Source organism: Dactylosporangium sp. NPDC050688 (genome assembly GCF_040654515.1).
In the GTDB taxonomy this organism is placed as follows: domain Bacteria; phylum Actinomycetota; class Actinomycetes; order Mycobacteriales; family Micromonosporaceae; genus Dactylosporangium.
Genome location: NZ_JBFAIC010000034.1, coordinates 56,727 through 111,803, shown reverse-complemented (window position 1 = coordinate 111,803; position 55,077 = coordinate 56,727). Strand labels below are relative to the sequence as shown.

Annotated in this window: 55 protein-coding genes and 2 pseudogenes (1 of these 57 cut by a window edge); 21 read left to right on the top strand and 36 right to left on the bottom strand. The window is 73.0% G+C overall.

Features of this window, described 5'->3' with window-relative positions:
• The 10 genes and pseudogenes from AB0H83_RS28995 to AB0H83_RS28950 form a co-directional block, all read right to left on the bottom strand.
• Positions 1–354 (bottom strand): annotated as a pseudogene (locus AB0H83_RS28995) (glycoside hydrolase family 2 protein); the annotation flags it as partial.
• A gap of 35 nt (positions 355–389) precedes the next feature.
• Complete coding sequence (locus AB0H83_RS28990; protein WP_360099903.1) at positions 390–1,289, bottom strand: ROK family protein; 900 nt, start codon at positions 1,287–1,289, stop codon at positions 390–392.
• A gap of 172 nt (positions 1,290–1,461) precedes the next feature.
• The gene (locus AB0H83_RS28985; protein ID WP_360099901.1) at positions 1,462–2,277 is read right to left on the bottom strand and encodes a carbohydrate ABC transporter permease; all 816 of its coding nucleotides are present in this window, start codon (positions 2,275–2,277) and stop codon (positions 1,462–1,464) included.
• Positions 2,274–3,224 (bottom strand): sugar ABC transporter permease, encoded by a 951-nt coding sequence (locus AB0H83_RS28980; RefSeq protein WP_360099899.1) that lies wholly within the window; start codon positions 3,222–3,224, stop codon positions 2,274–2,276. Before AB0H83_RS28980 ends, AB0H83_RS28985 begins: the two co-directional genes overlap by 4 nt.
• A gap of 118 nt (positions 3,225–3,342) precedes the next feature.
• Entirely contained in the window at positions 3,343–4,626 is a 1,284-nt protein-coding gene (locus AB0H83_RS28975) for an ABC transporter substrate-binding protein (protein ID WP_360099897.1), read from the bottom strand.
• Positions 4,627–4,689: 63 nt separating this feature from the next.
• Entirely contained in the window at positions 4,690–5,667 is a 978-nt protein-coding gene (locus AB0H83_RS28970) for a cellulase family glycosylhydrolase (protein ID WP_360099895.1), read from the bottom strand.
• A 309-nt stretch (positions 5,668–5,976) separates the two neighbouring features.
• A complete protein-coding gene (locus AB0H83_RS28965; RefSeq protein WP_360099893.1) occupies positions 5,977–7,554 on the bottom strand; it encodes a CHASE3 domain-containing protein in 1,578 nt (525 codons plus the stop codon).
• 176 nt (positions 7,555–7,730) lie between these two features.
• Entirely contained in the window at positions 7,731–8,306 is a 576-nt protein-coding gene (locus AB0H83_RS28960) for a TerD family protein (RefSeq protein ID WP_360099891.1), read from the bottom strand.
• 107 nt (positions 8,307–8,413) lie between these two features.
• On the bottom strand, positions 8,414–9,820 hold the full coding sequence (locus AB0H83_RS28955; protein ID WP_360099889.1) for a TerD family protein: 1,407 nt from the start codon (positions 9,818–9,820) through the stop codon (positions 8,414–8,416).
• Between the two features lie 72 nt (positions 9,821–9,892).
• Entirely contained in the window at positions 9,893–11,743 is a 1,851-nt protein-coding gene (locus tag AB0H83_RS28950; protein WP_360099915.1) for an ABC transporter ATP-binding protein, read from the bottom strand.
• 58 nt (positions 11,744–11,801) lie between these two features.
• Here AB0H83_RS28950 and AB0H83_RS28945 point away from each other — a divergent pair, with 58 nt between their 5' ends.
• The gene (locus tag AB0H83_RS28945; protein WP_360099887.1) at positions 11,802–12,005 is read left to right on the top strand and encodes a histidine kinase dimerization/phospho-acceptor domain-containing protein; all 204 of its coding nucleotides are present in this window, start codon (positions 11,802–11,804) and stop codon (positions 12,003–12,005) included.
• 24 nt (positions 12,006–12,029) lie between these two features.
• On the opposite strand, the gene AB0H83_RS28940 is transcribed toward AB0H83_RS28945, so the two are convergent.
• Complete coding sequence (locus AB0H83_RS28940) at positions 12,030–13,496, bottom strand: peptide MFS transporter (protein ID WP_360099885.1); 1,467 nt, start codon at positions 13,494–13,496, stop codon at positions 12,030–12,032.
• 53 nt (positions 13,497–13,549) lie between these two features.
• Here AB0H83_RS28940 and AB0H83_RS28935 point away from each other — a divergent pair.
• Together AB0H83_RS28935 and AB0H83_RS28930 are read left to right on the top strand one after the other, a co-directional pair.
• A pseudogene (locus AB0H83_RS28935) lies at positions 13,550–13,801 on the top strand (VOC family protein); the annotation flags it as partial.
• 23 nt (positions 13,802–13,824) lie between these two features.
• Positions 13,825–14,667, top strand: a complete 843-nt coding sequence (locus AB0H83_RS28930) for an isocitrate lyase/phosphoenolpyruvate mutase family protein (RefSeq protein WP_360099883.1) — start codon at positions 13,825–13,827, stop codon at positions 14,665–14,667.
• A gap of 24 nt (positions 14,668–14,691) precedes the next feature.
• Here the strand turns inward: AB0H83_RS28930 and AB0H83_RS28925 are convergent, their stop codons facing one another.
• Positions 14,692–15,867 (bottom strand): MFS transporter, encoded by a 1,176-nt coding sequence (locus AB0H83_RS28925; protein ID WP_360099881.1) that lies wholly within the window; start codon positions 15,865–15,867, stop codon positions 14,692–14,694.
• A gap of 30 nt (positions 15,868–15,897) precedes the next feature.
• Between AB0H83_RS28925 and AB0H83_RS28920 the strand changes: the two genes are divergently transcribed.
• Positions 15,898–16,953, top strand: a complete 1,056-nt coding sequence (locus AB0H83_RS28920; RefSeq protein WP_360099879.1) for a LacI family DNA-binding transcriptional regulator — start codon at positions 15,898–15,900, stop codon at positions 16,951–16,953.
• A 28-nt stretch (positions 16,954–16,981) separates the two neighbouring features.
• On the opposite strand, the gene AB0H83_RS28915 is transcribed toward AB0H83_RS28920, so the two are convergent.
• The gene (locus AB0H83_RS28915) at positions 16,982–17,878 is read right to left on the bottom strand and encodes an alpha/beta hydrolase (protein WP_360099877.1); all 897 of its coding nucleotides are present in this window, start codon (positions 17,876–17,878) and stop codon (positions 16,982–16,984) included.
• Between the two features lie 10 nt (positions 17,879–17,888).
• Entirely contained in the window at positions 17,889–19,439 is a 1,551-nt protein-coding gene (locus AB0H83_RS28910) for an alpha-N-arabinofuranosidase (RefSeq protein ID WP_360099875.1), read from the bottom strand.
• Positions 19,440–19,717: 278 nt separating this feature from the next.
• Between AB0H83_RS28910 and AB0H83_RS28905 the strand changes: the two genes are divergently transcribed.
• Together AB0H83_RS28905 and infA are read left to right on the top strand one after the other, a co-directional pair.
• Complete coding sequence (locus tag AB0H83_RS28905) at positions 19,718–20,452, top strand: GNAT family N-acetyltransferase (protein WP_360099873.1); 735 nt, start codon at positions 19,718–19,720, stop codon at positions 20,450–20,452.
• A complete protein-coding gene (gene infA / locus AB0H83_RS28900) occupies positions 20,452–20,676 on the top strand; it encodes a translation initiation factor IF-1 (RefSeq protein ID WP_354786342.1) in 225 nt (74 codons plus the stop codon). The genes AB0H83_RS28905 and infA overlap by 1 nt, the downstream gene beginning before the upstream one ends.
• Before the next feature lie 9 nt (positions 20,677–20,685).
• On the opposite strand, the gene AB0H83_RS28895 is transcribed toward infA, so the two are convergent.
• Genes AB0H83_RS28895 through chrA form a run of 3 tightly spaced genes read right to left on the bottom strand, consistent with a single transcriptional unit; the run spans position 20,686 to position 23,050 of the window.
• Positions 20,686–21,072, bottom strand: coding sequence for a VOC family protein (locus AB0H83_RS28895; protein ID WP_360099871.1), 387 nt, complete (start codon positions 21,070–21,072; stop codon positions 20,686–20,688).
• Positions 21,069–21,824 (bottom strand): ArsR family transcriptional regulator, encoded by a 756-nt coding sequence (locus AB0H83_RS28890; protein ID WP_360099869.1) that lies wholly within the window; start codon positions 21,822–21,824, stop codon positions 21,069–21,071. Before AB0H83_RS28890 ends, AB0H83_RS28895 begins: the two co-directional genes overlap by 4 nt.
• Before the next feature lie 32 nt (positions 21,825–21,856).
• Positions 21,857–23,050: a chromate efflux transporter gene (chrA, locus tag AB0H83_RS28885; protein WP_360099867.1), complete on the bottom strand. Its 1,194-nt coding sequence runs from the start codon at positions 23,048–23,050 to the stop codon at positions 21,857–21,859.
• A gap of 114 nt (positions 23,051–23,164) precedes the next feature.
• Between chrA and AB0H83_RS28880 the strand changes: the two genes are divergently transcribed.
• The gene (locus tag AB0H83_RS28880; RefSeq protein ID WP_360099865.1) at positions 23,165–24,106 is read left to right on the top strand and encodes a hypothetical protein; all 942 of its coding nucleotides are present in this window, start codon (positions 23,165–23,167) and stop codon (positions 24,104–24,106) included.
• 7 nt (positions 24,107–24,113) lie between these two features.
• On the opposite strand, the gene AB0H83_RS28875 is transcribed toward AB0H83_RS28880, so the two are convergent.
• Positions 24,114–25,049, bottom strand: coding sequence for a helix-turn-helix domain-containing protein (locus AB0H83_RS28875; RefSeq protein WP_360099863.1), 936 nt, complete (start codon positions 25,047–25,049; stop codon positions 24,114–24,116).
• Positions 25,050–25,120: 71 nt separating this feature from the next.
• Between AB0H83_RS28875 and AB0H83_RS28870 the strand changes: the two genes are divergently transcribed.
• Entirely contained in the window at positions 25,121–26,056 is a 936-nt protein-coding gene (locus AB0H83_RS28870) for a saccharopine dehydrogenase (protein WP_360099861.1), read from the top strand.
• A gap of 4 nt (positions 26,057–26,060) precedes the next feature.
• On the opposite strand, the gene AB0H83_RS28865 is transcribed toward AB0H83_RS28870, so the two are convergent.
• The 6 genes from AB0H83_RS28865 to AB0H83_RS28840 form a co-directional block, all read right to left on the bottom strand.
• A complete protein-coding gene (locus AB0H83_RS28865; RefSeq protein ID WP_360099859.1) occupies positions 26,061–26,525 on the bottom strand; it encodes a peroxiredoxin in 465 nt (154 codons plus the stop codon).
• Between the two features lie 180 nt (positions 26,526–26,705).
• Entirely contained in the window at positions 26,706–27,563 is an 858-nt protein-coding gene (locus AB0H83_RS28860) for a sugar phosphate isomerase/epimerase family protein (RefSeq protein ID WP_360099857.1), read from the bottom strand.
• Positions 27,564–27,574: 11 nt separating this feature from the next.
• Positions 27,575–28,768 (bottom strand): ABC transporter substrate-binding protein, encoded by a 1,194-nt coding sequence (locus AB0H83_RS28855; RefSeq protein ID WP_360099855.1) that lies wholly within the window; start codon positions 28,766–28,768, stop codon positions 27,575–27,577.
• A 26-nt stretch (positions 28,769–28,794) separates the two neighbouring features.
• Positions 28,795–29,772 carry an ABC transporter permease gene (locus AB0H83_RS28850; protein ID WP_360099853.1) on the bottom strand — a complete coding sequence of 326 codons (978 nt, stop codon included), beginning with the start codon at positions 29,770–29,772 and terminating at the stop codon, positions 28,795–28,797.
• Positions 29,769–30,785 carry an ABC transporter permease gene (locus AB0H83_RS28845; RefSeq protein WP_360099913.1) on the bottom strand — a complete coding sequence of 339 codons (1,017 nt, stop codon included), beginning with the start codon at positions 30,783–30,785 and terminating at the stop codon, positions 29,769–29,771. The genes AB0H83_RS28850 and AB0H83_RS28845 overlap by 4 nt, the downstream gene beginning before the upstream one ends.
• A 2-nt stretch (positions 30,786–30,787) precedes the next feature.
• Positions 30,788–32,326, bottom strand: coding sequence for a sugar ABC transporter ATP-binding protein (locus tag AB0H83_RS28840; RefSeq protein ID WP_360099851.1), 1,539 nt, complete (start codon positions 32,324–32,326; stop codon positions 30,788–30,790).
• A 526-nt stretch (positions 32,327–32,852) separates the two neighbouring features.
• Here AB0H83_RS28840 and AB0H83_RS28835 point away from each other — a divergent pair.
• Both AB0H83_RS28835 and AB0H83_RS28830 read left to right on the top strand, forming a co-directional pair.
• A complete protein-coding gene (locus AB0H83_RS28835; protein ID WP_360099849.1) occupies positions 32,853–36,380 on the top strand; it encodes a ThuA domain-containing protein in 3,528 nt (1,175 codons plus the stop codon).
• Between the two features lie 167 nt (positions 36,381–36,547).
• Positions 36,548–36,979, top strand: coding sequence for a Rieske (2Fe-2S) protein (locus tag AB0H83_RS28830; protein WP_360099911.1), 432 nt, complete (start codon positions 36,548–36,550; stop codon positions 36,977–36,979).
• Here AB0H83_RS28830 and AB0H83_RS28825 read toward each other — a convergent pair.
• Complete coding sequence (locus AB0H83_RS28825; RefSeq protein WP_360099847.1) at positions 36,966–37,439, bottom strand: GNAT family N-acetyltransferase; 474 nt, start codon at positions 37,437–37,439, stop codon at positions 36,966–36,968. The genes AB0H83_RS28830 and AB0H83_RS28825 overlap by 14 nt on opposite strands.
• Positions 37,440–37,480: 41 nt before the next feature.
• On the opposite strand from AB0H83_RS28825, the gene AB0H83_RS28820 reads away from it, so the two are divergent.
• The 3 genes from AB0H83_RS28820 (at position 37,481) to AB0H83_RS28810 (ending at position 40,195) form a co-directional block, all read left to right on the top strand.
• The gene (locus AB0H83_RS28820; RefSeq protein ID WP_360099845.1) at positions 37,481–38,659 is read left to right on the top strand and encodes an MFS transporter; all 1,179 of its coding nucleotides are present in this window, start codon (positions 37,481–37,483) and stop codon (positions 38,657–38,659) included.
• Between the two features lie 646 nt (positions 38,660–39,305).
• Complete coding sequence (locus tag AB0H83_RS28815; protein ID WP_360099843.1) at positions 39,306–39,836, top strand: MarR family transcriptional regulator; 531 nt, start codon at positions 39,306–39,308, stop codon at positions 39,834–39,836.
• Positions 39,833–40,195: a hypothetical protein gene (locus AB0H83_RS28810; protein WP_360099841.1), complete on the top strand. Its 363-nt coding sequence runs from the start codon at positions 39,833–39,835 to the stop codon at positions 40,193–40,195. Before AB0H83_RS28815 ends, AB0H83_RS28810 begins: the two co-directional genes overlap by 4 nt.
• A 79-nt stretch (positions 40,196–40,274) precedes the next feature.
• On the opposite strand, the gene AB0H83_RS28805 is transcribed toward AB0H83_RS28810, so the two are convergent.
• The 5 genes from AB0H83_RS28805 to AB0H83_RS28785 are packed head-to-tail and all read right to left on the bottom strand — an operon-like array spanning position 40,275 to position 43,925.
• Positions 40,275–40,466, bottom strand: a complete 192-nt coding sequence (locus AB0H83_RS28805) for a hypothetical protein (RefSeq protein ID WP_360099839.1) — start codon at positions 40,464–40,466, stop codon at positions 40,275–40,277.
• Between the two features lie 10 nt (positions 40,467–40,476).
• Positions 40,477–41,715, bottom strand: coding sequence for a condensation domain-containing protein (locus AB0H83_RS28800; protein WP_360099837.1), 1,239 nt, complete (start codon positions 41,713–41,715; stop codon positions 40,477–40,479).
• Between the two features lie 58 nt (positions 41,716–41,773).
• Positions 41,774–42,406, bottom strand: coding sequence for an acVLRF1 family peptidyl-tRNA hydrolase (locus tag AB0H83_RS28795; protein WP_360099835.1), 633 nt, complete (start codon positions 42,404–42,406; stop codon positions 41,774–41,776).
• A 42-nt stretch (positions 42,407–42,448) separates the two neighbouring features.
• Positions 42,449–42,772, bottom strand: coding sequence for a hypothetical protein (locus tag AB0H83_RS28790; protein WP_360099833.1), 324 nt, complete (start codon positions 42,770–42,772; stop codon positions 42,449–42,451).
• 58 nt (positions 42,773–42,830) lie between these two features.
• Complete coding sequence (locus tag AB0H83_RS28785; protein WP_360099831.1) at positions 42,831–43,925, bottom strand: histidine kinase; 1,095 nt, start codon at positions 43,923–43,925, stop codon at positions 42,831–42,833.
• Positions 43,926–43,951: 26 nt separating this feature from the next.
• Here AB0H83_RS28785 and AB0H83_RS28780 point away from each other — a divergent pair, with 26 nt between their 5' ends.
• From AB0H83_RS28780 to AB0H83_RS28760, 5 genes are all read left to right on the top strand, one after another.
• Positions 43,952–44,581 (top strand): response regulator transcription factor, encoded by a 630-nt coding sequence (locus AB0H83_RS28780; RefSeq protein ID WP_360099829.1) that lies wholly within the window; start codon positions 43,952–43,954, stop codon positions 44,579–44,581.
• A 96-nt stretch (positions 44,582–44,677) separates the two neighbouring features.
• Positions 44,678–45,682 (top strand): glycerophosphodiester phosphodiesterase family protein, encoded by a 1,005-nt coding sequence (locus AB0H83_RS28775; protein WP_360099827.1) that lies wholly within the window; start codon positions 44,678–44,680, stop codon positions 45,680–45,682.
• Positions 45,683–45,711: 29 nt separating this feature from the next.
• On the top strand, positions 45,712–46,125 hold the full coding sequence (locus tag AB0H83_RS28770) for a hypothetical protein (protein ID WP_360099825.1): 414 nt from the start codon (positions 45,712–45,714) through the stop codon (positions 46,123–46,125).
• Positions 46,126–46,188: 63 nt separating this feature from the next.
• The gene (locus tag AB0H83_RS28765; RefSeq protein WP_360099823.1) at positions 46,189–46,575 is read left to right on the top strand and encodes a hypothetical protein; all 387 of its coding nucleotides are present in this window, start codon (positions 46,189–46,191) and stop codon (positions 46,573–46,575) included.
• Positions 46,572–48,950 (top strand): DUF4132 domain-containing protein, encoded by a 2,379-nt coding sequence (locus AB0H83_RS28760; protein ID WP_360099821.1) that lies wholly within the window; start codon positions 46,572–46,574, stop codon positions 48,948–48,950. Before AB0H83_RS28765 ends, AB0H83_RS28760 begins: the two co-directional genes overlap by 4 nt.
• A gap of 4 nt (positions 48,951–48,954) precedes the next feature.
• Here the strand turns inward: AB0H83_RS28760 and rnhA are convergent, their stop codons facing one another.
• On the bottom strand, positions 48,955–49,401 hold the full coding sequence (rnhA, locus tag AB0H83_RS28755) for a ribonuclease HI (protein ID WP_360099819.1): 447 nt from the start codon (positions 49,399–49,401) through the stop codon (positions 48,955–48,957).
• Positions 49,402–49,455: 54 nt separating this feature from the next.
• Between rnhA and AB0H83_RS28750 the strand changes: the two genes are divergently transcribed.
• Complete coding sequence (locus tag AB0H83_RS28750) at positions 49,456–49,929, top strand: macro domain-containing protein (RefSeq protein WP_360099817.1); 474 nt, start codon at positions 49,456–49,458, stop codon at positions 49,927–49,929.
• 424 nt (positions 49,930–50,353) lie between these two features.
• Here the strand turns inward: AB0H83_RS28750 and AB0H83_RS28745 are convergent, their stop codons facing one another.
• On the bottom strand, positions 50,354–51,595 hold the full coding sequence (locus tag AB0H83_RS28745; protein WP_360099815.1) for a hypothetical protein: 1,242 nt from the start codon (positions 51,593–51,595) through the stop codon (positions 50,354–50,356).
• Positions 51,596–51,608: 13 nt separating this feature from the next.
• Between AB0H83_RS28745 and AB0H83_RS28740 the strand changes: the two genes are divergently transcribed.
• Both AB0H83_RS28740 and AB0H83_RS28735 read left to right on the top strand, forming a co-directional pair.
• Positions 51,609–52,112 carry a MarR family winged helix-turn-helix transcriptional regulator gene (locus AB0H83_RS28740; protein ID WP_360099813.1) on the top strand — a complete coding sequence of 168 codons (504 nt, stop codon included), beginning with the start codon at positions 51,609–51,611 and terminating at the stop codon, positions 52,110–52,112.
• Positions 52,113–52,211: 99 nt separating this feature from the next.
• On the top strand, positions 52,212–52,574 hold the full coding sequence (locus AB0H83_RS28735; RefSeq protein WP_360099811.1) for a VOC family protein: 363 nt from the start codon (positions 52,212–52,214) through the stop codon (positions 52,572–52,574).
• 15 nt (positions 52,575–52,589) lie between these two features.
• Here AB0H83_RS28735 and AB0H83_RS28730 read toward each other — a convergent pair whose 3' ends face one another.
• The 4 genes from AB0H83_RS28730 to AB0H83_RS28715 all read right to left on the bottom strand — a co-directional run.
• Positions 52,590–53,159 (bottom strand): dihydrofolate reductase family protein, encoded by a 570-nt coding sequence (locus tag AB0H83_RS28730; protein WP_360099809.1) that lies wholly within the window; start codon positions 53,157–53,159, stop codon positions 52,590–52,592.
• A 69-nt stretch (positions 53,160–53,228) separates the two neighbouring features.
• Positions 53,229–53,969, bottom strand: coding sequence for an ABC transporter ATP-binding protein (locus AB0H83_RS28725; RefSeq protein ID WP_360099807.1), 741 nt, complete (start codon positions 53,967–53,969; stop codon positions 53,229–53,231).
• The gene (locus AB0H83_RS28720) at positions 53,942–54,760 is read right to left on the bottom strand and encodes an ABC transporter permease (RefSeq protein ID WP_360099805.1); all 819 of its coding nucleotides are present in this window, start codon (positions 54,758–54,760) and stop codon (positions 53,942–53,944) included. Before AB0H83_RS28720 ends, AB0H83_RS28725 begins: the two co-directional genes overlap by 28 nt.
• A protein-coding gene (locus AB0H83_RS28715; protein ID WP_360099803.1) for an aliphatic sulfonate ABC transporter substrate-binding protein crosses the window boundary here: on the bottom strand, positions 54,757–55,077 show its 3' portion. Its footprint extends 645 nt past the window's final position; only the last 321 of its 966 coding nucleotides appear in the window; its start codon lies beyond the right edge, outside the window — the gene reads right to left on this strand; the stop codon is at positions 54,757–54,759. Before AB0H83_RS28715 ends, AB0H83_RS28720 begins: the two co-directional genes overlap by 4 nt.

Genomic DNA, 55,077 nt, shown 5'->3' with positions numbered 1-55,077 from the left:
CAGCACCCCGCGCACGTCGAACCGGTACCCCCGGTGCATGTTCGCCGTGCGGCCCACCTCGACACCGTTGAGCGTCACCGTCGCCACCGTGTCCAAACCCTCCGCGACCAGGTCAACCCGGTCACCGGCCACGTCCGCGTCGAACGTCGTCTCGTACACCCACGCCGTCCGGCCGATCCACGACAACGCCACCTCGTTGTCATCCAGGTACGGGTCAGGGATGACCCCCGCCGCGAGCAGATCGGTGTGCACGCAGCCCGGCACCTGCGCGGGATACACCCCGTCGGCGGCGCCGGGCGGCGCGTCCAGCGCGCGCACGGTCCACTCGGCATGCAGGGGACGCAGGACAGGCATGAGCACTCCCGTGAGGATCGTTGCGGAAAAGGTGGTCAGCGGTTCGTCAGCGACCGCTGGTACTCGTGCTCGGCGAGCCCGAGGGCGCCGAGCACGCCGGAGAACGTGCCGAGGTCGGGCGGCACGATGTACTCGTCCATGCGGGCCGTGGCGGGCACCGCGTCGAGGGCCTTGCCCAGGCGGGCCGCGGTCGCCTCGCGGACGGCGTCGAGCAGGCCGGGGATGTTGAGCACGCCGCCGCCGACGACGATGCGGTGCGGCATCAGCAGGTAGATGATCGACGTCATGAGCTGGGCGAGGTAGTGCGCCTCGATCGCCACCGTCTGCGCGAGCAGGGGGCCGAGATCGCGGGCGGGGCGCCCGGCGCGGCGCTCGATCGCGGGGCCGCTGGCGAGGCCCTCGACGCAGTCGCCGTGAAACGGGCAGGTGCCGGCGAAGTCGTCGGCCGGGTGCCGGCGCACGTGCAGGTGCCCCATCTCCGGGTGCAGCAGGCCGTGCAGAGGCCGGCCGTCGACGATGGCGCCGCCGCCGATCCCGGTGCCGACGGTGACGTAGACGACGGTGCCCCGGCCGCGGCCGGCGCCCCACCGGTGCTCGCCGTACGCGGCGCCGTTGACGTCGGTGTCCAGCGCGATCGGCACCCCGAGCCCGCGCCGCAGCGCGCCCACCAGGTCGGTGCCGCCCCAGCCGGGTTTCGGCGTGGTGGTGATGCGGCCCTCCCGCAGGTCCAGCGGGCCGAACGAGGCGACGCCGAGCGCGGCGATGTCGTGGCCGGCGGCCCGTTGCGCGAGGAAGTAGCCGATGATCCGTTCGAGGGTCTCCCCCGGCTCGGTCGTCGGGATGGTGGTGCGGTCCAGGACCCCGTCGGGGCCGACGCCGACCGCGCACACGACCTTCGTGCCGCCGGCCTCGACACCGCCGAACACGACGCTCACGCCGTCACCTCCGCTGCGCTCCGGCGCCGCCGTGAGCCAAGACTGAGCCTATGGTTCGCGGCTCCTCCGCTGCGCTCCGGACCGCTCACGCCGTCACCTCCGCTGCGCTCCGGCGCCGCCGTGAGCCAAGACTGAGCCCATGGTTCGCGGCCCGAGCCGCTGCGCTGGCCGCTCACTTGCCGGCCCCCGCGGTGAACCCGTTGTAGATGAAGCGTTGCAGCGCGAGGAACGCGATCAGCGTCGGGATGATGACGAGGATGACCCCGGCGGAGATGACCTCCCACTGCGCGCCGAACGGCCCCTTGAACCGGTACAGCGAGGTGGAGATGACACCGAGCTCCTGCGACGGCATGTACAGGAACGGGATGTAGAACTCGTTGTACATCGCGATGCCCTTGATGATGACGACGGTCGCGATCGCCGGCTTCAGCAGCGGCAGGATGATCTTCCAGTAGATGCCGAACGGGCTGGCGCCCTCCATCGCGGCGGCCTCGTCGAGCTCGCGCGGTACGCCGCGCAGGAACTGCTGGAAGATGTAGATGGAGATGATGTCGGTGCCAAGGAACAGCACGATCGCGGACCACCGGCTGTCGTACAGGTCGAGCGCGTCGACGACCTTGAACGTGGCGACCTGGGTGGTGACCCCGGGCACGAGCGTGGCGAGCAGGAACAGCGCCACGACCGGCCCGCGGAGGCGGAACCGGAACCGGTCGATCGCGTAGGCGGCCATCGACCCGATGAGCACGGTGCCGGCGAGCGACGCGGCCATGATGATCGACGTGTTGACGAAGCCGCGGAGCATGTGCCCCTTGGTGAACGCCGTGACGTAGTTGTCGAAGTTGAGCCAGTCGCCGGGCGGGTCGAACGGCCCGGTGGTGAGGTATTCGTTGTTGGTCTTCAGCGAGGCCATCACCAGCACGACGGGCGGCAGCAGCACCACCAGCGACGCGCCGGCGAGTGAGGCGTACTTGAGGATGCGTGCGATCACGACAGATCCACCTTCTCGTCCGGGGCGATGCGCCGCTGCAGCCACGTGACCAGCAGGATGATCAGCAGCAGGACGACCGCCATCGCCGAGGCGAGGCCGAGCTTGTAGTACTTGAAGGCCATGTTGACGGTCTGGATGACGAACGTCTCGCTGTCGTTGGCGCCGCCGGTCATGATGAACGGGATCTCGAAGACCGACAGCGAGCCGGAGATCGCGAGGATGAACGACAGCCCGACGATCGGCCGGATGCCCGGCAGGATGATGTGCAGGAACTGGTCCCACCGGTTCGCACCGTCGAGCTCGGCGGCCTCGTACAGGTGCGCGGGGATCGACTGGATCGCGCCGAGGAACAGCACGAAGTTGAGCCCCAGGTAGCGCCAGACCGAGGTGCCGGCGAGGGAGTAGTTGACGACCTCGGGGTCGCCGAGCCACTGCTGGGACGCGCCGCCGAGTCCGACCGCGGACATCGCCGAGTCCAGGGTGCCGCCGGGCTGGAAGAAGAACAGGAAGATCATGCCGATGGCGACGCCGTTGATGAGGTACGGGAAGAACAGCACGCCCTTGAACAGGTTCCGGAAGCGGGTGTTGAAGCTCAGGATCGTGGCGAAGTACAGGGCGAGCACGATCTGCACGACCGACGCGCCGATGTAGTACAGGCTGACCTTCAGCACCCCGAACAGCTCCGGCCGGGTGGCGATCTCGACGTAGTTGTCGAACCCGACGAACTCCCGGCTGGGGCTGAGCCCGTCCCAGGACGTGACGCTGTAGCCGAACATGTTCACCACCGGGATGTAGGTGAACACGATCAGGAACGTCAGCGGCGCGACGAGGAACAGGTACGGCGTCAGCGTGCGGGCCATGCCACCCGCGCGGCCGCGGGACGGGCGTGCCGACCGGCCCGGCGGGGCCTGCCGGGGGTCGGACGCGAGTTTCATGCCAAGGGCCATCGGGCTCACCTTCGGGCTGGGACGGTCCGGGACTGCGGCGGCCCGGGGGCGTGCGGACGGCGGGGTGGCCCATCCGCACGCCGGTGCTACGGGATCGGCACTGCGGGATCGGTGCGGCCTACTTGAGCTTGGCGCGGGTGTCGGCCCACTTCTTGTTCAGGTCGGCGAAGATCTGTTCCTTCGTCTCCTTCTTCGCGCCGCGGGCCGCGTCGACGATCCGCTGGCGGTACTTGCCGTCGAACAGCGCGATCTCGGCCGTGTTGCCGATCTTGTCGGCGAGCCCCTCCTCGCCCTTCGGTGCCGGGTTCAGCTCGATGAACTCCGTCTTCACCGCCTGCAGGTCGGCGAGGGACGCCGGCAGCTGCGCGCTGATGACCGGCGACAGGCCACCCTGGTCGATGGCGTAGTTCGACTCGTTGGCGAACCAGTCGATCCAGGCCCGCGCGGTCGCCTTGTTCTTGGAATTGACGTTGATGCCGTTCTTGTAGTCGCCGCCGACGACCGTGTGGAACTTGCCGTTGGCCTGGTTCGGGAACGGCCAGTAGCCGATGTCGTCCTTGCTGGCCGCGGCGGCCTGCATCTGCACCACCGACCACGAGCCGAGCATCATCGTGGCGATCTTGCCGGTGCCGAGCAGGCCCTTGGACTGCTCCCAGTTCGTCGTGGTCGGGTCCGGCTCGGTGTAGCCGTTCTTGACCACGTCGTAGAGCAGCGAGTCGATGATGTACTGCTCCTTGCCCGGGCTCCACGGCGCGTCGTCCTTGGCGAGCTTCGTCGCCGCCTCCGGGTCGCCGCTGACGGCGCCGCGCACGCCTTCCCACTGCCCGAGCGGCCAGCCGTCCTTGTAGTTCGTGTACAGCGGGATGACGCCGGTCTTGTCCTTGATGTCCTTCAGCGCCGACAGGAACTCCTCCGGCGTCTTCGGCGGCGTGGTGATGCCGGCCGCGGCCCAGACCTTCTTGTTGAACACGTAACCCTGGGCGTTGCCGGTGATGGCGAGGCCGTACACCTTGCCGCCGAACGTCTGCTCGGAGCGCACGAACCGGTACTTGTCCTTGAGCTCGTCCACGGTGCCGAGCGGCTCGAAGAACGACGGGAGCTGGTCGGCGGTGACGGAGTTGGGGATCGGCAGCACGTCGCCGTAGTTCTTCGTGTTCATCCGGACGCGCACCTCCCCCTCGTAGTCGGTGATCGCCTCGAACTTGACGTTCGTGCCGGGGTACTTGGCCTCGAACTTCTTCTTGTAGTCGGGCAGCACGGTGTCGACCAGGTCGGTGCGCTGGGTCAGGACCGTGATGTCACCGGCGATCTTGCCGTCGTTGCTGCCGCCGCCGTCGCCGCAGGCGGCCAGGGCGAGGGACGTGGCGGCGAGCAAGGCGATCAGGTGCCGTTGCTTATGCACGGGTACCACCTTTCCGATGTGGGGTGAGGTATCGGTATCGGTTGCGCTGCGTGGGTGCCGGGGTCAGAACGAACGCATGAGGTCGAGCAGGTGCACGTCGACGTCGAAGCCGTCGCGCCGCTCGAAGACCGCGCCCGGCCGGCGGTGGCCGACGACGCCGAACGGGCCTTCGAACTCCCACAGGGCGAAGCCCCAGCCGAACTGGCCGAACACGTCGAACAGGTCGGCGAACCAGGCGCGGGCAACCTCGTCGGGGGTGTGCTCGTAGCAGCCGAACTCGCCGACGTGCACGGGCACGCCGGACGCCTCCAGGTCGCGCCACGGCGCGTAGAACTCGCGCAGCCCGGCCGCGTCCCACCAGCGCCCGTCGTAGTCGACCGGGTACTTCGGCGGTGGCAGCCCGCGGTGCCCGGGCCACCAGGGCGCCCCGTAGTGCGACACGCTCATCGGCTGGTAGCCGCGCACGCTCTGGGTGAGGCCGAGGTCGGCGAGCTCCGGCACGGCGAGGTTGCCGCCGTCGAGGCCGTCGATGACCAGCGGCCGGTCCGGCGAGATCGCCCGCACGGCGCCGACCGCGTGGCGGATGACGGCCTCGTGCGCCTCGCGGGTGAAGCCGCGCAGGCCCAGCGCCGGCGGCTCGTTGACGAGGTCGAAGCTCAGGTCCCGCGGCGGCACGTCCGCGTACCGCTCGGCGAAGCGCTCCCAGGTCGCGACGAACGCGTCGCGGGCCGGCCGGTCCGTCCACAGGTTGTACGGCTCGGTCTCCCAGCCGGTGATGATGTACCCGGGCGCGCGGTGCAGGTTCAGTGAAAGATGCAGGCCGCGCTGCCGGCAGGCGTCGACGGTCTGGTCGATCAGCGCCAGCACCGACTCGTCCGCGCGGTACGGGTCGCCGCCGACGCTCCAGAGCCGGTAGTCGGTGGGCAGCCGGATGAAGTTGAACCCCCACGCCGCGACCGCGTCCAGGACGCGCTCGTCAGGCCCTGCCGCGCCGGCGTGGGCGTTGAACATCCACTGGACGTTGAACCCGTGGTGGGACATCGCGGAACCCTTCAGGCGGTGCGCCGTCGCCGGCAGCCCGGGCGCCGCACGGACGGGGGTGTGTCGTCGCGGCGGAGTGACTGAACCGGATAAGTTCCATCAACCTAGGCCCGCACCCCAAAGCTGTCAATCCCACGTTTCACAACGGTTTCCTCACGAGCAGCGCATGTGCCCACGGACGTGCGGTGGGCCCTCCCCGGCGCATCCCACGGTGCACTGAAGCGCATAAGGATCGGCACCACCGACCGGAGACGGTCGCGCGTCCGGCGCCATGGGGCGGCACCGGACGCGCGGCAGGGCTGCTGCGGATCAGTACTTGAACTGGCCGACGAGGCCGTGCAGGGTCGCGCTCATCGCGGCCAGCTCGGTGACGGACCGCTGCGTGTCGCCGATCGCGGCGGTGGTGTCGGACGCGGCGGCCGCGACCCCGGCGAGACTGTTGGCGATCTCCCGGGTGTTGCTGGAGGCGTCGGTGACGTTGCGGGCCATCTCCGACGTCGTGGCCGTCTGCTCCTCCACCGCGGAGGCGATGGTGGTCTGGTAGTCGTTGACCTGCTCGACGATCGCCGCCATCCGGCTGATCGCGTGGCTGGTCGCGTCGGCGTTGCGCTGGATGCGCTCGACCTGGCGACCGATGTCTTCGGTGGCCCGCGCCGTCTCCTGGGCGAGGTCCTTGACCTCGCTGGCGACCACGGCGAAGCCCTTGCCGGACTCGCCCGCCCTGGCCGCTTCGATGGTGGCGTTCAGGGCGAGCAGGTTGGTCTGTTCCGCGATCGCGGTGATGAGCTTGATGACGTCGCTGATCTGGGCGGAGGACTCACCGAGCTCGGTCACGGTGGCGGTGGCGGAGGTGGCGACCTGGACCGCCTCCGCGACGACCCGGCTCGCCTCGGAGGCGTTCGCGGCGATCTCGCGGATCGAGGCGCCCATCTCCTCGGCACCGGCGGCGACGGTGCTCAGCGCGCCGCTCATGGTCTCGGTGGCGGCGGAGACCCGGTCGGCCTGCCCCGAGGTCTGCTCGGCGGACCCGGAGATCTGCCGGGTGGCGGTCGACAGCTCCTCCGTGGCGGCCGCGAGGGTGTTGGCCTGTTCCCCGATCCGGCTGACGGTGCCGGACAGCTTGCCGACGAACCGGTTGAACGCCGCGCCGAGCGAGCCGAACTCGTCCCGGCGGGCCTCGTCGACCCGGCGGGTCAGGTCGCCCTCGCCGTCGGCGATCTCGCTGAGCCGGGTGGTGAGCGCGCCCAGCGGGCGCACGATGCTGCGGCTGATCACGAAGGCGAGGATCAGCACCAGAACCAACGCGACACCGGTGCCGGTGACGACGGCGGCCCGCGAGAAGTCCGCGGTGTCCTCCGTCGACGCGGCACGCGCGGCGAGCAGGCTCGACTCCGCTTCGCTCAGCGCGTCGAGGACCGACCGGATCTGGTCCATGACCGTCTTGCCCTGGTCGGTGAGCACCACCGCGCGCGCGGCGTCGAACCCCTGCTGCCGCCGCAGGTCGATGGTCTGCTGCAGCTCGGCGAACTTGGCCGTGACCAGCGGGCGCAGCTCGGCGATCCGCTGCTGCTGCGCGGCGTTGTCCCTGGTCAACGTCGCCACCTCCCGCAGCTTGGCCTCGATGGCCTGCGTCGCGTTCCGGTACGGCTCCAGGTACTGGTCCTCGCCGGTGATCAGGTAGCCGCGCTGGCCGGTCTCGGCGTCCTTCAGCGTGTCGCCGATCTCGTCGACGGCGGCCAGCACCTCATACGTGTGCTCGACCGCGCCGGCGTTGCGCTCCAGCGTCCCCGTGTTGCGGTACGCGAGCGTCCCCACGACGACGAGCACGACCAGCGGCACTGCGAATGCCGCCAGCAGCCTGGTGTTGACCCGATAAAGCCAGTCCACGGTGTTCTCCTGCCCGAACCGAACCACTCCCCGCAGGTGACGATTCGGGTGACGCGCGGACCACCTGAGGAAATCGCCGCGAATTGGCCTGAAGTGGCCGATCGCCGGGCGGAGCGACGACGACCGGCGGGCCCGGCCGCGGTTCGCGGGGGCCGCCGGTCGTCATCCACCGCTGGTCAGACGTTGACGCCGTAGTCCTTCGCGATGCCGGCCAGGCCCGAGGCGTAGCCCTGCCCGACGGCGCGGAACTTCCACTCCGCACCGTTGCGGTACAGCTCGCCGAAGACCAGCGCGGTCTCGGTCGAGTAGTCCTCGCTCAGGTCGTAGCGGGTCAGCTCGTTGTTGTCGGCGGCGTTGACCACCCGGATGAACGCGTTGGTGATCTGGCCGAAGGACTGCCCACGGGCGTCGGCGTCGTGGATGGACACCGGGAAGACGATCTTGTCGACCTCGGCGGCCATGCCGGCGAGGTTGACCTTGATCATCTCGTCGTCGCCCTCGCCCTCACCGGTCAGGTTGTCGCCGGTGTGCTCGACGGTGCCGTCGGGCGACTTGAGGTTGTTGAAGAACACGAAGTGCTGGTCGGTGATGACCTTGCCGTCGGCGCCGAGGAGCAGCGCGCTGGCGTCCAGGTCGAAGTCCGCGCCGGTGGTGGTGCGGACGTCCCAGCCGAGGCCGACGTTGACCGCGGTCAGGCCGGGCGCGGCCTTGGTCAGGCTGACATTACCGCCCTTGGTGAGGCTGACTCCCATTTATCCTCCAGGTGATGCGGGGCACGGGCACAGCCCGCTCTCAGTACGCATCATGCTCCGCTACCCTGGACGTCTGCTGGGAAGCCGCCGGGACTCGCCGTAACGGATCAGACCTCGTACGGCTGGACCACCACAAAATGCCCCTGCAACCCCATGAACTGCAGGGCCAGCCCCTCGGCGCTGCCGCCGCCGGTGTAGACCTGCCGGGAGAGCCTGACCTGCGTCGACACCGACACCCGCATCCCGGCTGTCCAGGCGACCACCGCGTTCATGTCGGCGAACGTCGGCCCCTGGCACGGCAGCGTCACCGGTGTGCCGCGCGTCATCACCACCACGGACCCCTGGCCGGACACCACGAGATGGAACAGCCCGCCGCCGGGGATGCCCGCGCTTTCGATGCGCTGGATCTCCGTCTGCAGCGTCGCGTCGAAGGCGAGCACGTTGTTGGCGTTGATGCACAGGGAACTGCCTTGCAGCTCGACGATGTGCAGGTCGGTGGCGTTCTCGGCGAGGAACACCTCACCCTGGCCCTTGCACGTCATGAGCTTCAGGCCCTGCCCGGTGACCGCGTTCTCGAACATGGCCCGCAGCCCGCCGGAGCCCTTGTAGATGAAGTCGACGTCACCCTGGTAGGCCACCATCGAGCCGCGCCGGGCGTGCACCTCGGGGCCCAGCGTCACCCGCACCATCTTGCCGCTCTGCATGCTCCAGCGCCCGGCGGGCGGCGCCTCCCGGTAACGCTGCAGGCTGCTCATGACGCCGGGCTGCACCCGCTCCGCCTGCGCGGGCAGCGTGTGCGGCTGTTGCTGTCCCGCCTGCCGCGCCGGTACGCCCAACGGCGGCCCGACCTGCTGTGCCGGCGGCGTGAAGCCCGGCTGCGGCGGCCCGACCGGCGGTCTTGACGGCGGCCCCGGTGGCGGTGCGAAGCTGGGTTGCGGCGGCTGCTCCGGCGGTGGTGCGAACGCCGGTGGTGCGGCCGCCGGCTCGTCGTCGACCGTGCCGCCGTAGGAGCGCACCAGCTCGGCCAGGCCACCGGCGAACCCCTGCCCGACCGCCCCCACCCGCCAGACACCCTTGCGGTACACGTCGCAGATGATCACGGCCCGCTCGGTGCCGAAGTCCGCGCCCGTGAAGCTGTACCGCATGACCTCCCGGCCACCGGCGACCAGCCGCACGTGCCCCGACCGCACCTTGCTCGCCGTGCCCGCCTCCTCGACCGCCGCGCAGAACGACAGCTTCGCGATCTTCTCCGGCACGGTGCCCAGCTTCACCCGGAACGCGTCCGTGTCCCCTGCCTGCGGCCCCGCCTTCCGGATCGCCCCCTCGGGAGACGCCGGCTGGTTGTAGAACACGAAGTACGCGTCGTCGGACAGCTTGTTCCCCGCGTCCAGCCCGAAGCACGAGATGTCCCAGGTCACCCCCGGTGAGTCCAGGAAGATCCCGACATACAGCTCGTCCGCCGCGGTGAGCGCCGAGAGCGGGCTCTTCTGCCCCCGGGCGAACGCCTGAGACACGGGCTCTCCTCACCTCGTCCGGCACTGCTCCATGACCAACATAGCCACGGCCCCGGCGGGGAGCACGCCCGCTCAGGCGCGGACCTTCTCCTCGGCCTGGGCGAACTGGGTCTGGTACAGCTCGGCGTACCGGCCGCCGAGGGCGAGCAGCTCGGTGTGGGTGCCGCGTTCGACGATGCGGCCCGACTCGACGACGAGGATGAGGTCGGCGGCGCGCACGGTGGACAGGCGGTGGGCGATGACGACGGCGGTACGGCCGGCGAGGGCCTCGGCGAGGGCCGCCTGGACGGCCGCCTCGGAGGTCGAGTCGAGGTGGGCGGTGGCCTCGTCGAGCACGACGACCTGCTGGCCGGCGAGCAGCAGCCGGGCGATGGTGAGGCGCTGGCGTTCGCCGCCGGAGAGGCGGTAGCCGCGTTCGCCGACGACGGTGTCGAGGCCGTCGGGCAGGGCGGCGACCAGGTCGTCGAGGCGGGCCCGGCGCAGGACCGCCCACAGCTCGTCCTCGGTGGCGCCGGGGCGGGCCAGCAGCAGGTTGGCGCGGACGGACTCGTGGAAGAGGTGACCGTCCTGGGTGACCATGCCGAGGGTGGCGCGGATCGCGTCGAAGGACAGGTCCCGCACGTCGACGCCGGCGAGGCGGACCGCGCCGCTGTCGACGTCGTACAGGCGGGGCAGCAGCTGCGCGATCGTCGACTTGCCCGCACCGGAGGAGCCGACGAGGGCGATCATCTGGCCCGGCTCGGCCTTGAAGGAGACGTCGTGCAGGACCTCGACGCCGCCGCGGGTGTCGAGGGTGGCGACCTCCTCGAGGGAGGCGAGGGAGACCTTGTCGGCGGATGGGTAGGCGAAGCGGACGTGGTCGAACTCGACGGACACCGGGCCGGCCGGCACCGCGCGGGCGCCGGGCTTCTCCGCGACGAGCGGGCGCAGGTCGAGGATCTCGAAGACGCGCTCGAAGCTGACCAGGGCGCTCATCACCTCGACGCGGGCGCTGGACAGGGCGGTCAGCGGCGCGTACAACCGGGTCAGCAGCAGCGCGAGGGCGACGACCGCGCCCGCGTCGAGCTGCCCGCGCAGGGCCGCCGCGCCGCCGAAGCCGTAGACGAGGGCCAGGGCGAGCGCGGAGACGAGCATCAGCGCGGTGATGAAGACGGTCTGGTTCATGGCGGTACGGATGCCGATGTCGCGGACGCGCCGGGCCCGGCGGGCGAACTCGGCCGACTCGTCGGCGGGGCGGCCGAACAGCTTGACGAGCGTCGCGCCGGGGGCGGAGAACCGCTCGGTCATCTGGGTGCTCATCGCCGAGTTGTGCGCGGCGGCCTCGCGCTCGAGGCGGGCAAGGCGGTTGCCCATCCGCCGGGCCGGCAGCACGAACACCGGTAGCAGCAGCAGCGCCAGCAGCGTGATCTGCCACGACAGGCTCACCATCACCACGAACGTCAGCGACAGCGTGACGAGGTTGCCCACCACGCCGGACAGGGTGTCGCTGAACGCGCGCTGCGCGCCGATGACGTCGTTGTTGAGGCGGCTGACCAGCGCGCCTGTGCGGGTCCGGGTGAAGAACGCCACCGGCATGCGCTGCACGTGGTCGAACACGGTGGTGCGCAGGTCCAGGATCAGCCCCTCGCCGATCTGCGCCGACAGCAGCCGGGCCAGCAGCCCGACCCCGGCCTCGACGAGCGCGATGACCGCGATGAGCACGGCGAGGGTCACGACGGTGTCCCGCGAGCCGCCGCCGACGATCGCGTCGACGACCCGGCCGGCGAGCACCGGGGTGGCGACCGCCAGCAGGGCCGTCACGATGCTCAGGGACAGGAACCCGGCGAGCCGGGCCTTGTGCGGGCGGGCGAACGCCGCGATGCGCCGCAGCGTGGCCACCGAGAACGGCCGCTGGTCCTGCTGCGCGTGGACGGCGTGGTACATCTGGTTCCAGGCGGTGACTTCCATGCTCACGCCGGCCACCGTACGACCTCGAGCGCGGTTGAGGTCCAGCGAATTCTTCGGCCACCGGATCGGCACCCCGGTCAGCACCATCCGCGACCACGCCGACATCCTCCACGGCCACTGGCCCGACCTCGACGACGACCGCCGCCGGCTGGCCGTCGACACGATCGCCCGGCAGGCCCGCCAGCTCGACGACACCGTCCACGAGGTCCTGACCATGGTCGCCGTCGACGCCGGCTGACGACCCCCGGCGGCCGTGGAGAAGTCAGTGCACCCCGCCCATGAGCCGGCGGATCAGCGGGGTGAGGGCGGCCAGGACGGCGCCGACGAGGACCGCGGCCGCGCCGAGCGCACCGAAGTACACCGCCTCGTGCTCGGCGCTGTAGTAGCGGGCCAGGACACCCGACATGGCGGTGCCGAGAGCGACCGACAGGAAGAACAGCGCGACGGTCTGCGTGCGGAACGTGGCCGGGGCGACCTTGGTGGCCAGCGACAGCCCGACCGGCGACAGCAGCAGCTCGGCGACGGTGAACACGAGCAGGATGCCGGTGAGGGCGAGCAGCGGCGCGCTGTTCGGCCCGCCGCCGGCCAGCGGCAGGAACAGCAGGAACGCCACCCCCATGACGATGGTGCCGGCGGTGAACTTCGCCGGGGTCGACGGCTGCCGGCTGCCCAGCCGCGTCCACAGCGCCGCGAACGCCCCGGACAGCAGGATCACGAACACCGGGTTGATCGACTGCACCCACGACACTGGCATCTCCCACCCGAGCACCGTGCGGTCCAGGCGCTGGTCGGAGTAGATCGTCACCACGGTGAACTGCTGCTGGTACAGCGACCAGAACACGGCGCTGGCCAGGAACATCGGGATGAACCCGAGCATCCGCCGCCGCTCGACCCCGGTGACCGTACCGGCGGACAGGATCACCACGAAGTAGGCGACCGCGGCGACGGCGCTGATCACGACCACGGCCGTGGCCAGCCGCTCGGCCGGCAGGACGCCGGTGAGCACGACGACGCCGATCACCGCGGCCACGGCCACCGCGGCGCCCGCGACGAGCGGCCGGCGGGCCGGCGGGAGCGGGTTGGGCACCTCGCGCGCCGCCCCGGTCAGCCGCCGCCGGCCGAACGCGTACTGGGTCAGCCCGATCGCCATGCCGACCGCGGCCAGCGCGAAGCCGTAGTGGAACCCGGCGTTCTGCTGCAGCAGCCCGGTCAGCAGCGGCCCGGCCAGCGCCCCGACGTTGATGCCCAGGTAGAACAGCGAGAACCCGGCGTCGCGGCGCGGGTCGTCGGCGGCGTACAGCGAACCGACCAGCGACGTCGCGGTCGCCTTGACCCCGCCGCTGCCCACGGCGATGCACACCAGCCCGGCCGCGACCCCGGCCAGGCCGGGCAGCACCGCCAGGCAGACGTGCCCGGCCATGACCAGCACCGCGCTGCCGAACAGCACCCGCTCGGGGCCGAACAGCCGGTCCGCGGTCCACGCGCCGAGGATGGTCGACAGGTACACCGCACCGCCGTACGCGCCTACGATGCTGGTCGCGGTGGCCTCGTCGATGCCGAGGCCGCCGCGGTCCGCCTCGTAGTACAGGTAGATGAGCAGGATGCCCTGCATGCCGTAGAACGAGAACCGCTCCCACAGCTCGACGCCGAACAGGTTCGCCAGCACCCGCGGCTGCCCGAAGAACGTCCGCTCTCGCGGCTGCACCTCACCCGTGCCCGTGACCGTCATACCGACCACCGCTACCCGCACCGCCCCGCAGTTACGCCTCCCTTGGCCTTCCAGTAGCTGGAACGGGCGCCATCGTCGGCCGCTCCGCCGGCGCCCAGCCGGTGCTCATGTTCATCCAGGTGCCGGACCGTACCCCCGGAAAGAACAGCATCCACCTGGACCTGCACACCGCCGACCTGCCCGGTGCGGTCGCGCGGGCCGTCGGCCTCGGCGCCGAGCAGGTCGCCGACTTCGCCGAGTGCGGCGCGGTCTGGACGACCCTGCCGGACCCGGAGGGTAACCTCTTCGACATCGGCGCCAGCTGATCGGGCGGCTCTGGGAGGGTGCGGTGGACCGCGAGCGGCGGCAGCGTTTCGTGGACCTGCACCGTGCCGGCTGCTTCCTGCTGCCCAACGCGTGGGACGTCGGCAGCGCCAGACTGCTGGCCGCGGCCGGTTTCCCGGCCGTGGCGACCACCAGCGCGGGCATCGCGTTCTCCCTGGGCCGGCCCGACCACGACTTCTTCGCCGAGCACGGCCCGCGGGGCCGCCTCGACCGCGACACGATGCTGCGGCGGGTCGCCGAGATCGCCGCGGAGGTGGCGGTGCCGCTCAGCGCCGACCTTGAGGAAGGCTTCGGCGCGTCCCCGGAGACGGTCGCCGCCACGGTCTCGATGGCGCTCGCCGCCGGGGCGGCCGGCGGCAACATCGAGGACTTCACCGGCGAGCGGTCCCGCCCGCTGTTCGACCCGGCCCTGGCCACCGAACGGATCCGGGCCGCCCGCGCCGCCGCCGACGCCACCGGCGAGCCGTTCGTCCTCGTCGGGCGCACCGACGCGCTGCTGGTCGGCGGCACCGTCACCGACTGCGTGCGCCGGGCCAACGCGTACCTCGCGGCCGGCGCCGACTGCGCGTTCGTGCCGGGCGCCACCGACGCCGCGACCGTCGCCACCCTGGTCCGCGACCTCGACGGCCCGCTCAACGTGGTCATGGGCCTGACCGGCAACCCACTGTCCCTCGCCGCCCTGCGCGACCTCGGCGTCCGCCGCGTCACCGTCGGCGGCAGCCTGGCCCGCGCCATGTACGGCCACCTGCGGCGCGCCGCCGTCGAGCTGCTCGAGCAGGGCACCTTCACCTACGCGCGGGACCAGCTCCCCCAGTCCGACCTCAACGACCTCTTCCGCCCCCGCTGACCTCCGCTGCGCGGCCGGGTGGTGTCAGCGGGGCTTGACGGCATACCGGCTGAAGCGCAGCAGTGGCAGGGTCAGCGCGGCCAGGGCGACGCCGAGGACGGCCACGGCGAGCATCGCGCCGCGCAGGCTGGTGGTGGAGGACCACAGGCCGACGTAGACCGGGCCGAGCAGGAAGCCCAGGTAGGACACGACGGTCACGACGGCGGTGGCGCGGCCGCGGGCGCTCTCGGCGACGTTGCGGGAGACGATGCTGAGCAGGGTCGGGAACAGGGCGCCGGTGCCGGCGGCGGCCAGGACGAGGCCGGTGAGGGCAACCGGCAGGGACGGCGCGCGGGCGACGACTGTCGCGCCGGTGGCGGCCACGGCGGCGCCGGCGACGAGGACGGTCCGGGCGTGGGCGGGGCTTACCGCGCTGACCGCGAAGCGGGTGGCGGCGACGGTGGCGGCAAACACGGCGGGTGCGGTGGCGCTGAGGCCGGGGCCGGTGGTCAGGACGTCCTGCATGAACACGACGCTCCAGCTCTGGTGGGCGTTCTCGCTGGCGAACGCGAGCGCACCGAGGGCGCCGACGAGCAGCAGCGGCGGGAGCGGCAGACGGGTGCCGGCAGGCTCTGGCTGCGTGACGGCCGCCGCGGCCGGTACGCCGGTGAGCGCGCGGAGGATGGCGGCGCCGGCCAGGGCCGAGAGCAGCAGCACAGCCGCGAAGGGCAGCCAGGTGGGTGCACCGGTGGCGTAGGCGGCACCCGTACCGAGGCTGGAAACGACGACGCCGGTGGAGAAGACGGCGCCCGCCCGGGTGATGACGGGGCGGCCGGTGCGTTGCTCGGCGCGGCCGCCGACGGAGTTCATGGCGACGTCGGCCGCGCCGCTGGCCACGCCCACGCCGGTGAGGCCTAGGCACAGGCCGGGGAGGCCGTCGGCGGTGAGGGCCGCGGCGAGCCCGGCGGCGCCCAGCGCGGCGATCAGCGGCGCGGTGCAGCGCAGCCCCCACCGGTCCAGGGCGCGGCCGGTGAGCAGCATCGCGGGCAGCGCGCCGGCGCTGATGCACAGCAGCGCGGTGCCCAGGCCGCCGTCGTCGAGGCCGGCCTGGTCGCGGACGCGGGCGACCGCCGCGCCCCAGGTGCCCCAGAACGCGCCGAAGGCGGCCGAGGCAAGGTAGGCGGCGGTGGACAACCGGCGGTCCGGCGAGGCGATGCGCATTGTGTAACGCTACACAGCTAGGATGCTGGCATGCAATCGCGCCGGGTGACGATGACCGACGTGGCCCGCGCGGCCGGCGTGTCACCGATGACCGTGTCGTACACCTACAACCAGCCGGAGCGGGTGTCCGCGCAGAGCCGGGCCAAGGTGCTGCAGAGCGCCGCCGAGCTCGGCTACAGCGGGCCCGACCCGAAGGCGCGGTCGCTGCGGTACGGCGCCACCCGCACCCTCGGCGTCGTGCTCGGCGAGCACCTCACGTATGCCTTCGACGACCCCCAGGCCGTGGCCTTCCTGGCCGGCGTCGCCGAGGTGTGCGCCGAGCGCGGCTACGGGCTGCTCATCGTGCCGGCCGGCACCGGCGACGAGGACGCCGACCGGGTGCTCGCCGCGGCGGTCGACTCGTACGTCGTGTGGACCACGACCGACGACGACCCGGTCCTCGCCGCCGCGTGCGGCACCCGCCGCCCGGTCGTCGTGCACAGCGGCCCGGACCGGCCCGGCACGACGGTGATCGGCATCGACAACCGCGCCGCGGCGCGGGCGGTGGGCGCCGAGGTCTTCGCCGCCGCCCGGCGTCCGGCGGTGCTGAGCTTCCCGCTCGACCGGCGCCGCGCCACGTTCGTCCAGCGGGGCGTGGATCCGGCTGCGGTCGCGTACCCGGTGACCCGCGACCGCCTGGCCGGCTACCGCGACGCCGCCGAGGCCCTCGGCGCCGACTGGTCCGGCGTGCCGGTCGGCGTGTGCCGCACCAACGACGAGGGTGAGGCCCGCACCGTGATGCGCGAGCTGCTCGCGGCGGCGCCGGGCCTGGACGCCGTCGCCGCCATGAGCGACCAGCTGGCCCTCGCCGCGCTGCGCGAGGCACCCGGCGTGCGGGTCAGCGGCTGGGACGACTCCGCCGCCGCCCGCGAGCACGACCTCACCACCGTGGCGCAGTCACTGCGCGAGCAGGGCGCCGCCTGCGCCACCGCGGCCCTGGGCGACCCGGCCCCGGACCACCGCGACGCCTGGCGCCTGATCCGCCGCGCGTCGACTACCGGCGTCAGATCCACCCGACCCCGCGGCGCTCGACGAACCAGCTCATGACGCGCGCCACCACGAGGATCCGGGACGGTCACCCGTCCTGCAGGACCGCCCGGAGCTTGGTGGCGAAGGCCTCCGGCTGGCCGGCGTAGCCGTGCTCGCCGCCGAGGAAGCCGCCGTGGTGGCTGGGGAACACGGTCACGGGCTGGCCGAGCAGCTCGGCGGTGGCCACCGCGGTGCGGCCGGTGAAGGTGCCGGCGGACTCCTCGCCGACGGCGACGACGATGCGGGTCGGCGCGGCGGCGAGGGCGGCGACGTCCGGGCGGTAGCTGCTGACGGCCCATGAGCGGTCGGACAGCAGCGGGTCGTCGCGGGAGCCGTCGTCGCCGGACGGCATGCCGAACTGGGCGGGGTCCGGGGCCGGCTGGGCAAAGTACTCGTCGGTGAACTCGCCGTGCCAGGAGGTCATCACGATGAAGGCGGCCATGCCCGCGCTGGTGCCGCCGGCGTTGTAGGCGTCGCGGACGGCGGCGCGGGCGCGCTCGGCCGCCGTGGCGTCGGGCAGCACGGGGATGAGCGGCGGCTCGTGCGCCACGAGGGTGACCACATCGGTGGGGTGCGCCGCGACGAGCGCGAGGGCCGTCACCGCCCCGCCGCTGCTGGCGAACATGTCGACCGGGCCGGCGCCGAGCGCCTCGATGACGGCGTGCACGTCCTCGGCCTGTGTGGTGGGCGTGTGGTCGGTCCGGCCGTCCTTGCGGGTGCTGCGGCCGAGGCCGCGCGGGTCGTACGTGACGACGGTGCGGTCGGGGAACAGCGACGCCAGCGTGGTGAAGCCACCCGCGTCCATCGGCTGGCCGATCATGAACAGCGGCCGCGGCCCGCCGGCGTCCGGCAGCGGGCCGTGGACGTCATAGGCGAGGTCGGCCCCGGCGGTTTCCAGGATGTGCGTCGTCGGCATGGTGATGCCCCCTCCCGTGATGAGCACTCACCGGACCCTACGCCAGCGCCGCCGGGTCCGCGGGCCGCGCCACACCGCCCTCGAGGCGGATCGCGGTCCAGGACAGTGCGGGCAGGGTGGCGTGCAGGACCCCGCCGGTCACCTCGGCGTGGCCGGCCGGGCGCGCTACGACCCGGTCCGGGTGCTCGGCGGTGTTGGTGGCGGCCGGGTCGTCGTCGGCGACGGTCCACGACTCCGCGACCCGCAGCCCGCCGCCGAACCCGGCCAGCGGCACCGACAGGGCCATCGCCTCCGTCTGGTGGCGGTTCACCAGGAAGAGGGTGACGTCGCCGGAGCCGGTGTCGTGGGTGGCGACCGCGTCGAGCAGCGGGACCTCGCCGTAGCGGTCCGTCTGGTACGCCGGTGCCTCGAGCTCGACCCGCAGCACGGTACCCCGGGCGAGCCGCGCGGTGATCGCGAACGGGTGGAAGATCGTCTGACGCCACGCGGGGCCGCCGGGCTCGGAGCGGATCGGGGCGATCACGTTGACCAGCTGCGCCTGGCAGGCGGCGGTGACCCGGTCGCTGTGCCGCAGCAGGGAGACCAGCAGGTTGCCCACGACGACGGCGTCGGTGACCGTGTAGCAGTCCTCGATGACCCGCGGCGCGAACGGCCACTCGGTGGAGCCGGTGTCCCGGTCGGCCATGAACTGCCGCAGGTACCAGACGTTCCACTCGTCGAAGGAGATGTTCAGCCGCTTGCTGCTCTTGCGCCGGGCGCCGACGCTGTCCGCGGTGGCGATGACGCTGTCGATGACGTGGTCCATGTCCACGGCGGAGGCGAGGAAGCTGCCGACATCACCGTCGACGGGCTCGTAGTAGGCGTGCGCGGAGATCGCGTCGACCTCGTCGTAGGCGTGTTCGAGGACCTCCGCCTCCCAGGCCGCGAACGTCGGCATCGACGAGCCGGAGCTGCCGCAGACGACGAGCTCCACGTCCGGGTCGGCGGCGCGCAGCGCCCGGGCGGTCTCGACGGCGAGCCGCCCGTACTCGCCGGCCGTTTTGTGGCCGAGCTGCCAGGGCCCGTCCATCTCGTTGCCGAGGCAGAACATCCGGATGCCGTACGGCTCGGCGGCGCCGTTGGCCCGGCGCAGCTCGGCGAGGCGGGTGCGGTCGGGCTGGTTGAGGTACTCGTGGACGTCGAGGGCCTCCTGCACGCCGCGGGTGCCGAGGTTCAGCGCGTACATGACCTCGACGCCCGCCTTGCCGGCCCAGCGCATGAACTCGTCGATGCCGACCTCGTTGGACTCCAGGCTGCGCCAGGCGAGGTCGCGCCGGACGGGCCGGTCGGCGACGGGGCCGATGCCGTCCTCCCAGCGGTACCCGGAGACGAAGTTGCCGCCCGGATACCGCACGACGGTGACGCCCAGCTCGCGGGTCAGCGCCAGCACGTCCTGCCGGAAGCCGTCGGCGTCCGCGGTGGGGTGGGTGGGCTCGTAGATGCCCGTGTAGACGCACCGGCCCATGTGCTCGACGAATGAGCCGAAGGTGCGGCGGGACACCGGCGCGACGACGCGGGCGGGGTCGAGGCGGAGCGACGCGGACAGCACAGCATCTCCCGGGATTCGTGAGCGTTCACAACGGCACAGGCAAGCGGCACGGAAGGCCGATGTTAGCGGTCACGCGAGCGGGCCCGCCATGGTCGTTTATCCGCTGGACGGACGGGAGGCGGCGGGGTAGCGTCTCTGCCGACCGTGGTCCGGCCTGGGGGGGTGAGCACCGTGAACGTTGCAACGATGTGGGTGCTCCCCATTCCCGTCACGGTCGGGCGACTGCGGTAGGTGCCGCCCGGGAGCGTCCCCTTGGGATCTCCCGAAAGGTGACACCGATGAACACACTCGTCATCACGCGCGTCGCCGAGCGGCAGTGGCATGCCCTCGACGACGACCTCGTGGTCGGCCGCGGTGACGCCTCGCGCCGCCCGGACGGCCGCCTCTTCCTGAGCGTCGACGCCTGGCACGACGACGTCTTCGCCCGTCTCGCCGGGACGATGCTGGCCGCCCTGCCGCGGCCGCTGTACACCGTCGTGGACGAGGCCGATCTCGACCTGCGGACCCGGTGGGTGCAGGCCGGCCTGACCGCCCGCCGCCGCGAGTGGGAGTACGTCCTGCCCAGCGGCGGCCACGGCGCGGCACCACCGCCGGGCCTGGCGCTGCTGCCCGTCGGCACCGCCGAGCTGGACCCGCTGCGCCACCTGGACCGCACGATCCGCACCGAGATCGAGGCCACGATCGGCTGGGACCAGATGCCGGCGGCCGTGCTGTCCCGGCCGCTCGACCCGGCCTGGTACGCGGTCGCCGCCGAGCCCGGCGCCTACGTGGGCATGGCCAGGCTGGCGCTGCTGCCGCGGCACACGAGGATCGGGCTCATCGCGGTCCGCGCCGACCGCCGCCGCCGCGGCATCGCCCGGGCCCTGCTCGCGCAGATCCTGGCGGCCACCCACGCCCGCGGCGTCGCGACGGTCTCCGCCGACGTGCACGAGGCCAATACCGCGGCCATCGCCCTGTTCGAGGCCGCCGGCGCGCGCCGCGCCGGCAGCAACCTCGAGCTGGTGATCCGCTGATGCCCAAGGCAACCGACGGCATCCAGCTGGAGGGCACCGTGCTGGAGTGCCTGCGCGACGCCAAGTTCCGCGTCGAGCTCGCCAACGGCCACATCGTCCTGGCCCACATCAGCGGCAAGATCCGCAAGAACTACATCAAGGTCCTGCCGTTCGACCGGGTGCTGGTCGAGCTCAGCCAGTACGACCTGACCAGAGGGCGGATCCTCTTCCGGTACCGCAACTGACTCCCGGCGTCAGGCGGCGGGCTGGAACAGCTCGACGACGTTGCCCGCGGGGTCCTGCAGCAGGATCTGCTGTCCGCCGGGGCCGCTGACCACATCGTTGCGGAAGGTGGCGCCGGCGGCGCGCAGGCGGTCGACCTCGCCGGCGAGGTCGTCGACGAGGAGGTGGATGCGGTTCCAGCCGCCGGGCGCCGGCCGCTCGCCGTCCGGCATGGGGCGGCCCGCGGAGCTGGCCGGGCCGCTGAGCAGGAGCCTGAGGTTGCCGCGGACGACGTCGGCGAAGGCCGGCGCCGCGTTGGAGCGCACGGTGAACCCGAGGTGGGTGGTGTAGAAGCCGACCGCGGCGTCCACGTCGTCGACCATGTACCGGACATGGACCATCGTTGCGAGGTCGTTCATCGCTCGCTCCCTCTGGTGGTGTCGATCGCGGGCAACAGGAAGGTGATGCGCGTCTTGAGCTCCTCGGCGGCGCGCACGAACGGCGGGTAGCCGGGCTCGGCCGCGGGGTCCGGCATGCTCCAGTGCGCCAGGGCGGGCGAGCCCGGGAACCGCGGGCACACCTCCCGGACCCGGTCACAGAGGCTGATCACGTGGTCGAACCGCTGGCCGGCGAACACGTCCAGGTGCTTGGGGTGGCGGCCGCTGATGTCGATGCCGCCGGCCCGCATGACGCGCACGGCGTTGGGGTGCAGGGGCTTGGGGTGGCTGCCCGCGCTGGCCGCCTCGACGCGGGCACCGCCGAGCCGCTCCAGCAGCGCCTCGGCCATCTGGGAGCGGGAGCTGTTGCCGGTGCACAGGAACAGCACCCGGACAGGGCGGCGGCGGGCCGGCCGCAGGGCCGGATCCGTGGCCGCCGGGACCAGTCGCAGGCCGGGGTGCAGGACGGTGCCGGCGCCGGCGAGCTGGTCGCGGCAGGCGGCGAGGTCGAGACGGTAATACGTGTCGCGCCGGTCAGCAGAGCTGCGCCGCATCGCGACCAGGCCACCGTCGCGCAGCTGGCCGAGGTGGTAGGAGACCAGGCTCTGCCGCTGGCCGGTCAGCGCGACCAGCTCACCGACCTGCCGGTCGCTGCGGGCCAGCTCCCGCAGCAGCTGCCAGCGCACCGGGTGGCCGGCCAGTCGCAGCACGCCGGGAGGCGCGTCCAAGGACATGCCCTCCACAGTACATCAAACTGATTTGATTCTCAGGTCGGCAGCGGGCCGCCGGCCAGGGCGATCACGACACCGACCGCGCCGGCGCCGAGCAGGGTCGGCACGACGCCGCGGCGCAGCGGCAGCAGCAGGACCGCCGAGGCGGCCAGGAGGGCGAACTGCCACGGCTGCGTCAGGGCGGCGGCCAGCACGATCGCGGAGCCGAGGATCGCGCCGATCGCGGCCGGGCCGGCGCCGTCCAGGAACGCCCGGACCCGCTCGTCGGCCCGCAGGCGGTCGAAGCGGTGCGCGCCGAGCAGGATGAACGCGAACGACGGACCGAACGCCACGACGGAGGCGAGCAGGCCGCCACCGATGCCCGCGGCGGCGTAGCCGACCACCGCGACGGTGTGCACGACCGGACCCGGGGTGATCTGGCCCAGCGCGACCGCGTTGAGGAACTGCGCGTCGGTCATCCAGTGGTAGTGCTCGACGGCGTCGGCCTGCATCAACGGGATGATGACGAAGCCGCCACCGTAGGACAGCGCCCCCACCTTCAACGCCAGCCACGCGATCGACAGCAGCACCCCGCCGCCGAGCCCCGCACCGGCCAGCAGCGGCGGCACCTGGAGGGCCCGGACCGGCCGGACCCGCTGCGCGACGACCTCGGCGACGCCGCAGGCGAGCAGCACGAGGACCAGCCAGGGTCCGAGCGTCGCCGCGGCCACGATCCCGGCGGCGAGCCACAGCACCCACCGCACCCGGCTGCCGCTCCGCGCCGCCCTTGACCCGGATGCCGTCGGGGCCGGGGCCCCAGCCGCCCGCCGCCAGCTCGCCGGGGCCAGGCCCGCGCCGGCCTGCACCGCCACGGCCGCGACGGCGGCCCCGGCACCCGCGCCCGCGCCGTGGACCCAGCGCGGCGGGTGGCCGGCCAGGAACAACACCGCCAGGGCGAGGATGGCGACCAGCCCTGGCAGGATGAACGCGGCCCCGCCGACGAGCGCGCCGGCCCGCCCGCGCACCCGCCACGCGCAGAAGATGGCCAGCTGGGTGGAGGCCGGGCCGGGCAGTAGGTTGCAGGCCGCGACGGCGTCCTCGAACTCGGTGTCGTCGAGCCACCCGCGGCGCTCGACGCACAGCTGCCGCAGCAGGGCGATGTGCGCGGGCGGGCCGCCGAACCCGGTGCAGCCGATGCGGCCCCACTCCTTGAGCACCGTGCGCAGTCCGACCGGGGGGCTGTCGTCCACACCGAGCACAGTACACCAGTCTGATTTGATGCGTCTGACCGCTCACCCCGCGGGGCGGACGACGCCGCCGTGCGTGACGGTCCCGCCGGCGCCGGGTGCGGAAGGATACTGCCCATGGTCGAGCACACGTGGGACGGCACCGCCCAGGCGGCGCCGGTGCGGCACCGGCTCGCCGACTGCGCGAAGCGCTACGACTGGCCCGGCGTGTTCGCGGTCCTCGCCGCCGAGCCGGGCCTGGTGAACGCGGCCCGGCCCGGCGGGACGTCGTGGTTCGCGCCGCTGCACCAGGCGGCGCACGCCGGCGCGCCCGTCGCCGTGGTCGAGCGCCTCGTGGGGCTGGGCGCCTGGCGCGGGCTGCGCACCGCCGCCGGGGACCGGCCCGTGGACCTGGCCCGGCGCGGCAACCACGCGCACCTGCTCGACGTGCTGGAGCCGCCGCGCCGGGTGGACGTGCCGGCCGAGACGCTGCGGCGCATCCAGGTGTACTTCCACGCCGTGCTCCGGGCCAGGGTGCAGCACCTGCTCGACGGGCCGGCGCTGCGGCTGCCGGAGCTGGAGGTGCTGCTGGAGCTCGACGAGCCGCGCATGGTGTTCCCGGTGCCGGGGATGCACGGGCGGTTCGAGTTCCACCTGGAAGCCGACGGGCCGCGGCTGGTGGTCGACGTGTTCGCGCAGCGGCACGAGATCACCGCGCGGGAGGTGCGGCTGCGCGAGCACCCGGCGCCGCGGCGGGCCGAGGTGCCGGGCGAGGGGGCCGGGTTCGCCGCGCTGGTGACGTTCGCGCACACGTACAACGGCTACGACCTGCACGGCGGGTCCTCGGGCCTGGCCGAGGTGGTGGTCCCGGTGCAGCGGGCGTGGGAGCGCACCGGCGCGCTGCCGGACGACGTCGACACGCTGCGCGCGTGCCTGTTCTTCCAGCAGCGGTCCCACTACTGGGACGGCGGGCTGTGGGACTTCGAGACGGCACCGTTCGTCGTCGCGCTGCTCGCCCGGATCCGGGCACTGTCCGGCGGTGCCGTGCCGCTGCGGTCGGTGAAGCCGGCCCCGGGGTGAGGCGTCCTCAGGCGCGAAACGTGCGGCGGTACGTCTCCGGCGGCACGCCGAACTGCTGGCTGAAGTGCCGGCGCAGCGTCGTGGCGGTGCCCATGCCGGTGCGGGCCGCGATCTGCTCCACCCCGAGCTCGGAGGTCTCCAGCAGCTCCTGCGCCCGGTGCACCCGCTGGGTCAGCAGCCAGCGCAGCGGGCTCAGGCCGGTCACGGCGTGGAAGTGCCGGGCCAGGTTGCGCTCGCTCATGCCGGCCTCGCGGGCCAGGTCGCGCACGGTGAGCGGCTGCCCGATGCGCTCCAGCGCCCACGGCAGCAGCCCGGCCAGGGCGTGCGCCGGGCCGTGCGCGACGGGCGCCGGGATGTACTGCGCCTGGCCGCCCTGCCGGTGTGGGGGCACCACGAGGGTGCGGGCCAGCGCGTTGGCGACCGCCGTGCCGTGGTCCTGGCGGACCAGGTGCAGGCACAGGTCCATGCCGGCCGCCTTGCCCGCGGACGTCAGCACGTCGCCGTCGTCGATGTAGAGCACGCCGGGGTCGACCTGGACCGCCGGGTGCCGCTCGGCGAGCAGCGCGGTATGCGCCCAGTGGGTGGTCGCCCGCCGGCCGTCGAGCAGCCCGGCCGCGGCGAGCACGAACGCGCCCGTGCACAGCGACGCCACCCGGGCACCCGCCGCGTGCGCCGCGCGGACGGCCTCGACCAGCGCCGGCGGCTGCGGCTCCTCGGGGTCGCGGCACGACGGCACGATCACCGTGCCGGCCGCGGCCAGCACGTCCAGGCCGTGCCGGATGCCGGCGGTGAGCCAGCCGCCGACCGCCGCGCCGTCCTCGCCGCAGACGGTGAACTCGTACCACGTCGGGGCGAGTCCCCGGTCGTTGCCGAAGACCTCGCACGCGGCGGCGAGCTCGAACAGCGGCGCGCCGTCGGTGACGGCCAGGGCGACGGATCGCATGTCCGAAACTGTACGGTGCACGTCGTTCCGGCCACTGGCCGCCTGCCAGCACGTGCCGGAGGCTGGTCGGCATGCAGCAGCGAGTAGCGGTCCTCGGGGCCAGCGGTCACACGGGCGGTTTCGTCGTCACCGAGCTTCGCCGGCGGGGCATGACCCCGGTGCCGTGCGGGCGGGGCACCGACCTGGACGCGGTCTTCGCCGGCGTCGACGCCGTCATCAACTGCGCGGGGCCGTTCGTGGCCACCGCCGCGCCGGCGATCGAGGCGGCGATCCGGGCGGGCATCCCGTACCTGGACGTCACCGCCGAGATCGAGGTCGTGGCCGACACGTTCGCCGTCTACGCCGGCGCCCCGGTGCCGATCGTGCCGGCGGCCGCGTTCTACGGCGGGCTCGGCGACCTGCTCGCCACCGCGGCGGCCGGGGACTGGGCCGCTGTGGAGCACCTCAGCATCGCGTACGCCCTCAGCAGCTGGCACCCCACGCTCGGCACCACGAAGACGGGCCGGGTCTCGGCGCAGCGCCGCGACGGGCGGCGGATCGCCTACACCGGCGGCCGGCTGCGGCACCTCACCGGCGACGCACCCGTCACCGAGTGGACGTTTCCGGAGCCCGTCGGCGCCCGGACGGTCGTCGGCGAGTTCACGATGGCCGACAGCGTCACCGTCCCCACCCACCTGGACGTGCCGGAGATCGCCACGTACATGACCCGCAACGCCGTGCAGGACCTGCGCGCGGCCGACCCGTCGGGGCCGGTCGCGGTCGGCGCCGACGGCCGCTCGGCGCAGACGTTCCTCGTCGAGGTGGTGGCCCGCGCCGGCGGCGAGCAGCGCCGCGCGGTCGCGTCGGGCCGCGACATCTACGCGGTCTCCGCGCCCCTGGTCGTCGAGGCGGCGGCGCTGGTCCTGGCCGGCACGGGCGACGCGCCGGGGGTCGCCTCGCTCGGCGCCCGCTTCGACCCGAAGGCGTTCCTCGGGGCGCTGAGCCCGCGGCACCTGACCGTCGAGTGACGCCTCAGGCGGCGGCCTGGCGCTTGCGCAGGGTCGCCAGGGCCTGGTCGGCGTGCGCGTCCATCCGGACCTCGCTCTTGATCACGGCGAGGATCCGGCGGTCGGTGTCGATGACGAACGTGATCCGCTGGATCGCGGTCAGCCCGAGCACGCCCCGTCCGACACCGAACTGGGCCCGCACCACGCCGTCGGGGTCGGACAGCAGCGGGTAGCCGAGGCGGTGCTCGGTGGCGAACTGCGCCTGCCGCTCGACGGTGTCGCCGCTGATGCCGACCGGCTGGCCGCCGACGGCCCGCAGCTCGGCGGTGATGTCGCGGAAGTGGCAGGCCTCGGCGGTGCAGCCGCGGCTGAGCGCGGCGGGGTAGAAGAACAGCACCACCGGCCCGCCGGCGAGCAGCCCGGTCAGCGTCCGGGTCACCCCCTGGTCGTCCGCCAGCGCGAAGTCCTCGACGATGTCCCCGACGTCCATGCCACCCATCCTTCACCGCCGCGCACCAAGATCCACCCATCCTGTGCCCTGCCGGCCCCGGGCGCAACCTGGCCGGGGGCGGCTCCCGGAGCCACCGTCGCCGGACCGGCCGGCGACACCGTTCCAGCATGAGGTCAGCGGCGTTCCAGCGGCCCCGGGCACGCTGCGGCATCGCCGCGGTCAGCCGCCGGCGGTGATCCCGCGCAGGTAGGCCAGGCCGTCCAGGGCGAGCCGGTCCTGGGACGGTGCCAGGGGGCGCCAGATGGACGCGGCGGTGGCGATGGTGGCATTGTCGGCGGTGAACGACTCGATGCACAGCGCTCCGGTGTAGCCGGCCTTGTCCAGCGCCTCGAGCAGCCGCGGCCAGTCCAGGTGGTCGCTGCCGGGTGCGCCCCGGTCGGTGCCGCTGACCTGGACGTGCTTGATGTGCGGGCCGGCGGCCGCCACAGCCGCGTAGGGGTCACGTTCCTCGATGTTCATGTGGTACGTGTCGAGCATGATCCCGACGCTGGCGGGCAGCCCCTCGATGAGCTCGACGGTCTGCTCGACGGTGTTCACGACGCTGGTCTCGTAGCGGTTGAGGGCCTCGACGCCGATGGTGACGCCGCGTTCGCCCGCGTGGTCGGCGACCGGGGCGAGCCCGGCGCGGAAGCCGGCGTAGCAGGCCTGCCGCTCGGCGGGGGTCATCCGCCAGGTGCGACCGACGGCGGCGTAGACGGGGCCGCCGACGCAGGGCGCGCCGACGGCCGCCGCCGCGTCGACGCAGGCCCGCAGGTAGGCCTGGGTCGACGCGACGGTCGCCTGGTCGGTGCACACCAGGTCACGGCCGGGCGGGGTGACCGCGCAGACGCCGGCCGCCGCCAGGCCGTGCGCGGCGAGCAGGTCGCTCGTGCGTGCCGGGTCCCAGTCCCCGGCCTGTTCGATCGGCAGCTCGACCGCGTCGAAGCCCCACGCCGCCAGCCGCGGCACGAGCGCGGCGAGGGCGGCGTCGTCGACGGGCGAGGTCCAGATCCAGGGGTTGGCACCGATGGCACGCACGAGCGGATCCCTTACTTCCAGCGTTGCGGGTAGCCGGGCAGGTCGGTGCAGCCGCACATCGCGTAGTGCAGCGGCGGCATGTTGGCGTCGACGTACTTGTCCAGGTTGTCCTGGGTGATCGTCGGCTGCGGCAGCTTCCACGGGCTGGAGACCTGCTCACCGGCGAGGATCTTCAGGGCCGCGATGATCGGGGTGCGCCACTGGTAGGTCGGGTACGTGGGCGCGATCGCGGTGAGCTTCTTGTCCTTCCACAGCTTCAGGAAGTCCAGCTGGTCCTCGCCGTTGATCGGCGGGACCGGCTTGCCGGCGTCCTGGAAGGCCTCGACGGCGGCGACGGCGGTCGCGCCGGCGTCCATCCAGATGCCGTCGATCGTGCCGTACCGCTGGATGTAGTCGTTGACGATCTTCTTGGTCTTCGCGGGGTCGCCGTCGGTGAACTCGACGCCGACGACGTTGACCTTCGCCTTGTCGAACTGGACCTTGGCGGCGGACCAGCGGGTCTCCAGGACGTCGACGCCGGGCAGGATGCGCAGCGCGAGCACCTTGCCGCCAGGCTTGACCTTCTCGGACAGGAACGTGGCGCCGACGTGGCCGAAGCCGTAGCCGCCGATGGGGTTGATGAACGTGACCGGGCACTTGGTGTCCACGCCGCGGTCGAAGACGATGACGGGCAGGCCCTTGGCGCAGGCGGCCTCGACGGCCGGGGTCAGCGTCGCGGTGGTGTTGGGCGAGACGATGAGCGCGTCGCAGCCCTTGCCGAGCAGGTCGTTGATGTCGGCGATCTGCTTGCTGTCCTTGCCCTCGGCGTCGACGTGCACGAACTCCTTGATGTTCGCCTTCTGCGCCTCGACCTCGGCCTGCATGACCTTGTAGCCGACCTGCCGCCACGGGTTGTTCAACGCCGCGTTGGAGAAGCAGATCTTGTACGGGCCGGCCTTCTTGAACTTGGCGGTGTCCACGAGCTTCGGGTTGAGCACCTGCTCCCACGGCTTGTCGGCGGGGCCGGTGGCGGTGGCCTGCAGCAGCGCCAGTTCGTTGTCGTAGTCGGCCTGGACGAAGAACTTCGACTGCTCGCCGGTGCCGGACCCGGCGGCGGCGCTGGCGGACGCGGCGCCGGAGGTCGTGGCGGTGGGGTCGTCGGTGGCGCAGGCGGACAGGACCAGCAACGCGGCCGCGGCGGCCGCGACGTACGGGGTTCGTCTCACGTGTTCTCCTAAAGGTGGGGTGTGCCTCACCGCCGGCGCAGTGCTCCGACGGCCACGGCGACGAGGATGATCAGGCCCTGGACGGTGGATCTGAGGGCGCCGGAGACGCCGTAGAAGTTCAGGAGGGCGAAGAGCGTCTCGAGGGTGAGCGCGCCGAGCATGGCGCCCGCCACGGAGCCGCGGCCGCCGCCGAGGACGACCCCGCCGAGGACGACGGCGGTGATGGCGCCGAACTCCAGGCCGGCGCCGGCCTGGAACGACACGCCGCTGTAGCCGCCGAGCAGGATCGCCGCGACGGTGGCGAGGACGCCGCTGAACACGAACGCGATCGTCTTGGTGCGCCACACCCGCACGCCGGTGAGCTCCGCGGTGCGCGGGTTGCCGCCGACGGCCACGAGGGTGCGGCCGAAGTCCGACCGGGTGACGGCGACGGCGACGGCGGCGACGCCGAGCAGGACGAGCAGCGCGTAGGGCACCCGGCCGAGCAGCGGCACGTCCTCGAACGCGCGGCGGCCGAAGCGGCGGAACTCCTCCGACAGCCCGCCCTTGGGCGCACCGTCGGACCACAGGTACACGGCGCCGACGAGGATCAGGTACATGCCGAGCGTCGTGATGAACGACGGCACCCGCAGCAGCGTGGTGACGAGCCCGTTGACCAGCCCGACGGCGACGCCGAACGCAAGCACGACGAGGATGACGGGCCAGGTCCGGTCCGGGTCGCTGTCGATGAGCCGGGCCGCGACGACGACCTGCGCGGTGACCAGCGAGCCGACGGACAGGTCGAACTCGCCGGAGACGATGACGTAGTACTGCCCGGCGGCGAGCAGGATGATGGGCGCGGACCGGCCGATGAACGACAGCAGCGACGCCGGGGCGAAGAAGTCCGGCTGCCGGACCGCGACGAGGACCAGCAGCACCGCGAGGATCCCGACGATCGGGGCGATCCCGCCGGGCCGCAGCGGGTTGACCCGCCGGCGCGGCGTCGCTGCGAGGGTGGCCGTCATGCTGCCGCCTTCCGGGTCGTGCGGCGGCGGTGCATCCGCCGGGCGTAGACGGCCACCGCGGCGATGATGATGACGCCGCGGATGACCTGCTTGAAGAACGCGTCGACCTCGAGCTGGTTGAAGATGCTGTCGATGCTGGCCAGCAGCAGCACCCCGCCGACGGTGCCGAGCACGCCGCCGCGCCCGCCGGCCAGGGCGGTGCCGCCGAGGACGACGGCGGCGATCGACTCGAGGTCGTAGAGTCCTTCGACGCCGACCCGGGGCGCGCCGGAGCCCAGGCGGCTGGCGAGGTAGATGCCGGCGAGGCCGGCGCACAGCGAGCACAGCACGTGGGCGGTGACGAGGATCCGGTCGTTGCGCACGCCGGACAGGCGGGCCACCTCGGGGTCGCCGCCGACGGCGATGAGGTGGTGGCCGAAGCGGGTGTTGCGCACCGCGAACCAGGCCGCCGCGGCGACCGCGAGCAGCAGCAGGAACGCGACCGGCACCGGCCCGACGCGCTGGTAGCCGAGGCTCTGCACGAACGCGGGCGCGGTCTTGCCGGCCGGGCCGTCGTAGCCGTTGTCGAGGTACCCCTTGAGCAGCAGCCCGACGCCGACGGTGGCGATGAACGCGTTGATCCGCAGCTTCGTCACCAGCAGCCCGTTGAGCAGGCCGACGGCGGCGGCGACGAGCAGCACCAGGCCGACGGCCGGCAGGATGTTGCCGTCCGAGCCGGCCATCGTCTCGGCCGCGACGAGGGTGCTGACGCTGATCACGTACGCGACCGACAGGTCGAGCGAGCCGGCGAGGATCACCAGCGTCTGCCCGACGGCGACGAGGCCGAGGCCGGTCGCGACGTGCAGCAGGCTGACGACGGTGGACTGGTTGAACAGCGATCCGCCGTCGACGGCGACGACGAGCCAGCCGATGGCGAGGGTCAGCGCCAGGGCGATGTAGACGCCGCGGGCGGGCCCGGCGGCCGGCACCCTGAACCTCGTCGCAGCGGTGTTCGCCGGTACGGGCGGAGCCATGGTCACGCCGTCACCTCTTCCACGGTCAGGGCGCCGGTCGCCAGGCCGACGACGTCCTCTTCGCCGGCGCCGGCGGGCAGTTCCCCGGCGACGGCGCCGTCGCGCATGACGACGATCCGGTCGCTCATGCCGAGCAGCTCGGGCAGCTCGGAGGAGATCATCAGCACCGCGGCGCCGTCGCGGGCGAGCTTGCGCACGAGGTCGTGGATGGCGGACTTGGCACCGACGTCGATGCCCCGGGTCGGCTCGTCGAACAGCAGGATCTTCGGGGCGAGCGCGAGCCAGCGGGCCAGGACGACCTTCTGCTGGTTGCCGCCGGACAGGAAGCGGATCTCCTGGTCCTCGCCGCCCGAGCCGGCGGTGTGCACCTCGACGGCGGCGAGCAGCTCCCGGACCTTCACGGTGCGGGGGCCCCGCCCCCGCCAGACGGGGAAGACGGCACGGCCGGCGAGCAGGGCGTTGTCGAGGACCGACTGGCCGCCGACAATGCCTTCGCCCTTGCGGTCCTCGGTGACGTACGCGATGCCGGCGCGGACCGCGGCGCGCGGCGAGCGCAGCTGCACCGGTGCGCCGTCGAGCTCGACCGTGCCGGTGGTGAAGGGGTCGGCGCCGAACAGCGCCCGGGCGAGCGCGGAGCGGCCGGAGCCCTGCAGGCCGCCGATGCCGAGGATCTCCCCGGCGCGCAGCCACACGTCGACGCCGCGCAGCTTGTGGTTCGATCCGTTGTGGACGGACAGGCGGACCGCGCCGAGGTCGCCGGGCACCGCCTTCGGCGGGAAGTATCCGGCGAGCTCGCGGCCGACCATGTGCTTGACCAGCTGGTCGGCGGTCGTGCCGGCGGTGTCCAGGGTGGTGACCCGCCGGCCGTCCTTGAGCACGGTGATGCGGTCGGACAGGTCGAACACCTCGGTGAGCCGGTGCGAGACGTAGAGCAGGCCGATGCCGCGCTGCTGCAGGCGGCGCACCAGCGCGTAGAGCAGCTCGACCTCGTGGTCGGCGAGGGCGGCCGTGGGCTCGTCCATGATGAGCAGGCGGGCGTCGAGGGCGAGCGCCTTGACGATCTCGACGACCTGCTGCTGGGCGACGCCGAGGCGGCCGACCTTCACGGCGGGGTCGAAGGACGTCTCACCGGCGGCGGCGAGGAGCTCTGCGGTGCGCTCGTGCATGGCCCGGCGGTCGACCAGGCCGCGGCGGACGGGTTCGTGGCCGAGGAAGACGTTCTCCGCGACGGTCCGCTCGGGCAGCAGGTTGAACTCCTGGTGGATGATCCCGATGCCGGCCCGCTGCGCGTCGCGCGGGCTGCGGAAGCTCACGGCGCCGCCGTCGAGCTCGACGGTCCCGCCGTCCGGCACGTACACCCCGGAAATGATCTTCATGAGGGTCGACTTGCCGGCGCCGTTCTCGCCCACCACGGCGTGCACCTCGCCCGGGCGCACGTCGAGGTCGACGTCGGCCAGGACCCGGACGCCGAGGAAGGACTTGCCGATCCCGGTGAGCCGGAGCAGCGGGTGGAGCGGTGGTGCGGCTGGCGGTTCAGGCATCGCTAACCCCTAACTGACCGTAACCATCGAAGACGGCCGTGATCGCGGTCGAGCATCGGTGGAGCACGTAGCGTGGGGACTTTCGCCGTTGAAGCCCTGACTTTTGCTGGGTTCGACTAAAGCTCGTGGTGAGCAGACTAAATGTTTCGATGTTGTGCCGCAATGGCGCAACGCCACCGAAACAAACCCGTTGCCTGACATCCTCCGATCGACGGCACCCGAACGGCCGAACGGATGACGGTCGAGAGAGCGCTCCCTCCGGGATGTGACCAGTCACATGTGTCTTCACCTGCGAATACATCGTGAATATTGACTTCTGAAGATGGGTCCAGCACGCTGGGCGTCGCAGACCACGGCTCGGGGACTCCCTAAATGTGACTGTCCGTCACGGCGGGCGGCAGTCGACCCGACCGGCACCTCACGCTGTGCTCGACCCTGCCCACCCGCAGGGTGGCTGCCGCGCGCCCGTGGTCGGCGCCCCGTTGTCCCGCCGAGAGGAAACGGCATGCGAAGAAGCACATTGATCATGGGAACGATCGTCGGCATGCTGCTGGCGATGGCGCTCGTCAGGCCCGCGGCGGCGGCTCCCGCGTTCCGCGCCCTGCTGTTCACCGGGACCGTCGGCTATCGACATGACTCGATCCCCGCCGGCATCACGATGTTCCAGCAGCAGGCGGCCGCCAACAACTTCGAGGTGGTGCAGACCGAGGACGCCGCCGTCTTCACGCCCGCCAACCTCGCCACCTACGACGTCCTCATCATGTTCCAGACCTCGGGCATGGTCTTCACGACCGCGGCGCAGCGGCAGGCCGTCGAGGGCTTCCTGGCCGGCGGCAAGGGCATCGTCGCCATCCACAACGCCACCGACATGGGCATCGAGACCGAGTACCCGTGGTGGGACCAGACGGTCAACGCGGGCGCGCACATGCCCGAGCACTCCCCCGGCGTCCTGGCCGGGCAGGCCATCGTCGCGGACAAGTTCCACCCGTCCACGGCCGGCCTGCCGGACCGGTGGAACCGCAGCGAGGAGTGGTACAACTTCGACAAGAACCCGCGCGGCGACGTCCACGTGCTCGTCACCGCCGACGAGCGCACCTACAACCCGGGCAGCCGCGCCATGGGCAGCGACCACCCGATCTCCTGGTGCCGCAGCACCAGCGGAGGGCGCGTCTGGACCACCGCCATGGGCCACGCGATCGAGTCCTACAGCGAGACCAACTTCCGCAACCACGTCCTGGGCGGCGTGCGCTGGGCGGCCGGGAACCTCGCCGGCGACTGCGGCGGCACCGTGTGGGGCAACTTCGAGAAGCGCACCCTGGACGACAACACCGCCGACCCGATGGCGCTCGCCGTCGCGCCCGACGGGCGGGTCGTCTACGTCCAGCGGGCCGGCCAGGTGAAGATCTTCAAGCCGGCCACCAACACCACCGTCACCGCGGGCACCCTGAGCGTCTACACCGGCGGCGAGGACGGCCTCACCGGCCTGGCTCTGGACCCGGCCTTCGCCACCAACGGGTACGTGTACCTGTACCACTCCCCGGCCAGCAGCACGACCGACATCAACCGGGTGTCCCGGTACACGCTCAGCGGGGACACGCTGAACATGTCCAGCGGGGTCACCATCATCGACATCCCCGCGACCCGGGACCGCACGTCACCGGAGCCCGGCCACACCGGCGGGTACATCGACTTCGGCCCCGACGGCAACCTGTACGTCGGCACCGGCGACGACGTCGCGCCGAACCTGGACCCGAACTGGCAGGGCTACGCCCCGCTGGACTGGCGATCCGGCAAGTCCCACCTGGACGCCGCGAAGACCGCGGGCAACACCAACGACCTGCGCGGCAAGCTGCTGCGCATCCGCCCGGCGGCATCCGGCGGCTACACCATCCCGACCGGCAACCTCTACCCGCAGGGCACCGCCCAGACGCGGCCCGAGGTGTACGCGATGGGCTTCCGCAACCCGTTCCGCTTCTCCATCGACCCGGCCACCGGCTGGGTCCACCTCGCCGACTACGGCCCGGACCGCGGCCTGCCCACGACCAACCGCGGGCCCGAGGGGCTCGTGGAGCTCAACGTCATCAAGAGCGCCGGCAACTACGGCTGGCCGTTCTGCCACGGCGACAACCAGCCCTACGCGCCCTACAACCCCGACACCGGCGTCGTCGGCGCGAAGTTCAACTGCGCCGCGCCGGTCAACAACTCGCCCAACAACACCGGCCTGGTCAACCTCAAGCCGGTCGTCGCGCCGAACCTCTGGTACGGCTACGGCGCCTCGCCGAACTTCCCCGAGCTCGGCTCCGGCGGCTCGGCGCCGATGGGCGGGCCCGTCTACCGGTACAACGCGGCGAACCCGTCGGGGACGAAGTTCCCGCAGTACTACGACGGCGTCAGCTTCTTCTACGAGTGGTCCCGCAGCTTCATCAAGGAGGTCCACTTCGACGGCAGCACCGCCGTCACCCGGACCAACACGTTCCTGCCCGCCGGCAACTTCAACAAGCCGATGGATCTGGAGTTCGGCCCCGACGGCTCGCTGTACCTGCTGGAGTGGGGCTCCAACTTCGGCGGCGGCAACAACGACTCCGGCCTGTACCGCATCGACTACGTCCAAGGTGGACGGTCACCGATCGCCAAGGCCACCGGCACGCCGACGAACGGCAACGCCCCGCTCAACGTCCAGTTCTCCAGCGCCGGCTCGATCGACCCCGACCCGGGCAACACGATCAGCTACCTGTGGACGTTCGGCGACGGCACCACGTCCACGGCGGCGAACCCGGCCAAGACGTACACCGCCAACGGCAACTACACCGCGCAGCTGAAGGTCACCGACAACACCGGCAAGACCGGCTTCGCCAACGTGCAGATCACCGTCGGCAACACCGCACCGACCGTCACGGTCAGCACCCCGGTCAACGGCGGCATGCTCAACTTCGGCGACCAGGTGCCCTACACGGTCACCGTCACCGACCCGGGCGGCGCCGCCGTCGACTGCTCGAAGGTGTACGTCAACCCGGCCCTCGGCCACGACGACCACCTGCACGAGACCACCGAGTACCCGGGCTGCTCCGGCACCATCTCCACCGACCTGCTCGGCGGGCACCCCGACGGGGCGAACCTGTTCTACGCCCTCGTCGCCCACTACACCGACAACGGCGGCGCGGGCGGCGCGGCCCCGCTGACCGGCTACGGCCAGGCGATCCTGCAGCCGAAGCACAAGCAGGCGGAGTACTTCACCGCACAGAGCGGCATCCGGGTCGTCGACCAGGCCGGCGCGGAGAGCACGAAACGCATCGGGGACATCTCCAACAACGACTGGATCTCCTTCAACCCGATGAGCCTGCAGGGCATCACCAACGTCACCTACCGGGTCTCCTCGCCGACCGGCGGCGGCTCCATCGAGCTGCGCGCCGACTCGCCGACCGGCACCCTCCTGGCGACCACCGCGATCCCGAACACCACCGGGTGGGACAACTACCAGAACACCGCGACGGTCAGCACCGCCGCGCTGTCCGGCACGCACACGCTGTACATGGTGTTCAAGAACAGCGCGAACAACGGCTTCGACGTCGACTCGTTCACCTTCGGCGGCGCCGGGGTCGGCACCCCCGCCACCGGCGGCGGCGTGGCCGGCAAGACCTGGACGCTGACCGCCCAGCACAGCAGCAAGCTCGTGGACGTCAGCGGCGTCTCGACGGCCGACGGCGCGCAGGTCGTCCAGTGGGCGGCCACCGGCGGCAACAACCAGAAGTGGCAGGCCGTCGACGCCGGCGGCGGCGCCGTCTACCTGAAGGCCGTGCACAGCGGCAAGTGCCTCGACGTCACCGGGTCCTCCACCGCCGACGGGGCGTTCCTGCAGCAGTCCACCTGCAACAACGGCGCCAACCAGAAGTTCACCGTGACCGCGACCGGCACCTCCGGCGTGTACACCATCAAGGGCGTGCAGAGCGGACGGTGCGTCGACGTCAACGGCGCCTCGACCGCCGACGGCGCCCGCCTGCTGCAGTGGACCTGCCACGGCGGCACCAACCAGCAGTGGCGGTTCACCCTCGCCTGACCCGTCCCGCTGAGCCCGGCGCCGGTCCCGCAACGTGGCGGGGCCGGCGCCGCATCGTTCGGGTACCCGTGAAAACACGTGCAATCAATTGCCATCGACCACCATCGTGCCTATCGTCCTCGTCTTCGTCCTAGTCGGTGTCCGACGGAAGGAGCACGACAGTGTCGATGCGATGGTGTGCGGGGCGCCGTGCGCTCCTGGCCGGCGCCGGTGCGGCCGGCGTGGCCGGCCTGCTGGCGGCGTGCGGCGACGACGCCGCGCCCTCCGAGGCCGCGGCCGCCCCGGCGACGTCCCCGACGCCGGCCGATCCGGCCCCGGCGGCCAGCCTGGCGAGCACCGCTGACATCCCCGTCGGCGGCGGCACCGTCGTCGGTGACGTCCTGCTCGTCCAGCCGGTCGCCGGCACGTTCAAGGCGTACGACGCCGCTTGCCCCCACAAGGGCGTCAAGGTCAGCGCCCCGAAGGACGGGGTCGCGACCTGCCCCGCGCACAACTCGACCTTCGCCATCGCCGACGGCGCCCGCATGAGCGGCCCCGCGACGAGCGGCCTCAAGGAGATCTCCATCAAGGTCGAGGCGGGCCGGATCACCCAGGCGTGACCCGCCCCCCGCCTGCACTGAGGTCCAGCTTCATGCCCTCGTGGCTGGCGACGAAGCCGAGCCGCTCGTAGAACCGGTGCGCGTCGGCGCGGCGCTTGTCGGTGGTGAGCTGCACCAGCGCGCAGCCACGCTCGCGCGCCCGGTCCACGACCCAGGTCATGAGCCGCGCGCCGAGCCCCTGCCCGCGCCGGTCGGCCCGCACCCTGACCGACTCGACCAGCGCCCGCTCGGCGCCGTGCCGGCCCAGCCCCGGGATGTACGTCACCTGCAGCACCGCCACCACCTCCCCACCGTCGTCGGCGACGATCAGCAGGTTGCGCGGGTCCTCGGTGATCTGCTGGAAGGCCCGCTCGTACGCGTCGTCGACCACCGCCCTGTCCCGGCTCCTGCCGAGGATGTCGTCGGCGAGCAGCCCGACCACGGCGGGCAGGTCGGCGTGGACGGCGTCGCGGAACTGCACGCCCTGATGCTAGTCCGGGCCGGATGCGGAACAATCCTGGCGTGCCGGAATCGCCGCAGCGTCGGGTTTTCGTGCGGGCGCGGGTCGCGACCGCCCTGCTGTTCCTGCTGTTCGGCATCACCCTCGGGGTGTGGACGGCCCGCATCCCCGCCGTCAAGCGCGACCTGGCGCTGGACGACGGGGCGCTGAGCTTCGCGCTGCTCGCGTTCGCCGCGGGCGCCATCACCGGCATGCAGGCCACGGGGCGGCTGGTCGACCGGTTCGGCAGCCGGCGGGTGATGCTGCCAGTCGCGTTCGCCGAGGGGCTCGCGCTGATCCCGCCGGCGTACGCGCCGAGCCTGGCCGCCCTCGCCGTCGCGCTGTTCGTGTTCGGCGCCGTACACGGGACGCTGAACATCGCCATGAACGCCAACGCCATCGACGTGCAACGGGCCTGGCAGCGGCCGATAATGTCGTCGTTCCACGCGGTGTACAGCATCGGCGGCTTCCTCGGCGCGAGCGCCGGCGGCCTGTTCGCCCACGCCGGCGCCGGGCCGCGCACGACGTTCGCCGCGGTCGGCGTCGCGATGCTCGCCTTCGCCGCGTGGTCGTCGTGGTGGGCCCTGCCGCCGGTGCCGGCGCCCGCGGTCATCTCGGTGCCGGCGGCCGCGGCGGCCGGGCCCGTGCGGGGCGTGCTCTTCCTCGGCGTGCTGGCCTGCTGCGCGCTGGTCGGTGAGGGCGCCGCCGCCGACTGGAGCGCCGTCTATCTGCGCGACGACCTGCACAGCTCGGCCGGCTTCGCGGCGGCCGCGTTCGCCGCGTTCTCGGTGGCGATGACCGTGACCCGCCTCGCCGGCGACCGGCTCACCGCCAGGTTCGGCCCAGTCCTGCTGGTCCGGGCCAGCGGCCTGCTCGCCGCCGGCGGCCTCGGCGCGGCCCTGCTCGTCGGCGAGCCGGCGGCGGGCGTCGCCGGGTTCGCCTGCCTCGGCGCCGGCATGGCCCTCATCGCCCCGCAGGTGTACTCGGCAGCCGGCGACCGCAACCCCGACGCCGCCGGCCGCGCCCTCGCCCGCGTCGTCGGCCTCGGCTACCTTGGCTTCCTGCTCGGCCCGGTCCTCATCGGCGCCGCCAGCCGGGTCGCCGGCCTGCCCGGCGCCCTGGCCGTCCCGGTGGTGCTGTCGCTGTTCGTCGCCGCCACCGCCCCGGCGCTGCGCCCCCGGCAGTCCGTCGCCCGCATCTGACGCGCCAGGCATTTGTTCCGGGCGCCCGCGGTGTCTGTACGGGGTGAGACCGATCGGAAGGATGCTGGATGAGCCCGGAGGACGAGCGGGAGTTCCGCGAGTTCGTGACCGCGCGGTCCGGGTCGCTGCTGCGGGTCGCGTACCCGCTGACCGGCGAGGTACACCTCGCGCAGGACCTGCCGCAGACCGCCCTGCTCGGCACCATGCGCCGGTGGGGCGCGATCCGCCGGCGGGAGCACCCGGAGGGCGTACTGCGCACCGCGATGTACCGCCCCCAGGTCAACCGGTGGCGGCTGCGGGCGGGGTTGCGGGTCAGCACATACACCGAGGTGGCCAGGACGAACCCGACAAACGTCACGAAGCTTACGAACCACACCGTCCACAGTGGCCCGTGGCCGGTCCCCGCCACAGGAAGGCCGCCCCGGTGGCCAGCAGCACCGCCGCGAGCCAGCCGAGCAGCGTCAGCAACCGGGGCCGGCGGTGTGGCGGACCAGTGCGGCGGCGGAAGCGGCGAACACCGCCACCGGCAGGCCGATAAGGGCGATCCCGGCGGTGTTGGCGTACAGCAGGGCGGTCACGGTCGAGTCGTCCAGCTGTGGGCGGCGGTTGCGGTGGGTCGCATGGGCAGTTACTGTACCTCTTCATTATGCAGTACGTAACTGATGACGGTGGCCTGCTGTTCGACCCGGGCACGCGTTCCGCGCTGGAGGCGTTCACCGGCGCGGTCGAGGACCCGGCGCTGCCGCTGCTGGAGGCGGCCGCCGCCGTGCGCTCGGCGGCGGCGGCGATCGAGCACCTGCGCTCCGCGGGCACGGGCGGCCGAGGGCTCAGCGCCGGTGGGTTCGACCTGCTGCTGCGGCTGCGCACCAGCGGCGACGGCGGCCTGCCGCTCGGCGAGCTGGCGCAGCAACTCGGCGTCACCCCGCGCAACGTCACCGGCCTCGTCGACACCCTGGAGCGGGAGGGCCTGGTGCGGCGCGTGCCCGACCCGGCGGACCGGCGCTCGGTGCGGGCCGTCGCGACCGAGGCGGGCCTCGCCTGGCTGGACCAGTTCCGGGCGCCGACCCGGGCGGCGATGACGGCCGTGTTCGCCGGCCTCAGCGCGGCCGAGGCCGAGCAGTTGCGTGACCTGTGCCTCCGGCTCGTCCAAGGTGTGCAAGGAGTGCGAAACCGATGAACATCGCCGATGTGGTGCGGGCCTATCACGACGCCCGGTTCCGTGGGGACGTGGCGGCCGCGGTCGCGCTGACCGGGACACCGTTCCAGTTCCGCAGCCCGATGCTGCGCAGCGACGACCCCGCCGGTCACCTCGCGGGGCTGCCCGGCTTCCTGAGCATCGTGACGGGCGTCGAGCTGCGCAGCGAGCTGTACGGCACCGACGAGGCCACCCTCGTCTACGACGTGCACACCGCTTCGCCGGTCGGCACGCAGCGCACCGCCGAGCACTTCCGCCTCACCGGCGGGCTGATCACGTCCATCACGCTCATCTTCGACGCGACCCCGTGGCAGGCGCTGCGCTCAGCCGTCGTGGGATAGCTGCCTCCCGCTCAAAGTCCCGCCAGCGCGCCGCTGTGCCGGACCGGGTCCGGCACAGCGGCCTGCGCCGCGGGACCCCTCAGCCGGTCCCGTCGTCGAAGAACGACTGCCGGTTGAGGAACGGCAGGATGGGCTTGCAGCGGCGGCAGATCAGCAGGACGGCGCGCTGGTCGGTGCTGCCGTTGCGGATCGACAGGCGGCCGTCCTCGCGGTCGAAGCGCTCGCCCTCGCACAGCGGGCACCGCAGGCGCGGCTTGGTGGTGTCTGGCACCGTCCGATTGTCACCCGCGACCCGTGACGATGATCGACTCCATGGTGCGGGCGACGGCCTCCGCGTCGGCGCGGGACAGGAACGCGGTGTCCACGTCGACGGTGAGGACCAGGGCGCCGGGCTCGTCGTCGATGTGCAGGAACAGCGGCTCAGTGGGGCCCGTCGACGCGCCGACCCACTCGAAGACGCCGTCGTCGGTGGACGGCACCGCGGCGGACACCCGCTGGGTGCGCCGGTCGTTGTAGCACACGGTGCGGGTGACGTCGGTGTCCGAGCCGGCGAGCAGCTCCGCGAGGTGCAGCGGGTTGTAGTACGCGTGCTTGTGCGCGGCCAGCGACGCTCTGGCGACCCGGCCGAGCGCGGCGTCGAGCGGGCCGGACACGTCGGCGACGCAGAGGCCGAGCTGGGCGAGCGGGCTGACCACCTCGGCGAGGCCGGTGCGGAAGCGGTTGCTCACCAGGTGCCGCACCGCCACCTGGTCGGTGCCGGTGACCTGCCCGACGGCCATCATGAACGCGGTCGACAGGATCGTGGCCGGGTCGACGCCGGTACGCGCGGCGACGGCGGCAACGGCGAACGCCATCGCCGGCGACGTGAACCGCGCCTTCGGGAACCGCTCCGGGTCCGGGTGCAGCGACGGGGCCAGCACCGCGATCGACGGCAGGTGCCGCTCCCAGTGCCGGACGGCCGCGGCGCTCTGGCGTTCGCCGGACGGGGAGCGCTGCCAGGCGGCCAGTTCGAGGGGCTGCGGGCCGGTGACCGGGGTCGCGACGCGGGCGGTGGCCTCGGCGACCATGACCCCGGCGCCGACCGCGTCGGTGACCAGGTGCGGCATGATCACGACGAGCCGCTCGGGCCGGCCGTCGCGGCAGACGACCGCGGCCCGCAGCGGCCAGTCCGCCGCCAGGTCCGGCTCGGCGGTCCGGTACGCGTGCTCGACCTCACCGGCGAACCCGGCCGGGTCGGACGTCTCGTACACCTCGACGGCCAGCGTCCCCTCGGCGTGGACCTCCTGCAGCGGGCCCCCGTCGTGGCGCAGCCGGGTGCGGAAGGACTGATACCGCTCCAGTGAGTACCGCAGCTCGCCGACGACGTCGGCGACGGTCGTGCCGGGCGCGACCGGCTGGTGCCCGCCCATCGGCAGCCACGACCGCTCGCGGTCCATGGTCAGCAGCATCGACTGCTGGCCCCAGGTCAGTTCGGCGACGCCACTGCCCTCGCCGCGGAACGCGACGTCGATCCGATCCATTACGTCAACCATCGACGGACCACCCTCATGCTCAGCGCGACCGCCGACAGCGTAGCGCTCACGGCACCAGATGGATGCGGACCTTTCGGGCGGCGACCGCGGCCTCCTCCAGCACGGCGAGCCGGGGCTCGGGCACCTCCAGCAGGTGCGGGTGCCGCAGCGCCGCGAGCCGCTCCAGCCGCGGGTCCTCCAGGACCAGGTCGATCATGGGGCGGTCGCCCCCGCAGACGAGCGCGGCGAGGTCGGTGTGCCCGGACAGGACCCGGGCGGCGATACCGGCCGTCTCCTCGACGGCGGCGTCGGTCTGGTTGCCGCGGCGGCGGGCGTACCGCTGCTGCGACCACCCACCGGCGGCCGTGCGGCCCTGCACGTAGAACCGCTCGACCTTGGACGACTCCAGGGTGGTGCCGTCGGCGACCCCGACCGCGGCGGCGCCCCGGCGCACCAGCAGCAGCCCGATTTTCGGCGGCCTGGCCAGGCCCTGCAGCAGCGTGTCGATGTCGGCGACCCCGTCCAGGCCGGGCGGCGGGTGCAGGGTGGCGGTGTCGCCGTTGCTCGCCCCGGTCAGCGTGAGCGCGTCCTCGGTGGCGCCGTTGTGCCGGCCGTAGAACCCGTCGAGCCACCCCTTGAGCCGCTCCGGGGAGATCTCGACCCACCGTCCCCCGCCGGCCGCGGGCCGCGCCTTCACCATGCCGCCAGTCTGCCTCAGCCAGGCCGGTGACCGGGTCGTGGCTCAGGCCGCGTGCACGAACAGCAGCGGTACCAGCACCACCACACCGACGATCGCGACGGAGGACAGCACGCCGCGCCAGGTGCGCAGGAACCGCCGGATCCGGCGGCGCAGCCCGCGGCGGCGCGGGCGCGGGCTCGGGTCGTCCGGCGTCGCCGCGAAGATCTCCAGCCAGAGCCCGCCGAGCAGGGCGATCGGCGAGGCCACCGCGACGACGACCAGCCGGGCGCCGGTCAGCGGCGGCATGTGGCTCACGACGATCGCGGTCAGCGCGGCCACCAGCACGGCGACGGCAAGCTGCGCGACGGCACGCAACCGTCCCTGCACGCCACCTCCTTGTTGTCGGCACCAGCGTATGGGCCGGTGGCGGCGGGCGGCACCCGCTTCACCCGCCGGCGTGAACGCTGCTGTGGTCCGCGGGTCGCGGGAACTCGGCGACCACCTCCCACCCGGCGCCGGCCGGCCCGTAGCGCAGCGTCCCGCCCGCGGCGCGCACGTCGGCGTCGAGGCTGCGCAGCCCGTACCCACCCTCGCCGGCCTTCCGGCGCCTGGCGCGCGTCGCGGGGCGGCTCGTCAGCCGCATGGTCCAACCGGCGGCGTCCTCGTCGAGCCCGGCGCGCAGCGTCGTGCCCGGCCCGTCGTGCCGCAGCGCGTTCGTGGCCGCCTCCCCGGCCAGCCGCAGCGCCACCTCCCGCACGCCGGGTGGCAGCCCGGCGAGGTCGTACGGCAGTGTCCCGGGCGCGACCAGTCCCGCCTCCCGCAGCGCGTCGAGGCGCTCGGTCAGGGTGGCCTCCGTGTCCCGCCGGTCCTCCTCGGCCAGGGCCAGGCGTACCTCGGCGAGGGCGTCCCGGCCGGCCCGCAGCACGGTGTCGAGGCGCTGCTCGTCGGCGGGTGCCAGCTCGGCGGTCGCGCGCAGCGCCTCACCCTGCACCAGCATGACCGTCATCGTGTGGGCGAGGCTGTCGTGCAGCCGCCGGGCCAGCCGCTCCCGGGCCTGCGCGCCGGCCGCCGCCTGCTCGGCGAGGCGCCGCTCCAGCCGCAGCCGGGCGACGGTGGCCCGCTCCCGCAGGTGCTCGCCGCGCTCGACACCGGCGAGCCAGGTGACGATCAGCGCCACGGCCGCGATCAGCCCACCCTCGACCGGGCCGCGCCGGATCGCGCCGGTCACCGTGACCACCGCCGCGGCCGCGCCGCACATCCCCCAGCGCACCGCGGGAGACCGGTGCGTCGCCGCCGTGTACATCGCCAGCGACACCGGCAGGTACCCCACGGCCCTGCCCATGCCGAGCAGCGAGTGCGCCGCCGTCGCCACGCTGATCATGGCGAGCGCGGTGCCGGGCGCGCGGCGGCGCCAGACCAGCGGCACCAGCTGCGCGACGGCCAGCGGGACGCTGAGCACCGTGCCGGACAGCGCGTACAGCGTGACGAGCGTCGCGTACAGCGCCACGTCGATCACGATCCGCCAGTGCGTCCGCAGCATGTCTCCCCTGACATATCATCGGCCGGGTGATCCGGCTCGCCGTCGTCGACGACCAGGCGCTCGTCCGTGAAGGGCTCGCCCTGATCCTCGGCGCCGAGCCCGACATCGAGGTGGTCGCCGGGTTCGCCGACGGCGCCGGCCTCCTGCGCGACCCGGTCCCCGCCGACATCATCCTGATGGACCTGTACCTGCCCGGCGTCGACGGGGTCGCGACCATGCGCGAGCTGCGGGCCCGGCAGCCCGAGGTCAAGGTGCTGATGCTGACGACCGTCGGCAGCGCCGCGGACATCCAGCGGGCCCTGGCCGCGGGAGCCGACGGGTTCGTGCTCAAGGACGCCACCGGCGCCGAGCTCGCCGCGGCGGTGCGTGGCGCGCACGCCGGGGTACGCCCGCTGAGCGCGTCGGCCGCCGAGCTGCTGTGGCCGCGGCCGGCGCAGCACACGGAGCGGTCCCCCGACCTGAGCGCGCTCACGCCCCGCGAGCGGGAGGTCCTGGAGCTGCTCGGCCAGGGTCTGGGCAACCGGGAGATCGCCGGGGCGTTGGCGCTCGCCGAGCGGACCGTCAAGACCCACGTCAGCAACGTGCTGGCGAAGCTGGACGTGACCAGCCGCACCCAGGCGGCGCTGCTGGCCCGGCAGCTGCTGCCCGGTAGGTAGGTCGGCGGGCCGGGCGGTCGGTCGGTACCAAAGGGCCGGTCGACCTACGTCCTTCGCCGCTTCCGGCCGCCGGGGCCCCCTGGCAGGCTGCGATGGGTGCTGAACGATCCACCGCGGAGCCGCCGCTGGCCACGGCGCCTCGCCGTCGTGCTGGCCGTGCTCCTCGTCGCCGCCGCCGGCCTGTACCTGCGCAACAGCTCCACGATCGCCGGGCCGGAGGACGGGCAGCGGCCGTTCCTGCTCGCGCACCGGGGGATCGCGCAGACGTTCGACCTGGCGGGCGTCACCGGTGACACGTGCACCGCCCGGATCATCCACCCGCCGCAGGTGCCGTACCTGGAGAACACCCTGCCCTCCCTGCGGGCGGCGTTCGACGCGGGCGCCGACCAGGCCGAGATCGACGTGCAGCTGACCCTCGACGGCCAGCTCGCCGTCTTCCACGACGCCACCCTCGACTGCCGCACCGACGGCACCGGCACCGTCGGCGAGCACACCCTGGAGGAGCTGCGCCGGCTCGACCTCGGCTACGGGTACACCGCCGACGGCGGCGCCACGTTCCCGCTGCGCGGCAAGGGCGTCGGGCTGCTGCCGACGGTCCCGGAGGTGTTCGCCGCGCTGCCCGGGCGCTCGTTCAAGGTCGACCTCAAACGCGACCAGCAGTCCGACGGCGACGCGCTCGCCGCGTTCCTCGCCACGCTGCCGCCGGACCGGCTCGCCACGGTCACCGTCAGCGGGGGCGACACGGCCGTCGCCGCCGTCGAGCGGCGCCTGCCCCAGGTGCGCACCTCGTCGCGGGCCATCATCAAGGACTGCCTGCTGGACTACGCCGGGGCCGGCTGGACCGGCCACGTCCCGGGCAGCTGCCGGCACCGCGAGCTGCCACTGCCCGCCCGGTACGGCCGCTGGCTGTGGGGCTGGCCGAACCTGTTCGTGGCGCGGATGCGTACCGTCGACACCCGCGTCATCCTGGTCCGCGGCGAAGGCCCCTGGTCGGCCGGCTTCGACACCCCCGCCGACGTCGGCGAGCTGCCCGACGGCTGGACCGGCGGCATCTGGACCAACCGCGCCGACGTCGTCGCACCGCTGCTCACCCCGCGCTGAGGATTGCCGGCCGGCGATACGCTCCTGGCATGCCCGGACAGCTGGTCATCGAGACCGTGACGCCCGGCCTGTGCACCCAGGCGCTCGGCAGGGACCCGGCCCGCGGTGTACCGGTCACCATCACGACGTACCGGGGCGACCTCCAGGTGCGTCAGGTGACCACCGGCGCCACGACGCTGGACCCGGACCTCATCCACGTGGCGGCGTTCTTCGTGCCGGACGCCCCGGTCCCGGCCGCGCCGTACGCCGTCGCCGCGGAGGTCTTCCTGCGCTTCTACCGCACCCGCGGCGGCGACACCCAGGCGCAGGGCGTCCGCAACGTCGACGCGGACGTCGCCGCCGACCGGCTGCGGGTCACCTTCGAGATGCCGCGCTCGACGGAGTACGCGGAACTCGGCTACCAGGTCGTCGTGGTCACCGACGCCGAGGCCGGCGCGCTCTGACCATCCCGGGCCTGCTCACGCCGCGCGTGACAGGACTCGGCGGGGTGGCCTACGCTCCGTTGCGTGCTCGTGAAGATCCACGACGAGACGGCCACGGGCCGGGTCGTCGGTGCCCTGGAGCTGGACGTGTCCGGCACGGTGACGCTGCGCGAGCTGATCCGCCTGCGGGTGCGTGAAGAGGTCGCGCGCTACAACGCCCGGCCGGTCGAACGCTTCCACGGCCTGGTCCGCCCGACCGCCGCCGAGGCGGACCTCAACGGGTACCGCATGACGACCCCGGCGCTGATCGACTGGGAGGAGCAGGCCGACGCGGCGGTGACCGCCTTCGGCGGCAACGCGTTCTTCGTGCTCGTCGGTGACCGGCAGGTCGAGGACCTCGACGAGGAACTGGCCCTCGGCGAGGCGTCCCGAGTGGCGTTCATCCGCCTGGTCCAGTTGGTCGGCGGATGACCGCCGAAGCCCTGGCCACGCACCGGGACCGGGCGGCGCGGCTGCTGCCGGACACGCCGGGGCCCGGCGCCGAGAACCACGGGCACTTCCGGCACCACGTGCTGCCCGGCCTCGACGACGCGCAGGTCCGCTCGGTCGTCATCGTGCTCGCCGAGCGGGCGGTGACGTCCCACATCTGGGTGTGGCAGGCGGCCCATCTCTTCCCCGCCCTGGAGGGCCGCCGGCCGGCGTGGACGACGGCCGACGTCGAGCTGCTGTTCGGCCTCGCCCACCAGGCGCCGCAGGACGCGGTGGTGCCCGTACTGCGGGTCGCGACCGGCGCGGCCGAGGCGTTGGACCCGGTCGGCAAGGCTGCCCTGACATACCGCATCCGGGAGGCCCTGCAGCTGGTCGACGCGCCGGGCACAGGCGGCGAGGGCGAGCGGGTGCGGCTGCTGCAGTGCTTGGCGCTGCTCGCCGAAACCGGCGGCGGCAGCCCGCCCGTCTGGGCCGGACGGATCCGTTACGGGGACGGCTGGAGCCGAGCGGCGGTCGAGCACCTGCGGCGGGTACCGGCCGGGGCGCTCGGCGAACTGCTCGAACACGCGCTCACCGTGACCTCCGGCCCGCGCCCGACGAAAGGCTGGCTGCGCCGGACGGCCGGGCTGTTGGACGGCCACCCAGAGCTGGTCAAGCTGCTGCGTGAGCTGCTGGAGCTCGCCCACACCTGCCGTCCGGTGCCGTTCATGGACTGGTTCTACGACGTGCGGGTCGGCCCGGACAACGGCGACCTGGTGCGCGGGCTGCTGTGGACCGCACAGGTGTCCGGCGCGCCGTGGCTGGTGCCGCTCGTGCTGGCCCTCGAGCCGACGCTGCACGAGCCGAAGCCGCTCAATGCCTGCTACGCGGTGCTCGGGCGGCAGGCCGACGCCGACGCGATCGCCGCGCTCGTGCGGCTGCAGCGCGGCTCCCGGCACCGCGGGCAGCTCAAGCAGATCACCGCCGCCCTCGACGAGGCCGCCGCCGCTGCCGGTCTCAGCCGCTCGGAGCTGACCGAGCTGACCATCCCCGACTGCGGGCTCGACCGGCGGCGGCAGCGGCGCTTCGGCACCGGTGACGTCACCGCCGTGGTGTCCGTCGACGACCGGGCCCGGGTCGTCGTCGCCTGGGAGCACGGCGGCGTGACCACGACCAGGCCGCCGGCGTCGGCCGGCGCCGAGCTGACCGGCCAGGTGCGCCGCGCGGTCACCGACCTGAAGCGGGCCCTCGCCGGTGAACGGGAGCGGCTGGAGGACCTGCTCGTCGAGGACCGCGACTGGCCCGTGCAGACCTGGCGGGAGCGGTACCTCGAGCATCCCGTCACCGGCAGCCACGCCGAACGTCTGCTGTGGACGGTCAGCGACGGCGACCACCGGTACACCGGCCTTCCCAGCGCGGACGGCAGCTTCACGCTGGCCGGCGGCGGGACGGCCGGGCCCGGTGCCGGGGCACAGATCCAGCTCTGGCACCCGGTCGAGGCCGACCCGCGGGAGGTGCGGGCGTGGCGCGCCCACATCCTCGCCCACGAGCTGGTGCAGCCGTTCAAGCAGGCATTCCGGGAGGTGTACCTGCTGACCCCGGCCGAGGAGGAGACCCGCGTGTACTCCAACCGGTTCGCGGCGCACATCCTGCGGTACCAGCAGGCCTACGCGCTGATGAAGGAGCGTCGTTGGGGCAGCAACTATCTGGGTGACTGGGACGGCGGCGACTCCGGCGAAGCGAAGCGGGAGTTCCCCGCGGCCGGGTTGACCGCCGTGTTCCACCACGAGCGGGCCACGGCCGACGGCAGTCGGGGCACCGTGCAATTCTGCTCGACCGATCAGGTCCGGTTCTCCCGGGGCCGCGGGCGGGCACGGCAGGACGTCCCGCTCGCGGAGGTGCCGGTGCGGGTCTTCACCGAGGCGATGCGCGACGTCGACCTGTTCGTCGGGGTCACCTCCATCGCCACCGACCCGACGTGGGCCGACCGCGGCACCGACGACGAGCGCTTCGCCTACTGGCGGTCGTTCGCGTTCGGTGAGCTGACCGCCAACGGCCAGGTCCGCCGCCAGGTCCTCGAACATCTGCTGCCCAAGCTGAAGATCCGCGACCGGGCCAGGCTCGACGGCCACTACCTCGTCGTGGACGGCCGGCGGCGCACGTACCGCATCCACATCGGCAGCGGCAACGTCCTGATGTCACCGAACGACCGCTACCTGTGCATCGTGCCGACCGGCACCGCCAAACCCACCGGCGTGCGCTTCCTCCCGTTCGAGGGCGACGGCATGCTGTCGATCGTGCTGTCCAAGGCGCTGTTGCTGGCCGACGACCACAAGATCACCGACCCGGCGATCCTGGGTCAGCTCGGGCCGGGCTGACCCCTTACGCCTGCAACGCCTCGCGCAGGCCGCGGGCGGCGAGGCGGTCGGCGCGCTCGTTCTCCGCGTGCCCGGCGTGCCCCTTGACCCAGTGCCAGACGACCTCGTGCCGGGCGACCGCGGCGTCCAGCTCGCGCCACAGGTCCTCGTTCTTCACCGGCTGCCCGGCGGCCGTCCGCCAGCCGTTGCGCTTCCACTTCGCGACCCACGACATGATGCCGTTGCGGACGTACGTGCTGTCCGTGTGCAGGTCCACTGTTGAGGTGCGGGTCAGCGCGGCCAGGGCCCGGATCGGTGCCGTCAGCTCCATCCGGTTGTTCGTGGTCGGTGTGGCCTCGCCGCCGCAGAGTTCCTTCTCCACCGTGCCGTACCGCAGCAGCGCCCCCCAGCCGCCGGGCCCCGGGTTGCCGCTGCAGGCCCCGTCGGTCCAGATCTGCACGCGCTGCGTCATCCCGAGAATTTACCGCTCGGGGTTTTGTCGTACCCCGGTGGCATGCTGTCGGCCATGACGCCACTGAGGATCGTGAAGGGTGACGCCACCAGCCCGCAGGCGAGCGGCCCGAAGGTCATCGCCCACGTCTGCAACGACCAGGGCCACTGGGGCGCGGGCTTCGTCCTCGCCGTGTCGCGGCGCTGGCCCGGGCCCGAGCGCGACTTCCGGCAGTGGCACCGGGGACGCGCCGGCAACGACTTCGCCCTCGGCGCGGTCCGGCTCGTCGAGGTCCAGCCGTCGGTCTGGGTCGCCAACATGATCGGCCAGCACGGCATCAAGACCGGCAGCTCCGGCCCGCCGGTGCGCTACGAGGCGATCGGCCGCGCCCTGACCACGGTCGGCGACCGGGCCCTGGAGCTGGAAGCGTCGGTGCACATGCCGAGGATCGGCTGCGGCCTCGCCGGCGGACGGTGGGACAAGGTCGAGCCGCTGGTGGTGGCCGGCCTGTGCAACCGCGACGTGCCTGTGACGGTCTATGACTTCTGACGTCGCAGCGGCGGCTCCTCCGGGTCGCGGGCGAGGAGGTCGTCGACGCGTTCCGCGCTGGGCCGGCAGCGTCCGTGTCAACCAGCAGGTCCGTGCGCCCGCCGACCGGCGGGTGCTTCGCCGTCCGGGACCATGCGGGTCGACGGGCACGGCGAGCCCTCCCGGGCCAGGTCGACGTCGCCGGGCACGTGCAGGTCACCGTCGACGATGACGATGCCCGCGTCGAACTGGTCGAGGGCCGTTCAGGCCGCGCAGGAGGTTGCGGACCTTGTGCGGGCCGCGCTGCCGGGCGGATCACCGTCGCGGCCTCGTCCCGGCCTCGTCCCGACCTCGTCCCGACCTCGTCGGGTGCAGGCCGAGACGACCCCGGCCGCACCCGACGGAGCCGTGGTCACCCGCAGCGCGCTTACCAACGGCCGCCGCGTCAGTGCCGCGGCGTGGTCGCCAGCGGCGCGGTCATGAACGACACCACGACGGCGGGGGCCGGTTCGGCGAGCGGGGGCGCGCCGGGTGCCGCCGCCGGGGCCGCAGCCGTCGGCGCGGGTTTGACAGCCGGTGCAGGCTCGGCTGTCTGCGGCGGCACGGCTGCCGTTTCAGGCGCAGCCGTCTGAAACTGCTCGACAGCCGGTGCAGGCTCCGCTGCCTGCGGTTGCGCGGTTGCCGGGCCAGGCGCGGCAGGCGACGCATTCGTCGCAGGCTGCATGGTCCCGAGCGGCACGGCAGCCGGCACGGGCTCCACTGCGTCCAGTGGCGGAGCCATCGGATCAGCCCCGGCGACGAACGCGGCTGCCTGACCCGCCAGGCTCGCCGCGCCGATCGCCGATGCCCACCGCACGACTTCGCCCGCCAGCGCGACCGCCCCCCGTTCGTCGCCCGTGGCCCTGGCCAGCACCGCGAGGAGCAGCTGCTGCGACAGCGTGCCGGGGACGTTGCCGGCGGCCGCGCCGAGTTCGGTCGCGCGGCGCCAGCGGGCGCCCGCGCGCTCGTGGTCGCCGCGGTCGTGGTCGTGCCCGCCGAGGTGGCGCAGCGCCTCCCGGGCGAGCAGCGGGTCACCGGCCCCGGCGGCCAGCGCGGCGGCGTAGTGAGCGGGCGCCGCGTCGCCCTCGCCAGCGCCCTCGCCAGCGCCAGCACCGGCACCGGCACCAGCACCAGCACCAGCACCAAGCCCGGCACCGCCGCCGTCACCAACACCAGCGGCAGCGGCAGCGGCGGGCAGGTTGTCGGCGATCAGGCCGCGGTACATCTCCGCCCAGCCGCGGCGGACCGCGTCCGGCGCCGACCCGCTCAGCCCTGCGGCACTGCGCCGGACCTCGGCCACGGTGACCGCGGGTCCGCGAGCCGTCAGCGCCGTCCGGTACGCGTGCCGCAGCTGGGCGAACGCGAGGTCCCAGCGGCCGGCGTCGTCCAGGCCGGCGGCCAGCGCGGCGGCGGTGGCGAGGGGTTCGGTGGCGGTGGTCGTACCGGCGAACCAGTCAGCCTCGATCGCCACCTGTGCGGCGGTGAGGGCCAGCACCGGGTCTTCGGGTGGCGTCGCGGCGAGCAGGGTCCGGGCGTCCTGCCACCGGCCGGCGTGGGCCAGACTGCGGGCGGCGGCGGCGATTGCCTGCCGTGGAACGGCGATCTCGGTCATGCCGTCGACGGTAGTAATCGAAAAAACTATCCTCAAGAAAACTATCTGCGTGGGGGTGGCAGTGGACGACGACGTCGATCGGCAGGTCGGCATCTGGGAGCGGGAGCTGCCGTGGCTCGACCCGGTCAAGGAGGCGATCTTCATGCGGCTGGCCATCCTTGCCCGGCACATGCAGCAGCTGCGGCGGGACGGGCTGGCGGCGGACGGGTTGCCGCACTGGCAGTACAAGATTCTGATGATGCTGCGGCGGCTGGGTCCCCCGTACGCGGCGAGCCCGTCACAACTCGCCGACACGCTCGGACTGACCCGCGGCGCGTTGTCGGCGCGACTGGCGCCGATGGAGGAGGCGCGGCTGATCACCCGCGCGGATGACGACGCCGACCGGCGGCGGGTCCACGTGCGGCTGACGGAGGCGGGCAGCGCCGCGTTCGAGCTGCAGGCCGGCCGCGAGGACGACGGCGAGTCGGCCCTGCTGGAGGCGCTCACCGCCGACGAGCGCCGCGTCCTCGCCGACCTGCTGCGCCGGCTCGTCCTGGCCGCGGAGCGACGCTGAGGACAGCGAGAAGGTCCGGTCGATCCAGCGGCGCCAGCCGATGGGGACCACGTCCGCGCCGATCAGCAGCCGCCCCAGCCCGGGCCTAGGATGGCAGCCATGGCAGTCGACCTGTTCGCGGGGATCGCGGTGCGCGACCTGCCGGCGGCACTCGTGTGGTACGAGCAGCTGTTCGGCTCCCCGCCCGCATTCCTCCCGAACGACACCGAGGCGGTGTGGGAGCTCGCCGAGCACCGCTACGTCTACATCGAGCTCCTCCCCGAGCGCGCCGGCCACGCCATGCACACCGCGTTCGTCGACGACCTCGACACCCGCCTCGCGCAGGTCGCCGCCCGCGGCCTCGAGCCGGCCAAGCGCGAGACGTACGCCAACGGCGTGCGCAAGGTCATCTACCGCGACCCCGACGGCAACGAGTTCAGCTTCGGCGGCGGCCCCGAGCCGGCCGAGCCGGCCGACTCGTAGCCCACGGGCCGTTGCTCAACGGCGTTCCGCCGACGGCCGGTACCGCAGCAGCACCACACCGTTGGCGAACCGCTGGGTGCCGGTCAGCTCGAGGCGCAGCGTCGTGCCGGGGCGGAAGAGCGGGTTGCCCCCGCCGATGACGGTGGGGTGCACGTAGATGCGGTACTCGTCGACGAGGCCGAGGCGCTCGAAGGTGCGCAGCAGGTCGGGGCCGCCGATGAAGAGGTCACCGGTCTCGGCGGACCTGAGCGCCTCGACCTCGGCGGGCACCACCTCGCGCACGACGGCGGTGCCCCAGCCGGCCTCGCGCAGGGTGCGGGAGTACACCACCTTCGGCAGGTCGCGCCAGATCCGGGCGTAGTCCGCGACGACCTTCGGCGCGGCTGGGTCCTCGTCGGCGGTCGGCCAGAACTTCTCCATCAGCTCGTAGCTGACCCGGCCGTTGAGCAGGCCACCGGCGGCGGCCAGCTCCTCGTTGAAGTGGGCGTGCAGCTCGTCGGAGATGTCCTGCCAGGCCAGGCTGTGCTCAGCGGTCTCGAAATAGCCGTCGAGCGACACCGACATCATGAAGACGATCCTGTTCATATGGGACGTCCTTCCGGAAAGGAGACGGAGGCGGGACTTTCCCATACAGACGACGGGCGGGTGCCCGGCTCATCGGTCCGGCGGCGCCGGGACGTTGAGCAGGGAGAGCAGGGCCCGGCGTTCGGCGCCGAAGCCGGAGGCGTCCACCGCCCGCGGGTGCGGCAGCGGCACCGCGCGGTCCTCGGCGATCCGCCCGCCGTCCAGCACGAGCACCCGGTCGGCGAGCAGCAGGGCCTCGTCGACGTCGTGCGTGACGAACAGCGCGGCGAAGCCGTGCGCGGCCTGCAGCCGGCGGAACAGGCCCTGCATCCGCAGCCGGGTGAGCGCGTCGAGGGCGCCGAACGGCTCGTCGAGCAGCAGCAGGTCGGGCTGGCGGACCAGCGCCCGGGCGAACGCGACCCGCTGCGCCTGCCCGCCGGACAGCTCGGCCGGCCAGGCGTCGCGGCGGTCGGCGAGACCGACCTCGGCCAGCGCGGCGTCGACGCGCTCGCGCAGGGAGCCGCCGCGCACGCCGAGGGCGACGTTGGCCGCGACGCGCTTCCAGGGCAGCAGCCGGTGTTCCTGGAACACCACGGCGGTCGTACCGCTGGTGCCGGCGTCGCCGGCCGCCTCGCCGTCCAGGCCGGCGAGGATGCGCAGCAGGGTGCTCTTGCCGGAGCCGCTGCCGCCGAGCAGCGCGACGACCTCGCCGGCGGCGATCGTCAGGTCGACGCCGGCGAGCACCACGGTGTCGCCGAACGCGCGCCGGACGCCGCGCGCGACGGCGGTGACCGCCGGGCTGCTCACCGCGCCTTCAGTCCGTGACGCCATGCCAGGAGCCTCCTCTCGCCGAGGCGCAGCAGCAGGTCGGAGAGCAGGCCGAGCAGCGCGTACGCGACGAGGCCGAGCACGACCACGTCGGTCTGGCTGAACTCGCGCGCCTCCATCATCATGAAGCCGAGGCCGCCCTGGCCGTTGACCTGCTCGCCGACGACGAGGCTGAGCCAGCCGGCCGCGAACGCCAGCCGCACGCCGAGGAACAGCGACGGCAGCGCGCCGGGCACCACGACGTGCCGGACCCGCTCCAGGGCGGTGAGCCCGCAGGTACGGGCGGCCTCCACCAGGCGCTCGTCGATGTTGCGGATGCCGGAGTACGTGTTGAGGTAGATCGGGAAGAACGCGCCGAGCGCCACGAGGGTCACCTTCAGCGACTCGCCGATGCCGACCCAGATGATGAGCAGCGGCACCAGGCCGAGGTGCGGCAGCATGCGGGCCATCTGCACGGTCGGGTCGACGAGGTCGTCGCCGAGCCGGACGAGCCCGGCAAGGGTGCCCAGCGCCAGGCCCAGCAGGCCGCCGATGAGCAGCCCGAGGACGGCCCGTTCGACGGAGTCCAGCAGGTACCCGCCGAGCGTGCCCTCCGCGGCGAGCCGCCAGCCGGTCTCCAGCACCGTACTCGGGGCGGGCAGCTTGTCGGGGTCGAGCAGCCCGCCGCGCACCCCGCCCTCCCACGCGGCGAGCAGGGCGAGCGGCGTCACCGTCCGCAGCCAGCGGCGGGTGGGCGGGCGCCGCCGGGTGACGCCCGGCGGCGCCACCTTGCGGCGCTCCAGCAGCGTGGTCATCGCAGGATGTCCGAGAACTGCTCGTCGATGCGGCCCTTGATGTCGACCTTGCCGGGGATCAGCTGCAGCTCGGTGAAGCCGTCGGCGATCTGCTGCAGCTCGTCGCCGATGGCCGGGTCGATCGCGGCGAGCGGCTGGGCGCTGCGGTCCAGGGCGCGGCGAGCGGCGTCCTCGGGGATGTTCAGCTCCGGCGCGAGAATCTTGACGCGCTCCTCCGGGTTGGCGATGCCCCAGTCGGTGATTTCACGGTACGTCTTGAGGAACTCGCGGATCTTGCCGGGCTTCGACTTCAGCGCCTGCGGCGAGACCAGCAGGTA

Coding starts and splice junctions, on each gene's coding strand:
- AB0H83_RS28980 (WP_360099899.1), bottom strand. CDS start 3,224: ATGGCCCTTGGCATGAAACTCGCGTCCGACCCCCGGCAGGCCCCGCCG.
- AB0H83_RS28970 (WP_360099895.1), bottom strand. CDS start 5,667: ATGTCCCACCACGGGTTCAACGTCCAGTGGATGTTCAACGCCCACGCC.
- AB0H83_RS28960 (WP_360099891.1), bottom strand. CDS start 8,306: ATGGGAGTCAGCCTCACCAAGGGCGGTAATGTCAGCCTGACCAAGGCC.
- AB0H83_RS28950 (WP_360099915.1), bottom strand. CDS start 11,743: ATGTACCACGCCGTCCACGCGCAGCAGGACCAGCGGCCGTTCTCGGTG.
- AB0H83_RS28940 (WP_360099885.1), bottom strand. CDS start 13,496: ATGACGGTCACGGGCACGGGTGAGGTGCAGCCGCGAGAGCGGACGTTC.
- AB0H83_RS28925 (WP_360099881.1), bottom strand. CDS start 15,867: ATGCGCATCGCCTCGCCGGACCGCCGGTTGTCCACCGCCGCCTACCTT.
- AB0H83_RS28920 (WP_360099879.1), top strand. CDS start 15,898: ATGCAATCGCGCCGGGTGACGATGACCGACGTGGCCCGCGCGGCCGGC.
- AB0H83_RS28905 (WP_360099873.1), top strand. CDS start 19,718: ATGAACACACTCGTCATCACGCGCGTCGCCGAGCGGCAGTGGCATGCC.
- infA (WP_354786342.1), top strand. CDS start 20,452: ATGCCCAAGGCAACCGACGGCATCCAGCTGGAGGGCACCGTGCTGGAG.
- AB0H83_RS28895 (WP_360099871.1), bottom strand. CDS start 21,072: ATGAACGACCTCGCAACGATGGTCCATGTCCGGTACATGGTCGACGAC.
- AB0H83_RS28890 (WP_360099869.1), bottom strand. CDS start 21,824: ATGTCCTTGGACGCGCCTCCCGGCGTGCTGCGACTGGCCGGCCACCCG.
- AB0H83_RS28880 (WP_360099865.1), top strand. CDS start 23,165: ATGGTCGAGCACACGTGGGACGGCACCGCCCAGGCGGCGCCGGTGCGG.
- AB0H83_RS28875 (WP_360099863.1), bottom strand. CDS start 25,049: ATGCGATCCGTCGCCCTGGCCGTCACCGACGGCGCGCCGCTGTTCGAG.
- AB0H83_RS28870 (WP_360099861.1), top strand. CDS start 25,121: ATGCAGCAGCGAGTAGCGGTCCTCGGGGCCAGCGGTCACACGGGCGGT.
- AB0H83_RS28865 (WP_360099859.1), bottom strand. CDS start 26,525: ATGGACGTCGGGGACATCGTCGAGGACTTCGCGCTGGCGGACGACCAG.
- AB0H83_RS28850 (WP_360099853.1), bottom strand. CDS start 29,772: ATGACGGCCACCCTCGCAGCGACGCCGCGCCGGCGGGTCAACCCGCTG.
- AB0H83_RS28845 (WP_360099913.1), bottom strand. CDS start 30,785: ATGGCTCCGCCCGTACCGGCGAACACCGCTGCGACGAGGTTCAGGGTG.
- AB0H83_RS28840 (WP_360099851.1), bottom strand. CDS start 32,326: ATGCCTGAACCGCCAGCCGCACCACCGCTCCACCCGCTGCTCCGGCTC.
- AB0H83_RS28835 (WP_360099849.1), top strand. CDS start 32,853: ATGGGAACGATCGTCGGCATGCTGCTGGCGATGGCGCTCGTCAGGCCC.
- AB0H83_RS28830 (WP_360099911.1), top strand. CDS start 36,548: ATGCGATGGTGTGCGGGGCGCCGTGCGCTCCTGGCCGGCGCCGGTGCG.
- AB0H83_RS28815 (WP_360099843.1), top strand. CDS start 39,306: ATGCAGTACGTAACTGATGACGGTGGCCTGCTGTTCGACCCGGGCACG.
- AB0H83_RS28810 (WP_360099841.1), top strand. CDS start 39,833: ATGAACATCGCCGATGTGGTGCGGGCCTATCACGACGCCCGGTTCCGT.
- AB0H83_RS28800 (WP_360099837.1), bottom strand. CDS start 41,715: ATGGATCGGATCGACGTCGCGTTCCGCGGCGAGGGCAGTGGCGTCGCC.
- AB0H83_RS28795 (WP_360099835.1), bottom strand. CDS start 42,406: ATGGTGAAGGCGCGGCCCGCGGCCGGCGGGGGACGGTGGGTCGAGATC.
- AB0H83_RS28785 (WP_360099831.1), bottom strand. CDS start 43,925: ATGCTGCGGACGCACTGGCGGATCGTGATCGACGTGGCGCTGTACGCG.
- AB0H83_RS28770 (WP_360099825.1), top strand. CDS start 45,712: ATGCCCGGACAGCTGGTCATCGAGACCGTGACGCCCGGCCTGTGCACC.
- AB0H83_RS28760 (WP_360099821.1), top strand. CDS start 46,572: ATGACCGCCGAAGCCCTGGCCACGCACCGGGACCGGGCGGCGCGGCTG.
- rnhA (WP_360099819.1), bottom strand. CDS start 49,401: ATGACGCAGCGCGTGCAGATCTGGACCGACGGGGCCTGCAGCGGCAAC.
- AB0H83_RS28750 (WP_360099817.1), top strand. CDS start 49,456: ATGACGCCACTGAGGATCGTGAAGGGTGACGCCACCAGCCCGCAGGCG.
- AB0H83_RS28735 (WP_360099811.1), top strand. CDS start 52,212: ATGGCAGTCGACCTGTTCGCGGGGATCGCGGTGCGCGACCTGCCGGCG.
- AB0H83_RS28730 (WP_360099809.1), bottom strand. CDS start 53,159: ATGAACAGGATCGTCTTCATGATGTCGGTGTCGCTCGACGGCTATTTC.
- AB0H83_RS28725 (WP_360099807.1), bottom strand. CDS start 53,969: ATGGCGTCACGGACTGAAGGCGCGGTGAGCAGCCCGGCGGTCACCGCC.
- AB0H83_RS28720 (WP_360099805.1), bottom strand. CDS start 54,760: ATGACCACGCTGCTGGAGCGCCGCAAGGTGGCGCCGCCGGGCGTCACC.